The sequence below is a fragment of the Streptomyces sp. JN8 genome (assembly GCF_055808075.1).
The window spans coordinates 2,398,605-2,453,790 of record NZ_CM147852.1 but is presented as its reverse complement, the minus strand read 5'-3'; the positions used below and the strand labels follow the sequence as shown (position 1 = coordinate 2,453,790).

Sequence of the window (55,186 nt, the reverse complement as noted above, 5' to 3'; positions counted from 1 at the left end):
CGGCCCGCTCGCCACCCTCCGCTTCTGGGTGATGGCGCTCGCCGTCGTGCTGACGGTCGTCACCGGTCTGGATTACGTCCGCCAGGCCGTCCTGCTGCGCCGCCAGGGCCTCGCCGCCGAGCGGGCCGCCGCGGTGTCGGAGGCGGCGACGCGATGACCGAGGCCGCCCGGGTGCTGGCGCTGCTCGCGGAGCGTGGTCACACGCTGGCCGCCGCGGAGTCGCTCACGGGCGGACTGGTGGCCGCGGAGCTCACCGGAGTCCCCGGGGCCTCGGTGTCCTTCCGGGGGTCGGTCACGGCCTACGCCACGGCCCTCAAGCAGGAGCTGCTCGGCGTCGACGCGGGCCTGCTCGCCGAGTGCGGAGCGGTGGATCCCGAGGTCGCGCTGCAGATGGCGGCGGGTGTACGGGACCGGCTGGGCGCCGACTGGGGGATCTCCACGACCGGGGTCGCGGGGCCCGATCCGCAGGACGGGCAGCCGGTCGGAACCGTCTACGTCGCGGTGGCGGGACCCGCCGCGACGGGCGCCCGGGCCGGGAAAGTGGTCTCGTTGAGGTTGAACGGGGACCGCGCGGAAATCCGTAGAGAGAGCGTACGGAGCGTGCTGGAACTGCTCCAGGAGGAACTCTCGGGAAATGCGCGGGCACAGGATACGGAACAGAACGGGGGGAATTGATGTTTGCAGCCCTGAGTGAACACGACATCGCTCCCCGCACGGCCGCAGCGCGAGGCGGTACGGTGGGGCGTGAAGGATGCGGCTACGCGGTCCGAGGAGGGAGCCACCGATGATTCTGCTCCGTCGCCTGTTGGGTGACGTGCTGCGTCGGCAGCGCCAGCGCCAAGGCCGTACTCTGCGCGAAGTCTCCTCGTCCGCCCGAGTCTCGCTCGGCTATCTCTCCGAGGTGGAGCGGGGGCAGAAGGAGGCTTCCTCCGAACTGCTCTCCGCGATCTGCGACGCGCTGGACGTACGGATGTCCGAGCTCATGCGTGAAGTGAGCGACGAGCTGTCACTGGCCGAACTGGCCGAGTCGGCAGCGGCGAGCGAGCCGGTGCCGACGCCGGTGCGCCCGATGCTCAATTCGGTGTCGGTGACGTCGGTGGGCCGCGTGCCCACCGAGCGGGTGACCATCAAGGCGCCCGCGGAAGCGGTCGACGTGGTCGCCGCCTAGTCGTCGCCGTTCGAAGCGATACGGGTTCAGCCCCGGTCGGCACCCCTGGGTGCCGGCCGGGGCTTTCCGCTGGGGGGCCGCGTCACTTGTCTGAGATGCCGGGTTCCGGTGCCTCGTGCATGGTGGGGGGAACGCACGACTGGGCCGTGTGCGCCGGGTCTGCCTCCGGTGCGCCCTCCCGCAGGGTGATCCTGCCGGTCTAGCGTCGACGGCAGGAGGCGGCCATGGTACGGCGACGGATGCCGCCGGCCACGCTCGCGCTGGTCGCGATCGGGCTGGTGGCCGGAGGGCTCTGGTGGTGGGCGGTGCTGCGCCTGCTCCTGATGCCGGCGGAGGCCGGCACGGTCGAGGGGGCGGTGGCCGCCGGCGGCTGGGGGCTGAGCCTGCTGCCGGTGCACGTGGCCGCCTCGTCGGGACGGCCGGGAGTCCTGGCCCGGCGGATCACCAGGGCATCGCGACGCCGCCGTTGGGGCGCAGGATCTGGCCTGTCGTGAAGGCCGAGGCGTCGGAGGCGAGGTGGAGGACCGCGTGCGCGACGTCCCGGGCCTCCCCGACCCGGCCCAGCGGTGAGTGGCGGATCATCGCGGCCTCCGCCTGCTCCTGCGCGGTCGGCTCGTGCCGGTCGGTCATGGGGGTGCGGATCCAGCCCGGGGCGACCGCGTTGACCCGGATGCCGTGCCGGCCCGCCTCCGTCGCCAGGGTCTTCGTCAGCTGGACGACGGCCGCCTTGGTGACGCTGTAGCAGAGCAGGCCCGGGCTCGCGGTGTCCATCGCGCCCGAGGCCATCGTGACGATCGAGCCCGGGACGCCGGCCGCGATCATCGAGCCGGCCGCCTCCTGGCAGGCGTAGAGCACGCCCTTGAAGTTGACCGCGAGGATCCGGTCGAGGTCCTCCTCGCGCGTCTCCAGGACCGAGCTCGTGTGCATGATCCCCGCCACGGCGGCCATGACGTGCAGGGGGCCCGCCGCGCGGACGGCGGCCGCGAGCGCGGTCCGGTCGGTGACGTCCAGGGCGTGCGCGTGGGCGGTGCCGCCCTCGCGGGAGACCAGGGAGACGGTCTCCCGGAGGCCGGGCTCGTCGCGGTCCGCGCAGTGCACGGTGGCGCCCGCCTGGGCCAGGAGGACGGCGGTGGCGCGGCCGATGCCGCTCGCGGCGCCGGTGACGAAGGCGGTGCGGCCGGTGAGGTCGTAGGCGGGGAGGCGGGGTGGGAGCGCTCCGGGACTCGCGTCGGTCGCCTTGGTGGCGTCGGTCGTCACGGTGGCGTCGGTCGCGTCGGCCGCACGGGTTGCGGTGTCGGTGGCGGCGCCGGTCGCCTCGGTGGCGTCGTCGGTGGGGTCGGTCGGTCCGGTGGCGTCGTCGGTGGGGTCGGTCGGTCCGGTGGCGTCGCCGGTGGGGTCGGTCGGTCCCGTTTCCCCGGGTGCGTGCGGCGTGTGCGGGGTGTGCGCCGTGTCCGTCATGGTCGGACCGTACGACCGTATCTGACGGGGCGTCAATTATCGGGGGCGGTCTCGTTCGACGGGCCCCGCTGGCAGCCGGGGCACCAGTACGTGACCCGGTCGCCGAGTTCCGCCTTGCGGATCGGGCCCCCGCAGCGGAGGCAGGGGTGTCCGGCGCGGCCGTAGACGTGCAGGCGGGTCCCCGGGCGGCGCGTGGTGGTGGTGCGGCGGTCGGGGTGGTCCTTGTTCGCCTCCAGGAGGCGGTGGGCCGTCGCCACCAGCCGGGCCGGGAGGTCGGCCGCGAGGTCGCCGACGGGCAGCCAGGGGGTCACGCCGGCCAGGAAGGCCAGCTCCGACTTGTACACGTTGCCGATCCCCGCCAGGTTCCGCTGGTCCAGCAGGGCCTCGCCGAGCGTGCGTGCGGGGTCCGCCGTCAGCCGGCGGGTCGCCTCCGCGGCGGCAGGGGCGCCCCAGTCGGGTCCGAGCAGGTCCGGCCCCAGATGGCCCACCACGTCCGGCTCGTCCGCGGTGCGGATCAGCTCCAGGACCGGCAGGCGGTAGCCGTACGCGGTCTGCTCGGTGTTCCCGAGGATCGCGCGGATCTGGTGCTCCGGGCCGCCGCGCGGGCGCTCCCCGGTGGCGTACACGCGCCAGGCGCCGTCCATCCGGAGATGGGAGTGGAGGGTGAGGCCGCCCTCGATGCGGGTGAGCAGGTGCTTGCCCCGGGAGGTGACGTCGAGGAGCGTGCGGTCGGTCAGGTCGGCGGTGGCGAAGCGGGGGACCCGGAGGTCCGCGCGCGTCAGTCGGCGGCCGGCCAGCGCGGTGTGGAGGCGGCGGGCGGCCTGCCAGATGGTGTCTCCTTCGGGCACGGTTCCATGATGCCGGGTGATCGGCGTCCCGTACGGGCGCGGCGTCCTCCACCGGCCCGTCTCCCGCTCCGCGTCCCCCGACGCGTCCCGTGTCCTCCGTCCTCCGGGCGGTGCCGGTCAGGCGCGGAGGCGGAGGCCTCTCGGGGTGGCGACGAAGCCCGCCGTCTCCAGCGGGCCGGCCAGGGGCGACGTGAGGGACGTCGCGCCGTTGACGCGCTCCACCGTGACGGTGCCCAGGGTGCCCGACCTCGCGGACGCCGCCAGGGCCTCCGCCGCGGCCCTGAGCGCCGGATCGTCCGGCTCCGTCCGCCAGGACAGGAGGGTCTTGCCGCCCCGCTCCATGTAGAGCGCGAGCTCGCCGTCGACCAGGACCACCAGGGCGCCCGCCTTGCGCCCCGGCTTGTGGCCCGCGCCCGTCGGGGGCTCGGGCCAGGACAGGGCCGCCCCGTAGGCGTTCGCCGGATCCGCAGCCGCGAGGACCAGCGCACGGGGACCCGCCGCGGCCTCCGCGCCGCGGTCCCGGGCCGTCGCGGCGGCCCGGAGCCGGTCCACCGCCCCGTCCATCGCGAACTGGGCCGCTCCGAGGCCCTCGACCACATAGCCGCGCCGGGCCTGCCCGCTGTCCTCGAAGGCCGCCAGGATCCGGTACGTGGCGGAGAAGCCGCCCTCCACCCCCTCGGCCGCCACCGCGCCCCGGGTGACCACACCGTGCCGGTCGAGGAGCGTACGGGCGAGGGCGTGCGCCCGGTGGGTCGGCTCCGGCTCCGGTGGGGGCAGCAGGGACCAGCGGCCGGAGACCGTGGGCGGGCCGGTGCGGGAGGTGGGACGGGCGGACGCGGAGAGCGTGCCGAACCGGCCGCGCGGGACCGTGCGGCGCGCACGGTGGGCGGTGGAGCCGGCCGTGCGGCCCGAGCCGAGGAGCGAGCGCAGCGGGGCCAGGGTGTCGTTGGTCAGCCGGCCCGACCAGGCCAGGTCCCACAGGGCGTCCACCAGCTGCGGATCGGTGGCGTCCGGGTGGGTGGTGGCCCGGATCTGGTCGGCGATCTGCCGGAAGAACAGGCCGTACCCGCCGGAGAGGGTGGTGAGCACCGACTCGTGCAGGGCGGACAGCTCCAGCGGGTGCGGCTGCGGGAGGAGCAGCGGCGCCGCGTCCGCCAGGTAGAGCGAGACCCAGCCGTCCTTGCCGGGCAGCGCCCCGGCCCCCGCCCAGAGCACCTCGCCGGTGGTCGTCAGCTCGTCGAGGAGCCCGGGGGAGTAGTCGCGGACCCGGGACGGCAGGATCAGCTTCTCCAGCGCCGACGCGGGCACCGGCGCCCCCTGGAGCTGCTCGATCGCCCGGGCGAGGCCGTCGATGCCGCGCAGGCTGCTGCTCCCCAGGTGCTGCCACTGCGGCAGGAAGGTGGCGAGCGCCGCGGGCGGCACCGGCTCCAGCTCGTGGCGGAGCGCCGCGAGGGAACGGCGGCGCAGCCGGCGCAGGACGGTGGCGTCGCACCACTCCTGGCCGATGCCGGAGGGGTGGAACTCGCCCTGGACGACGCGGCCGCCGGCGGCGAGCCGCTGGAGGGCGCCGTCGGTGACGGCCGCTCCCAGGCCGAAGCGCGCGGCGGCCTGGGAGGAGGTGAACGGGCCGTGCGTCCGCGCGTAACGGGCGAGGAGGTCGCCCAGCGGGTCCTTCACCGGCTCGGTGAAGGCCTCCGGAACGCCGACGGGCAGGGCGGTGCCGAGGGCGTCGCGGAGCCTGCCCGCGTCCTCGACGGCCGCCCAGTGCTCCCGGCCCCCGATCCGGACCCGGATCGCCCGGCGGGCCGTCTCGAGCCCGGGCGCCCAGTCCGGCTCGGCCCCGCGCCCGGCCAGCTCGTCGTCGGTCAGCGGACCCAGCACCCGCAGCAGGTCCGCGACCCCCTCGGCGTCCTTGACGCGGCGGTCGTCCGTCAGCCACTGGAGCTCCTGCTCCAGCTCCGTCAGGACGTCGGCGTCCAGGAGCTCGCGCAGCTCCGCCTGGCCGAGCAGCTCGGCGAGCAGCCGGGAGTCCAGGGAGAGCGCGGCCGCCCGCCGCTCGGCGAGCGGCGAGTCGCCCTCGTACAGGAACTGCGCCACGTAACCGAAGAGGAGCGAGCGGGCGAACGGGGACGGCTCCGCTGTCGTGACCTCGACCAGGCGGACCCGGCGGGCCTCGATGTCGCCCATCAGCTCCGTCAGACCGGGCAGGTCGAAGACGTCCTGGAGGCATTCGCGGACGGCCTCCAGGACGATCGGGAAGGAGCCGAACTCGCTGGCCACCTGGAGGAGCTGGGCGGCGCGCTGCCGCTGCTGCCAGAGCGGGGTGCGCTTGCCGGGGTTGCGCTTGGGCAGCAGCAGGGCGCGCGCGGCGCACTCGCGGAAGCGGGACGCGAACAGCGCCGAGCCGCCCACCTGGTCGGTGACGATCTGGCCGATCTCGCCCTTGTCGAAGAGGGCGTCGGCCGCGCCGACCGGTGCCTTGTCGGCGTCGAAGGTCGTGTCCAGGTGCCGTCCGGGGTCGACCGGCTCGTGGTCGAGGAGGTCCAGGCCCATGTCCAGGCCCATCAGGTCCGCGTCCGGCAGGCGCAGCACGATGCCGTCGTCCGCGTGCATCACCTGCGCGTCCATGCCGTACCGCTCGGCGAGCCGGGCGCCGAGCGCCAGCGCCCACGGGGCGTGCACCTGCGCGCCGAACGGCGAGTGGATGACCACCCGCCAGTCCCCGAGCTCGTCCCGGAAGCGCTCGACCAGGATCGTCCGGTCGTCGGGCACGTGGCCGCAGGCCTCGCGCTGCTCCTTGAGGTACGCCATGACGTTCTCCGCGGCCCAGGCGTCCAGGCCGGCGGTGAGCAGCCGCAGCCGTGCGTCCTCGTCCGTGAGCGCGCCGACCTCGCGGAGGAAGGCGCCGAGCGCGCGGCCGAGTTCGAGCGGGCGGCCCAGCTGGTCGCCCTTCCAGAACGGCAGCCTGCCGGGCACGCCGGGCGCCGGGGTGACGAGCACCCGGTCCCGGGTGATGTCCTGGATCCGCCAGGAGGTGGTGCCGAGGGTGAACACGTCGCCGACCCGGGACTCGTACACCATCTCCTCGTCGAGCTCCCCGACCCTGCCCCCGCCCTTCTTGGGGTCCGAGCCGACGAGGAACACCCCGAAGAGGCCCCGGTCGGGGATCGTGCCGCCGGAGGTGACGGCGAGCCGCTGCGCTCCCGGCCGGCCCGTGACCGTGCCCGCGACCCGGTCCCAGACCACGCGCGGGCGCAGCTCGGCGAAGGCGTCCGACGGGTAGCGGCCGGCGAGCATGTCGAGCACGCCGGTGAACGCCGACTCGGGCAGTGAGGAGAACGGCGCCGCCCGGCGCACCAGGGCGAGCAGGTCGTCCACCTGCCAGGTGTCGAGCGCCACGATGGCCACGAGCTGCTGGGCGAGGACGTCCAGCGGGTTGGCGGGGATCCGCATCGACTCGATCGCGCCCGTGCGCATCCGCTCGGTCACCACCGCGGCCTGCACCAGGTCGCCGCGGTACTTGGGGAAGACCACGCCCGTCGACACCGCGCCGACCTGGTGGCCGGCGCGGCCCACGCGCTGGAGCCCGGAGGCCACCGACGGCGGCGACTCGACCTGCACCACCAGGTCGACCGCGCCCATGTCGATGCCCAGCTCCAGGCTGGACGTGGCCACGACGGCGGGCAGCCGGCCCGCCTTCAGGTCCTCCTCCACCTGGGCCCGCTGCTCCTTCGACACCGAGCCGTGGTGGGCCCGGGCGAGCAGCGCTGGGGCGCCGCCGGCCGCCCCGGACTGGGCCATGACCTGGGCCGGGGGCGCTCCTTCGGGGAGGGGCTCGCCGGTCTCCCGCTCGTACGCGATCTCGTTGAGCCGGTTGCACAGGCGCTCCGCGAGGCGGCGGGAGTTGGCGAAGACGATCGTGGACCGGTGGGACTGGACCAGGTCGGCGATCCGCTCCTCGACCTGCGGCCAGATCGACGGCTTGTCGCCGCCGTCCTTGCCCTCGGACGCGGGTGAGCCCCCCAGCTCGCCCATGTCCTCGACGGGGACGACGACGGACAGGTCGAACTCCTTGCCCGAGGGAGGCTGCACGATCTCCACGGCGCGGCCCGGCGACAGGTAGCGCGCCACCTCGTCCACCGGGCGGACCGTGGCCGACAGGCCGATCCTGCGCGCGGGGCGGGGGAGCAGCTCGTCGAGGCGCTCCAGGGAGAGCGCGAGGTGCGCGCCCCGCTTGGTGCCCGCGACCGCGTGGACCTCGTCGAGGATGACCGTCTCCACGCCCGCGAGAGCGTCCCGGGTGGCGGAGGTCAGCATCAGGAACAGCGACTCGGGCGTGGTGATCAGGATGTCCGGCGGGCGGGTCGCGAGGGCGCGGCGCTCGGCCGGCGGGGTGTCGCCGGAGCGGATCCCGACCTTGATGTCCGGCTCGGGCTGCCCGAGCCGGACCGACTCCTGCCGGATCCCGGTCAGCGGTGAGCGCAGGTTCCGCTCGACGTCCACGGCCAGGGCCTTGAGCGGCGACACGTACAGCACGCGGCAGCGCTTCTTCGGCTCGGCCGGCGGCGGAGCGGAGGCGAGCCGGTCCAGGGAGGCGAGGAACGCGGCCAGGGTCTTGCCCGAGCCCGTCGGAGCGACCACGAGCACGTCGGAGCCCGCCCCGATGGCCGTCCAGGCGCCCTCCTGCGCCGCCGTGGGCGCCGTGAAGGCCCCGGTGAACCAGCCGCGGGTCGCGGGGGAGAACGAGTCGAGCGCGGACCTCACCATGCCCCCCATCGTGCACCCCGGCACTGACAACCGCCCGGACCTGGGGACATCCGGGCCGGTCTCCCCGGTCCGGCACGGCGACGGTCCCGGTCCCGGCGCAGAATGGAGGCATGGCGAGCGGGGAGCGGGCACGGTACTGGCAGTACTCCGAGCTGCCCGGGGTCGACCTGCTGCACGCCCACTACATCCGGAAGGCCTTCGCCCGGCACACCCACGAGACCTTCGTCTTCGCCGCGATCACCGAGGGTGTCGAGGCCTTCCACTACCGCGACGACCTCGTCCACGCGGGTCCCGGGCAGATCGCCCTGGTGAACCCCGACACCCCGCACACCGGGCACGCGGGCGTGCCCGAGGGCTGGACCTACCGGACGATCTACCCGGACGCCGGGATCGTGCGGTCGATCGCCGCCGACACCCTGGCCCTGCGCGGCTCGGTCGGTTTCTCCACGCCCGTCGTGGACGACCCGGAGGCGGCCCGGCTCGTCGTCGGCGTCCACCGGGCCGCCGAGGAGGGCAACGCGCTCGCGGCCGACAGCCTGCTCCGGCTGGTCACCGCCCGGATGCTGCGCAGCCACGGCGGGATCGTCAGCCCGCTCCCGCCGCGTTCGGCGGGGGCCCGGAACGCGGCACGCGCGCGTGCCGTCCTGGAGGACCGCATGACCGCGCCGCCCACCCTGGAGCGGCTCGCCACGGACCTCGACACCAGCCCCTTCGCCCTCCTGCGCGCCTTCCGGGACGCGTACGGCATGCCCCCGCACACCTGGCTGACCGACGCGCGCGTGCGCCGGGCCCGGCAGCTGCTCGACACGGGGATCCCGCCGGCGGAGGCGGCCGCGGCCGTCGGCTTCACCGACCAGTCGCACCTCAACCGGCACTTCACCCGCAGCGTCGGCGTCCCGCCGGGCGCCTACCAGCGCGCAAGAACGTACAAGACCGGGCCGCGGCGACTCCCGTAGCGTCCCCGACGTGGCAGAACAGACAGCACCTCCCGTCATACGCGACGGCGCACCGGCCAAACCCGACGCCGCGGTCGTCCGCGACGCCCTCGGGGTCGGCGTCGCCGTCGGCCTCTCCGGCTTCGCCTTCGGCGTGACCTCCGCGGGCTCCGGACTCAGCGTCCTGCAGACCTGCGTCCTCAGCCTGCTCGTCTTCACCGGCGCCTCGCAGTTCGCCCTGGTCGGAGCGCTGACCGCGGGCGGCAACCCCTTCACGGCCGCCGCCGGGGCCTTCTTCCTCGGCACCCGGAACGCCTTCTACGGGCTGCGGCTCTCCCAGCTCCTCGCCGTACCGAAGGCCGTGAGGCCGTTCGCCGCGCACTGGGTGATCGACGAGACCACCGCCGTCTCCCTCGCCCAGCCGACCCGCCGGGCCGCCCGCATCGGCTTCACCGTCACCGGGCTCACGCTGTACGTCCTGTGGAACGCCACCACCCTGCTCGGGGCGCTCGGCGCCGAGGCGATCGGCGACACCGCGGCCTGGGGGCTCGACGCGGCGGGACCCGCGGTCTTCCTCGCCCTGCTCGCCCCCATGCTGAAGTCCGCGACCGAGCGGGCCACCGCCGCGATCGCCGTCCTGCTCGGCCTCGGGCTGCTGCCCGTGCTCCCGGCCGGCGTCCCGGTCCTCGCGGCCGCCCTCGCCGCGCCGCTGGTGCTCTGGTTCCAGGGCCGCCGGACGGCCCCCGCCGGACGAGAGAAGGACTCCCGATGAACGTGTGGATCGCGATCGCCCTGACCGCCGCCGGATGCTACCTGGTGAAGCTGGTCGGCCTGCTCGTGCCCGCCGGCGCGCTGGAGCGGCCCCTGGTCCAGCGGCTCGCCGCCCTGCTCCCGGTCGCCCTGCTCGCCGCGCTCACCGCGCAGCAGACCTTCGGCTCGGGCGGTGCCGTCGTCCTGGACGCCCGCGCGGCGGGGCTCGCCGCGGCGGCCGTCGCCCTCGTCCTGCGGGCGCCGTTCCTGGTCGTCGTGGGCGCGGCCGTCGCCGTCACCGCGGGGGTGCGGGCGCTCGGCTGGTGACCCGCGGGCCCGGCCCTCGCGGTCAGTCGATCGGCCGGCCGTGCGCGCGGAGCGTGCGGAGTGCCTCGACGGTGACCATGGGGCGGCACTCCAGGGCCGTGCCGGGGGCCCAGGTGCGCCAGCGGATCGGCCAGCCGCCGTCGTCCTGCTGGTCCGCCGCGAGCCGGTCGAGCGAGCGGGTCATCTCCTCCTCGGTGAACCAGCGGGTCGCCAGCGAGTCCGGCACGCGCGCGTAGTCGTGCGGGAAGTGCAGCTCGCCCGGCGCGTAGCCGTCCGCCACCGGGTACTCCTCCTCCCGGTCCGGGTCCAGGACGGCGAGCCGCTGGTCCCGGACCATCCGGCCGAGCCGGTCGGCGGCGGCCTCCGCACGCGCGCGGTCCGGGGCCCCGTCCAGGAATGCGACGGCCGCCTGCACCTCGTACGGGTGGGACTTCTCCAGCGACTCCACCGCCGACCAGCAGAACTCGGTCGCGCGGAACAGCCACGCGTGCCACACCTGGTTGCGGTGCAGCACCCCGACCACCGGGCCGGTCGCGAGCAGGGCGCTCGGCGGGGAGTCGACGACCGGGACGAACGGCGCGGACGGGTAGGGGCGCTGCGACGGGTGGACGGCCGGGAGGGCGCCCTCGTGGGTCGACACGTCCGTGAGGTAGCGGCAGATCCGCTCCACGCGCAGCCCGCCGCAGCGGCCGATGGAGTCCAGCACGCGCAGCGCGTGCGCGGTGTGCAGGGGCTGGCTGACCGGGCCGCGGAGATCGGGTTCGAGCGCGTGGCCGTAGCCGCCGTCCTCGTTGAGGTACGCGGAGAGGGCCGTCTCCACCTGATCCGCGCCACCGCGCAGGAAGTGGTAGGAGAACCGGCGCTGTTCCAGGACGCGGGCCGTCAGCCAGACGAAGTGCTCGGCACGGGCCAGGGGTGTCGCGGGCGGGGGCGAGAGTGGTTTTTCGGCCATGCTCCGACCGTAGGGCGGAAAGTCGCGGTGACAAGGGCTATGGAGCGGGCTGCACTCTTGGGAGCGTGATACTGGGGTCATGCGGTTGACGATTTTCTGGGAACGGATGGCGGAGCACTTCGGCGCGTCGTACGCCGAGTCCTTCGCGCGGGACCACGTGATGGCCGAACTGGGCGGCCGGACGGTGCACGAGGCGCTGGACTCCGGCTGGGAGACGAAGGACGTGTGGCGGGCCGTCTGCGCGGCCGTCGACATTCCCGCGGACAAGCGCTGACCGGTCGCCGGCAGTCCGGCTGACGGGAGCTGACCGGTCGCCGACCTTCCGGTGGACGAGCGCCGGCCGGTCGCCGATGCGGACCCGGGGGGTCCGGGGTGGAATGTCCGTGCCGTACGCGAGACTGACGGGGTGGCTCCTCCGACTGACGACACCGACGGCTCCGACGCCTCCGACCCGAACGCACCGCAGGACTCGACCCACGGGACCGGACCGGACGCGGCGGGCTCCGCGACCGGCCCGGGCGCCGCGACCGGACCGACGGGCTCGGCCGGGTCCGTCGCCCCGACCGGCTCCGCCGGGGCCGAGGGTTCCGCCGGTCCTGCGGGTCCCGCCGTGTCCACGGCGACGGCCGGCAGAGGCGACGGCGGCGCGGCGCCCGTGCCCGCCGCCCGGGCGGCCCGGATGCCGCGATGGCTGCCGCGCGCGCTCGTCCTGGCCCTCGCGCTCTACTCCGTCTTCCTCCTCGGCAGCTGGGCCTTCCACCAGCTCGTCGGCCTCCTCGTCAACATCCTGCTGGCCTTCTTCCTCGCCCTCGCCATCGAACCGGCGGTGGGGCGGATGGCGGCCCGCGGGATGCGCCGGGGACTCGCCACCTTCCTCGTCTTCTTCGCGGTCCTGATCTTCGGCGTCGGGTTCGTGGTCCTCCTGGGCTCGATGCTCGCCGGCCAGATCGTGGACATGGTCGAGAACTTCCCCGAGTACCTCGACTCGCTCATCAACTGGATCAACCAGAGCTTCCACACCGACCTGTCGCGGGTCGAGGTCCAGGACAGCGTGCTGAGCTCCGACTGGCTGCAGAAGTACGTCCAGAACAGCGCCTCCGGCGTCCTCGACGTCTCCGCCACCGTCCTCGGCGGCCTGTTCCGGCTCCTGACGATCTTCCTGTTCTCGTTCTACTTCGCGGCCGACGGACCCCGGCTGCGCCGCGCGCTCTGCTCGGTCCTGCCGCCCGCCCGGCAGACGGAGGTGCTGCGGGCCTGGGAGATCGCGGTCGACAAGACCGGCGGCTACCTCTACTCCCGCGGGCTCATGGCCCTGATCTCCGGCATCGCGCACTTCGTGCTCTTCGAGATCCTCGACGTGCCGTACGCGCCCGCGCTCGCGGTCTGGGTCGGTCTGGTCTCGCAGTTCATCCCGACCATCGGCACCTATCTGGCCGGCGCGCTGCCGATGCTGATCGCCTTCACCGTGAACCCCTGGTACGCGCTGTGGGTGCTCGGCTTCGTGGTCGTCTACCAGCAGTTCGAGAACTACATGCTCCAGCCGAAGCTCACGTCGAAGACGGTGGACATCCACCCGGCGGTGGCCTTCGGCTCGGTCATCGCGGGCACCGCGCTGCTCGGCGCCGTCGGCGCCCTCATCGCCATCCCGGCCGTCGCCACGCTCCAGGCCTTCCTCGGCGCCTACGTGAAGCGTTACGACGTGACGGACGATCCGCGCGTCCACGGCCACCGGCGGTACGGGGAGGCAGTGGTCGCGCGCCTGCAGAAGGCCCTGCACCACAAGAAGGAGACCGGGCAGGGTGAGCCGCCGGAGGACTCGGGGGGAACGTCGCCGGGATCGGACGGGCCGCCGTCGGGGTCGGACCGGCCGTAGCAGGGATCTGGCGGGAGGCCTCCCCTCAGAGGTACGACGGCCCGGTGACCCGGTGCCGGAAGGTGTGCCAGATCCACCCCTGGACGGCCACCAGCAGCGGCGTGACGACCAGCAGGGCGGGCACGAGGAGACCGAGCGTGCCGAGCGCCGCCGCCCGCCCGGCCAGCGGCAGCGCCGTGCCCGCCCAGAGCGGCAGCCCGCCCATCAGGACCGCGGTCAGGGCGAAGGACTGCCAGGGGCGCCCGGAGCGCCCGACGAGCCCGCGGGCGCGCTCGTACGGCAGTCCCGTGAGGCGCAGCGTCGCGAAACCGAGCCCGTGCGCCGCGAACACCGCGGCCACCGCGAGCGCGGTGAGGACGGCCGCGGCCCCGGTCGCCGGTGCGTACGGCCGCCCGGTGAGCAGGGCGGCGAGCAGCCAGCCCCAGGACAGCGCGACGCCCCAGCTCCCGCAGGCCACCGCGGCGTCACAGGCCGCGCGCCCACGGGGGCCGGGAACCCGGCCGCGGGACCACAGGCCCGCGTCCCGGAGGATCCAGCCGGTCAGCAGGCCCACGAGAACCGGGTACTGACCGCTGAGGAGCTCGCCTTCGAGGGCGGGGAAGCAGCCGACGAGGACACCGGCGGTGGCCACCAGCCAGACCTCGTTGCCCAGGAAGAACGGGGCGATCGAGGCCAGGACGAGCCGCCGCTCGCGGTCGTTGCGGCCGAGCCAGGGCATGAGCATCCCGGTGCCGAGGTCCGCCCCGGCGAGGACGGACCAGCCCGTCGCGAAGAAGGCGAGCAGGGCGATGGCCAGGGTCTCCACGGGGGCACCTCGGGCTTTCCTGGGCGGGCGGGGGATGAGGGGACGAAGGAGTGGGGGCGCACGGGCAGGCCGGGCGGATCGGCGGGCGTCCTGCCCGGCGGCTGCCCGCGGTGTCCGGGGGCAGCCCGGGTGTTGCCCGGGGCCAGCCGGGGCTCAGTAGTGGGGGGCCGGGAGGGCGTCGGCCGGGTCGGGTGCTCCGCCGCCGCCCTGCCCGCCTCCGCCGTGGGTGCCGCCGTCGCCCGGGGGCCCGTCCCCGCTGCCGCCGGTGGTCGGCCGCTCGTCGTGGCCGAGGCCGGCCTCGACCGGGCCCCGGCGGGCGTGCCGGGTGAGGAGCCAGGCGTTGAGGGCCGCCAGGAGGACGAAGACCGTCGTGAAGGCCACCAGCGAGAGCCGCATGGTGCCGGGCGACAGGTCGGAGACCGCGTCCTCCGTCCTGAGCAGGCCGTACACCACCCAGGGCTGCCGCCCGGACTCCCGGAAGACCCAGCCGCTGATCATCGCGATGTACGGCAGGGGGACGGCCGCCATCAGGAGGACATGCCACGGGCGGAACCGGAAGACGGCCTTCCTGAAGGCGGCCAGGACCACCCCGGCGAAGCACAGGTACATCATCAGCGCGAAGCAGATCAGCATCACCAGCGCCCCGCCCCGGGTCCAGGCCTCGGAGGGCACGTAGTCGCCGGGCCCGAAACGTTCCGTCAGTTCCGCCTGGACCCGCGCGACCTCCGCCGACTTCCCCCGGAACACGGCCGACTTCATCGGCTGGAAGGCGTCGAGGACGGCGAGCTGCACCCCGCCGAAGACGGCGGTCACCATCAGCGCGGGTGCCGACAGGAACACGCCGATCCGCAGGCTCCGGCCGAAGAACTCCCACTCCGGGCTGCGCCGGAACAGGTGGTAGGCGCTCACCCCCGCCATGAAGAACCCCGCCGTGAGCAGCGCGCCCGCCACGACGTGGCCGAAGGCCAGCAGCGCCGAGGGGTTGGTGAGGACCGCGACCGGGTCGTCGAGGACCAGTTCGCCGTGCTCGGAGCGGTGGCCGACGGGGTGGTTGAGGAAGCCGTTGGAGACCAGGATCCAGTACGCCGAGACGTAGGCGGTCAGGACGACGACCCAGATCGCGGCCAGGTGGGCCCAGCGGTTGAGCCGGTTCCAGCCGAAGATCCACAGGCCGAGGAAGGTCGACTCGACGAAGAACGCCACGATCGTCTCGACGGCGAGCGAGGCCCCGAGGATGTTCCCCGCCTCGTGGGTGAGCCCGCTCCACGCCATGCCGAACTGGAACTCCATCACCAGACCGGTGACGATGCCGACCGCGTAGTTGATCACGTACAGCGGGCCCCAGAACCGCACCATGCGCGCGTCCAGCGGCGTGCGGCTGAACGTGGCCCGTGTCTGGAGCACGGCGACCACGGTCGCGAGCCCCAGGGTGAGGGCGACGAACAGGAAGTGGCCGCCCGCGGTGAGGGCGAACTGCAACCGCGCGAGATCGAGTACGTCCTGGTTCACCCGATCAGCGTCGGCGTACGACCAGGGGCGCTGCGTCACCCCCGGGTGGACAGTGGCCGTACCCCTGAGGTTGTGCCCGGGCACGCGCGCGTACCCCGTGAGTTGCGCCGGGAGGCCCGCCGCGCCCCGGGCGTGCCCGCCGACCGGCTCCGGGTCAGGCCAGCCAGCCCGGCGTGATCATCCCCGACTCGTACGCCAGGATCACCAGCTGCGCCCGGTCCCGTACCGCCAGTTTCGTCATGATCCGGCTGACGTGGGTCTTGGCGGTCGCGGGGGACAGCACGAGCCGTCCGGCGATCTCGTCGTTGGAGAGCCCGGCGCCCACCAGGCCGAGGACCTCGCGCTCCCGTTCGGTGAGGGCGTTGAGCCGGGGGCTCGGATCGGGCTGCCGGTCGGCCCGGCCGGCGAACTCGGCGATCAGACGGCGGGTCACGGCCGGCGCGATCAGTGCGTCCCCGCGTGCCACCACCCTGACCGCGTGGAGCAGTTCCATCGGCTCGGTGTCCTTCACCAGGAACCCCGACGCGCCCGCGCGCAGCGCCCCGTACACGTGGTCGTCCGCGTCGAAGGTGGTCAGGATGACCACCCGCACCCCTTCGAGCCGCTCGTCTGCGGTGATGCGACGGGTGGCCTCCAGGCCGTCGAGGACCGGCATGCGGATGTCCATGAGGACCACGTCCGGCCGCAGTTCGCGGGCGAGCGCGATGGCCTGCTCGCCGTCGCCGGCCTCTCCGACGACCTCCAGGTCCTCCTCGTCGGACAGGATCGACCGGAAGCCGGCCCGGACCAGGGTCTGGTCGTCGGCGAGCACGACACGGATCATCGGGGGTCCCTCTCGGCCGCGTCGCTCGGGGACGCGGCGGGCTCGGCCGCGTCGCCTTCGGACGCGGTGGGGTCGGTGGTGCCGCGTTCGTGCACGGCGGGGTCGGTGGTGCCGTGCACGCGGACGGCGGCGGGAGCAGCGACCTCGCGCGCGCCGGGGGAGGGCGGTGCGGTCGCCGCGGGGCGGTCGGGGAACGGCAGCCGGGCGTCGACCAGGAAGCCGCCGTCCTCGCCGTTCCCGGCGGTCAGCTCTCCGCCCAGCGCGCGGGCCCGCTCGGCCATGCCCCGGACCCCGCTGCCGAGGGGCCGGTCCTCCGGTGCGCCCCCGCCGTCGTCCGCGATCCGCAGCCGCACCGCGCCCGCCTCCCAGTCGAGGATGATGCGGACGGTCCTCGCGCCCGCGTGGCGGGTGACGTTCGTCAGCGACTCCTGCACGATCCGGTACGCGGCCAGGTCGACGGGCGGCGGAAGGGACGCCGCGGTGCCCGTGGTCTCCGTACGGACGTCGAGACCGGCACTGCGCGCGCGTGCGGCGAGGTCGCCGAGGAGCGCGAGCCCCGAGGAGGACGGGGTGGTCGGCGTCGGTTCGCCGGCCCGGCGGAGCACCCCGAGCGTCGCCCGCAGCTCCCGCAGCGCGTCCTTGCTCGTGGACCTGACCGCCTGGAGGGCCTCGGTGGCGGTGGCGAGTCCGGCCTCCGGCGCGGGCCCCTTGCCGAGGCGGTGGAGCGCGGCGCCCGACTGGACGTTGATCAGCGAGATGCTGTGGCCGAGCACGTCGTGCACCTCCCGGGCGATCCGCAGCCGCTCCTCGGTGGCGCTCTGCCGGGCCCGCGCCTCCTGCTCCCGTTCGGCGGCCAGCGCCCGCTGCTCCACCTCGTGCAGATAGGCGGACCGGGTGCGCTGGGCCCGCCCCACCGCCACCAGGCTGATCAGCCAGCCGGCCAGCATGACCAGGGAGGTGTCGTCGATCTGCCGGTGCCCGGGCTGCTGCCGGATCTCGCCGAGACCGACCGCGAGGAGCGTCACGGCGGCCAGTGCGACGGCGGCGGCGAAGCGTCCCTCGGCGGCCGTCGTGTACAGGGCCAGCGCGAAGGCGATCATCAGCGGGCCGTCCTGCGCGGACAGCGGGTAGTAGACGACGCAGGCGAGCAGCGTGACCACGGAGACGGCGACGGGCTGCCGCCGCCGGACGTACAGGGCCCCGCAGCCGACCATGATCAGCGCCCAGCCGAGCGCCGTCCGGACGGGGGGCTCGCTCGCGGAGCGCGCGGAGACGAGCGTCCAGACGGCGACGACGAGCAGGACGGCACCCGCCACGGCCGCGTCGGTGGCCCGTGGCGCACAGCGCCCGCCGGCCGGGGAACGGTGGGGGAGGGGCATGCGTCGAAGGATAGGCGGGGGCGGTTCGCGGCGGCGGGCCGCGTCGGGTCGGGGGCGTCGGGGGGCTTCGATGATGTTCGGGTACGCGGACGAGTGGTGGGCGCTGCTGTTCGTGCCCGTGATCCTGTGGGTGCCGTTCGGGCCCTTCCTGATGGGCGCCGTGGGCGTGTGGTGCGCCCGGCGGCCCGGGCGGTGGCCGCGGCTCTGGTCCGTGCTGCTGCCCCTGGTGCCCGTGGCGGTCTCGGCGACCGCGGTCGTGCTGCCCGTGGACGGCTGGGACGACCCCCGCCACACGGAGGACGTGCTCGGGTACGTCCTCGTCTACGTCCTGGGCCTCACGGTGCTGCCCTGGGTGCTGGGGTACGCGATCACCCGGGTGGTACGAGCGGTCCGGGCGCGTCGGGAACGGGGGCGTACGGACTCCCAGGGGGGTGCCGTGCCGACCGGGCCGGGCCCCGCGGGGCCTGATCGGCGGGACCCTCCCTAGGCGGGCGGGTCCCCCGCGGGCGCGGTCGCGGCGGGGGCGGTTGCGGCGGGCGCGGGCGCGGGCGCGCCGCCCGGCCGCGCCGCCGCGACGCGCGGTGTCGCCTCCTCCTGCCGGGCCGCCTCGTCGGCGGTGGAGGCGGACGCGAAGGTGAACGCGCGCGGGGACGGGCCGTTCGTCCGCAGGTCCGCCAGTCGCTCCAGGGCCTCCTCGACGGTCGGGAGGTGCCCGGCGGGAACCCACCACAGCACCATGTGCGCCTCGACGTGCCGGGCGAACCACTCGCGCCGCCGCCGCATCGCCTCCAGGTGCCCGCTGCGGTAGGCGAAGTCCCACAGCGCCTCCCGGCTCTCCCAGACCGACAGGTTGACGATGACGTCCTCGCCCGCCGGACGCAGGTCGGTGGCGTCCGGCGCGCCCTCGCCGACCAGCCGCCACACGAAGCCGGGTGCGGCGTCGGCGGCCGCGTTGACCGGGTCGAGCAGCTCGACGAACGGTGCCACGCGCGGGTCGTCGAGGGGGTGGAGGAGCGTGGCGAGGTTCAGCTGGGCGAGATGGACGGCGGCGTGCGGGGGTGCGGTCATGGCCTCATCCCAGCACGGCGTCGTTTTCTATGTCAATGATAGTTGTCTTTAGAACTCTCGACCACCACGCAGCACTCGCCCGGCCGCGCGTCCATGCGGGCGCGTACGGCACCGTCGGCACCCAGCAGCCCTTCGAGCAGGGCGAGGTTCATGCCGCAGACGAGCGGCGGGAAGCGTTCGGCGACGGCGTGGAAGGGGCAGTTGCGCATCCGGACGACGCGCGCGGGCGCCGCCGCTCCCGGCGCCGGTCCGGCGGTCGCGTCGAGGGGGTCCGTACGCGGATCGCCGTCGGCGCCGGCGGTCTCCAGGTGAGGTTCGTAGCCGCGGGCCGCCAGCGTCCGCATGGCCTCGTCCAGGCTGCCGCAGGGCGCCGCCGAGCCGCGCAGCCCCTCCCCGCGTCGGCGGGCGGCCGCGCGGAGCCCGGCGTCGAGCCCGGCCTCTTCGGCGGCCTCGGCGAGCAGCTCGGCGGCGGTGCGGTAGTCGCGGGCCGGCAGGGAGACCGACCGCTCGGCCGGCGCCCGCGTGTACACCTTGGCGGGGCGCCCGGCCCCCGGCCCCGAGCGCCCCGTCAGACGGCGGCTGCCGCTCTCCAGGAGCCCGGCGCCGGTCAGCTTGTCCAGGTGGTGCGCCGCGAGCGTGCGCGCCACCCCGGTGGCCTCGGCGGCCTCGTTGCGCCCGACCTCGCGGCCCTGCGCGACCACGTACGCGTACAGGCGGCGCCGCACCGGGTCCTGGAGCATGGCGATCGCGTCGATGTCCTGCGTGTCCTCCATCGGTCCATTCTAGAAACGACGCAGGTGGGAGATAGAAGGCCTCCGCGGGCCCGGAGGCGCGCCCGCGGTCAGGGGCCGCGCCAGACGTTGGCGAAGGCGGTGTTCTCGATGGTCCGCCGCTGGCGCACGGCCTCCAGCTCCATCACGGCCTCGTTGACGACCGCGACCACAGTGGTCACCGCCTCGTCCGCGAACCCCGGCTCCTCGTCGGACCACTCGCCGCCGACGCCCACGGCGGAGGCGAGGGCGGCCAGTACGGGCTCGCCCTCCTCCCGGCGGGCGGCGGCCCGCCGGCTCGCCTCCGTGTCGGCCGGCTCCACGGTCTCCGGGCCGAAGGGCAGCAGGCCGCTGCGCCTGCGCGTGAGCGCGCCGGCCTTCTCCAGGGTGCTCCGGTACGTGGCCGAGAGGTCGCGGCCCCGGCGCCACAGCCAGTCCTCGACCGGCTCGTAGGGCTCCTGCCGGACGAGCTCCGCCTCGGCCGCGGCGAGGAGGCGGTCGTCCGGCGCCGACGGCGGGCCCGGCACGATCCGGTCCTCGTCGATGGCGGCCGCCCCCGAGCCGAGGAGATCGATCAGCTCGGCTCCCGCGAGCGCGAGCGACAGGTCCCCCTGGCCCACGGGACGCTCCGACCCCGGGTCCATGGCGATGATGAACAGGTCCTGCGCCGTGGTCATGAAGGCTCCCCTCGAAGGCGTCGGCATGGCGGGGCTCCCGGCCCGCCCGGCTGTCCCGGTCGGGACCGGTCGGGGGCGAGGAGGCCGCCACGATCAGTATCGCTCGCCGCCCGCGCGTCCGAAGCCCCGGCGGGGGGCGGGGAGTTCGGGGCGGCGTGGGGGGCGGGACCGTGCGGGGGCGGGGATGGTGCGGGGGTAGGGGTGATGCGGGGGCCGGGATGGTGTCGCGCGGCGAGCCGTGCCCGCCCGAGGGGCTCGTCGGCCCTACGGTCGATGGGGGGGCGGGGGTGAGCCTCGGTCCACGGGGGCGAGGGCCCCGGAGCCGGGCCGTCCGCACCCGCCGTCCGCACCCGCCGTCCGTGCCCGCCGTCCGGGGTGCCGGCCTGGCCCCGGCGGCGACGATCGGGGGGCGACGGCGGGGCCGAAGAGCCGGGGTCCGGCCCGGCGAGTGCGCTTGACACTGAAATCGAACATCCATTCTCATGGAAGCCCGGCCCTTGGAATCTCGGGCATTTCGCCGAGTTGTCCACAGGTCGGAGGGGACGTCGGGGCCCATTGTCAGTGGCAGGGGTTAGCGTCTTTCACATGAAGCGATCGACTCAAGCAAACCGGGTGGAACCCATGGCAGGAACCGACCGCGAGAAGGCGCTCGACGCCGCGCTCGCACAGATTGAACGCCAATTCGGCAAGGGCGCCGTGATGCGCATGGGCGACCGCACCCAGGAGCCGATCGAGGTGATCCCGACCGGATCGACCGCCCTCGACATCGCCCTCGGCGTCGGCGGCCTGCCGCGCGGCCGTGTCATCGAGGTCTACGGCCCGGAGTCCTCCGGCAAGACGACCCTGACCCTGCACGCGGTGGCCAACGCGCAGAAGGCCGGCGGCCAGGTCGCGTTCGTGGACGCCGAGCACGCCCTCGACCCCGAGTACGCCAGGAAGCTCGGCGTCGACATCGACAACCTGATCCTGTCCCAGCCGGACAACGGCGAGCAGGCCCTCGAGATCGTCGACATGCTGGTCCGCTCCGGCGCCCTCGACCTGATCGTCATCGACTCCGTCGCCGCGCTCGTCCCGCGCGCGGAGATCGAGGGCGAGATGGGCGACTCCCACGTCGGCCTCCAGGCCCGTCTGATGAGCCAGGCGCTCCGGAAGATCACCAGCGCGCTCAACCAGTCCAAGACCACCGCGATCTTCATCAACCAGCTCCGCGAGAAGATCGGCGTGATGTTCGGCTCGCCGGAGACCACGACCGGTGGCCGCGCCCTGAAGTTCTACGCCTCGGTGCGTCTCGACATCCGCCGGATCGAGACCCTCAAGGACGGCACCGACGCGGTCGGCAACCGCACCCGCGTCAAGGTCGTCAAGAACAAGGTCGCGCCGCCCTTCAAGCAGGCCGAGTTCGACATCCTCTACGGCCAGGGCATCAGCCGCGAGGGCGGCCTGATCGACATGGGCGTGGAGCACGGCTTCGTGCGCAAGGCCGGCGCCTGGTACACGTACGAGGGCGACCAGCTCGGCCAGGGCAAGGAGAACGCCCGCAACTTCCTCAAGGACAACCCCGACCTCGCCGACGAGATCGAGAAGAAGATCAAGGAGAAGCTCGGCGTGGGCGTCCGGCCCGAGGCCGCCGACGCGGCGAAGGACGCGGCCCCCGCCGCGGACGCCGCCGCCACGGACGAGGCCGCCAAGAGCGTCCCGGCACCCGCCACCAAGACCGCGAAGGCGACCAAGGCCACCGCGGTCAAGAGCTGACCCCGTGACCGGTCGCACCGAATGGCCGGGTGACAGCCCCGACTCGTCGAGGGCCGAGAAAGAGCTGTCACCCCAAGACCCGGCTGAGCGGGCGCGGGCGATCTGCCTGCGCCTGCTCACCGGGACCCCCCGCACGCGCAAGCAGCTCGCCGACGCCCTGCGCAAGCGGGAGATCCCCGACGAGGTGGCCGAAGAGGTCCTCTCCCGCTTCGAGGACGTCGGACTCATCGACGACGCCGCCTTCGCCGGGGCCTGGGTGGAGTCCCGCCACCACGGCCGGGGCCTCGCCCGGCGGGCACTCGCCCGCGAACTGCGGACCAAGGGCGTCGAGCCCACCCTGATCCAGGAGGCGGTGGAGCAGCTCGACTCCGACCAGGAGGAGGCCACCGCGCGGGAGCTCGTCGCCCGCAAGCTGCGCGCCACCCGCGGTCTCGACCGCGACCGGCGCCTGAGACGGCTCGCCGGGATGCTCGCCCGCAAGGGCTATCCCGAGGGCATGGCCCTCCGTGTCGTCCGCCAGGCGCTGGAGGCCGAGGGCGAGGACACGGACGGGCTCGACGAGTCCTTCTGATCCCCGGGGGAGATCAGAAGGACGCGTCGGGCGCCGGCCGGGGCTCAGCCGGCCGGCGCCGGGAGCAGGACCGGGAGGCCCGCCGCCTTCCAGGCCTGGAAACCGCCGACCAGGTCGGTCGCCCGGTGCAGTCCCAGGCGGCGCAGGGACTCGGCCGCCAGGGACGAGGCGTAGCCCTCGTTGCAGAGCACCACCACCAGCAGGTCGTGTCCGGTGGCCTCCGGCGCGCGATGGCTGCCCTGCGGGTCGAGCCGCCACTCCAGCTCGTTCCGCTCCACGACCAGCGCGCCCGGGATCAGACCGTCCCGCTCGCGCAGGGCCGCGTAGCGGGTGTCCACCAGCAGCGCCTCGCCCGTCTCGTAGGCCTCGTAGGCGGCCCGCGGTTCGATCCGGTCGAGACCCGACCTCACCCGCTCCAGGAGTGCGTCGATGCCGATGCGCTCGTCGCCGCCGTGGTCGCTCACTGCCAGTCCTCCGGACGCTCGACCTGCTCCAGGCGGAGCACCGCGCCCGCCCGGCTGAAGCGCCGGATCAGGGGCAGCGGGGGATAGTAGGCGTGCACCGACACCGCGTGGGTGTCGGGGGACTCGTTGAGCACCTCGTGCACATGGTGGCGGCCGAAGGCGCGGCCACCGCCCTCGCCCAGCCGGCGGGAGCGGTCGAGGCCGTCGGCCAGCTCCAGCGTCTTCCAGCCGCTCGCCGGCAGGCGGACCGCCAGCGCGTTCTCGGTCAGGGTGCCGCGCGCGGTGGCGAAGGCGCCCTGCGACTCGGCGTGGTCGTGCCAGCCGGTACCCGTTCCGGGCGGCCAGCCGATGAGCCAGGCCTCGCTGCCGCCGGGACCCTCCAGCCGCACCCACGTACGCCCCTCGGGATCGAGCGGCAGGGAGTCGACGAGGTCGCGGTCCGCCGCGGTGCGCCGGACGAAGTCGAGCAGTTCGGCCGCCGTCGGGGCGCCGGGAGCCGGCGCGGCGGAGTCGGTCGGGGAGCCGGCGGCAGGGGCGGCGGCGCTCAGGGGGTGTGCGGGGGCGGGTCGGGACACGGGTGACCGTCCTGGGTTCGCTGAGGGCGCGCGGCGGCACGGCACACGGGCGTACCTGGACGTACGGCGGTGGCGGCGGGGCGCGCGCGGGGAAGGGGCGAGATCAGCAGGACGGGCGACACACGCAGCCCGCGTAGCGGACGAGGTCCATATGGACCCTCCGCCACAGGCGCACATCGGTGTCGGTCACGTTCCGGAGTACACCATGTGCGCCTGCCGGAATCAATGGATGTCCGCTGAGCGGTCACTCCCCGTGGACGCCCCGGCGGCCCCCACCTTCGCCGCGGCCTTCGCTCCGGACCCCGTCCCGGCCCGGGCCGCCGCCTTCGTCCCGGTCCTCGACCCGGCGTCCGTCCCGCTCTCCCCGCCGTCCTCCGGCGCGGCCGGATCGTCGGTCGGGGAGCCGCCGCGGACCGCGTCCGCCGCCGCGTACAGCTCCGCGGGATGGACGCCGGCGAAGGCCGCGGCGAGGTGCCCGTCGGGCCGCACCAGCAGGACGGCGTGGGCGGGGGCGCCCGGGTAGGCCTCCGTGACCAGGACCTCCGCCTTCGCCGGCAGGTCCGACACCGCCTCTTCGAGCCGGGGCATGACCCCGGCCCCGCGCCAGTGCCGCCGGTCCCACACCCCGGTGCCGGGGGCGACCAGGAGGACCAGGAGACGGCCCTGACCGAGCCGGTCCCGGAGCCGTACGGTCGTGCCGTCCGGGGCGGTCACCCGGACGTCCTCGACCGGCGCCCCCTCCGGCGTGCCCACCGGGGTACGGCCCTCGGTGTACGGAGGCGCGAGAGGCGAGTGGGGGTACGCCGGGGGCGCGCCCAGCGGACCGCGCCCCACATGGCCGTCGGTGAGCAGCGCGTCGTGCCCGCGGGCCGCCCCGGGGAGGTACGTCCGCAGGCCGCCGCCGCCCCGCAGGACCGGCAGCGACTGGTCGGCGGCGCGCAGCCGGTGGGCGACGGCCGCCCGCCGCTCGCTCTGGTAGCTGTCGAGCAGCCGCTCGGAGGCGCCGTGGTGCCAGGTGTGGGCCAGCTTCCAGGCGAGGTTGTCGACGTCCCGCAGCCCCTCGTCGAGCCCCTGGGTGCCGACCGCGCCGAGCAGGTGCGCCGCGTCCCCGGCGAGCAGGACGCGGTCGACCCGCCAGCGGCGGGCGAGCCGGTGGTGGAGGGTGTGGACGCCGGTGTCGATGAGCTCGTACGGGGGTGTCACGCCGTCGCACCAGCCGGCCAGCGTCTCGCGGATCCGGGCGACGAGCGCGTCCGGGGTCACCAGGTCGCCCCGGGGCGGCAGCAGCCAGTCGATCCGCCACACCCCGTCGGGCAGCGGGCGGGCGGAGATCTCCTCGGGAGCGCCGCGCCACGGCGGCTGACGGTGCAGCAGGGCCTCGCCGGGCCAGGGGAGTTCGGTGCGGAGGGCGGCGACCGCGTGCCGCTCGACGGCCGTACGGCCCGGGAAGCGGATGCCGAGCAGCTTGCGCACGGTCGAGCGGGCGCCGTCGCAGCCCACGAGGTGGCTGCCGCGCCACCAGGTGCCCGCCGGGCCCCGGGTGTGGGCGACCACGCCGTCCCGGTCCTGCTCGATGGTGTCGAGCCGGGCCTCGGTGACGAGCCGGATCAGCTTCTGGTGTCCGATCGCGTCGCGCAGCCCGCGCGCCAGGGCGTGCTGGGGGATGTGCAGCGGCGCGGCGGGGGCGGACGGCGCGGCGGGGTCCTCGGACCACTCCTCCGTGCCGCCGAGTCCGTGGTCGAGGGTGAGCGCGCGGACCACCTGCCGGCGGCGCATGCCGCGCCAGCCGACCCAGCGGACCCCCTCGTCACGGAGGGTGGTGCAGCCGAGCCGCTCGACCATCGCGGCCGTGTCGGCGCGCAGCACGACGCTGCGGGCGGGGCGTGGTTCGTCCTTGCCCGAGCCCTCGTCGAGGACGATGCTGGGCACGCCCTGCGCGGCGAGCGCGAGGGAGAGCGCGAGGCCGACCGGCCCCGCGCCCACGATGATCACCGGGTCCACGGCGCGGCTCCTGAAGGCCGGACGGTCATGGGGGCAGCACATACGAGTGTGGCACGAGCCCGGTGCTTGATCACAGACCGTATGCAACCCACTGAGGGTGCTTGCGTCAAGCGACGGGGTGGGCGCGGTGCGGCTGACCTGAAGTCAGTGCCGCTCCGGCCCACCCCTGTTGCTCCGCGGACCCCCGAGGGGTCAGGCGCCGCTGATGGCGTCGCTCTTCACCTCGGCGGGTCCGCCCTGCGCGGGGATGGCCGGCCCGGCGGACTTCTTGCCCTGCCGCAGGCGCTTCTCCAGGCGTCCCGCGAGGGCGGTGATGATCGCGTTGATGGCGATGTAGATCAGCGCGATGACGGTGAAGGTGGCGATCGTGTTGGCGCCGTAGTTGGCGGTGATCTGCCGGTTCTGGCTGAGCAGCTCCGCGAAGCCGAGCAGCGCGCCGCCGAGCGCCGTGTCCTTGACGATCACGACGAGCTGGCTGACCAGGGCGGGGAGCATGACGGTGACGGCCTGCGGGAGCAGGACGTACATCATGGTCTGGCCCTTGCGCATGCCGAGTGCCTCGGCCGCGTCGCCCTGGCCGCGGGGCAGCGAGAGCACACCGGCGCGGACGATCTCGGCGATCACCGAGGCGTTGTAGAGCACGAGGCCGGTGACGACCGCGTACAGCGGGCGGAAGTCGGAGCTGATGGTCGTGAACTCCCGGTAGAGGGAGGCCGCGAACACCATCAGGATCAGCACCGGGATGGCGCGGAAGAACTCCACGACGGCACCGACGGGGACCCGCACCCAGCGGTGGTCGGAGAGTCGGCCGATGCCGAGGAGGGCCCCGAGCGGCAGCGCGATCAGGATCGCGAGGCCGGCCGCCTTGAGGGTCTCGGTCAGACCGGGCAGCAGATACGTCGTCCAGACCCGGGAGTCGGTGACGAACGGACTCCACTTGTCGGCGGCCAGCTGGTTCTTGTCGTTGAGGGCCACGAGGACCCACCAGGCCACCAGGACGAGGACCGCGAGGAACCCGATCGTAAAGAGCAGGTTGCGCCGCTTGGCCCGCGGCCCGGGGGTGTCGTACAGGACGGAACTCATCGCTTCACCGCCAGTCGCTTGGCCGCCCAGCCGAAGAACAGGCCGGCCGGAAGGGTGAGAACGATGAAGCCGAAGGCGAAGACGGCGAAGACGGCGAAGAGCGCGTCTGCCTCGTTCTCGATCATCTCCCGCATGAGGAGGGCCGCTTCCGCCGCGCCGATGGCCGCCGCCACGGTGGTGTTCTTCGTGAGGGCGATGAGGACGTTGGCGAGCGGGGTCACCGCCGCGCGGAACGCCTGGGGGAGGACCACCAGGGTCAGGACCTGGAAGAAGTTCATCCCCAGCGCACGGGCGGCCTCGGCCTGCCCGGCCGGCACGGTGTTGATGCCCGAGCGCAGCGCCTCGCAGACGAAGGTGCCGGTGTAGGCGACGAGTCCGAGGACCGCCAGCCGGAAGCCGATGTCCTCGGAGCGGTCCGCGCCGAGCGTGATGTTGAGCGTCTGGTCGAGGCCGAACGAGCAGGCCACGAGGACGACGGTCAGCGGGGTGTTCCGGACGAGGTTCACGTACGTGGTGCCGAAGCCCCGCATGAGGGGTACCGGGCTGACTCGCATGGTGGCGAGGGCGGTGCCCCAGATCAGGGAGCCGATCGCCGAGTAGAGGGCGAGCTTCGCCGTCACCCAGAAGGCGCCGAGCAGGTCGTACTGCCCGGAATCAAGAAAGTCGAACACGATGCCCCGCGCTCTCCCCTGGTGGTCGGTCGGTGTGGAGGCCGCTGCGTGGGCAGCGGCCGGTGCCGGGGTGACGGCCGCCGTCGAGCGGGGCGGCCGTCACGGACCGGGCAGGGTGGTTCAGCCGGTGATCTTCGGCGCGGGGTCGTTCTTGTAGCCCGAGGGGCCGAAGTTCTGCTTGACGAGCTTGTCCCAGGTGCCGTCGGAGACCATCTTCTCCAGGGCCTTGTTGATCTTGCCCTTGAGGTCGGAGTCGCCCTTCTTGAGGCCGATGCCGTAGTTCTCGTCGCTCAGGGAGAGGCCGGCGAGCTTGAACTTGCCCTGGTGCTCCTTCTGCGAGGCGTAGCCCGCGAGGATGGAGGCGTCCGTGGTCAGGGCGTCGACACGCTTGTTCTCCAGGCCGGTCAGGCACTCGGAGTAGCCGCCGAGCTGCTGGAGGTCGGCCTTGGGGGCGAGCTTCTCCTTGACGTTCTGCGCGGAGGTCGAGCCGGTGACCGAGCAGAGCCTCTTGGTGTTGAGATCCTCGGCCTTGGTGATCGAGGAGTCGTCGGCGCGCACCAGCAGGTCCTGGTGGGTCACGAAGTACGGACCGGCGAAGTCGACCTCCTTGAGGCGCTTCTCGTTGATCGAGTAGCTGGCGACGACGAACTTCACGTCACCGTTCTTGATCAGGTTCTCGCGCTCGGCGCTCGGCGCCTGCTTCCATTCGATCTTGTCCTCGGCGAAGCCCAGCTCCTTGGCGACGTACTTGGCGACGTCGACGTCGAAACCGGCGTACGTGCCGTCCGGGGTCTTCAGACCGAGGCCCGGCTGGTCGAACTTGATGCCGATAGTGATCTTGTCACCGTTGCTGCCCGAGTCCGATCCGGTGCCACAGGCGGTGGCGGTCAGCGCGAGGACGACGGCGGCCGCGGCGGCGGCAGGGGTGCGACGAAGCTTCATCGAGGAATGTCCCTTGGTCTAGAAGTGAGTTGGGAAGGATAGGCCCGAACTCGCTCAGTGGTGAAGGATCTTGGAGAGGAAGTCCTTCGCCCGGTCACTGCGCGGGTTGCTGAAGAACTCCTCGGGCGTCGCCTGCTCGACGATGCGGCCGTCCGCCATGAAGACGACCCGGTTGGCGGCGGAGCGCGCGAAGCCCATCTCGTGGGTCACGACGACCATCGTCATCCCGTCCCGGGCCAGTTGCTGCATGACCTCCAGGACCTCGTTGATCATCTCGGGGTCCAGCGCGGACGTCGGCTCGTCGAACAGCATGACCTTCGGGTCCATCGCGAGCGCGCGGGCGATCGCCACGCGCTGCTGCTGGCCGCCGGAGAGCTGCGCCGGGTACTTGTCCGCCTGGGTGCCGACGCCGACCCTGTCGAGCAGGGCGCGGGCCTTCTCCTCGGCGGCCTTCTTCTCCGTCTTCCGGACCTTGATCTGGCCCAGCATCACGTTCTCGAGCACCGTCTTGTGCGCGAAGAGGTTGAACGACTGGAAGACCATGCCGACGTCGGAACGCAGGCGCGCGAGCTCCTTGCCCTCCGCCGGCAGCGGCTTGCCGTCGATGGTGATGGTGCCGGAGTCGACGCTCTCCAGCCGGTTGATCGTGCGGCACAGCGTCGACTTGCCGGACCCGGAGGGTCCGATGACGACCACGACCTCGCCGCGGCTGATCGTCAGATCGATGTCCTGGAGGACATGCAGCGCGCCGAAGTGCTTGTTCACGCCGGACAGTACGACCAGGTCGTCCGCGGGGCGCGGGGTGTCCTCGGGCCCCCTGGGCACGGACTTGGACACTGACTCTCCGCTCATCGGGCTCTAGCTCCGTCCTCCTCGGTTGGGGAGGACACTAGAGACCCGATGTGATGACCGTCATCACATCTGAGCGGAAATTGAGGATAACGATCCGGCCGCAACCGGACACAGTGTGTGAACGGGACAGCCGGGGCCGTACCGGCTGCATAACGGAAACGCCGCCGTCACAGGGGGACACTTGACTGTGACACCGGACATCGGTGTTCATGCCTTGGTACCACCTGGTACACAGAGAGCCGCTATCAGGACCGCGACCGGCGCGGCCACGGAGATCCCCACGGAGGAGGCACGTATGCGACTGCTGCTCGTCGAGGACGACGACCACGTCGCCGCCGCCCTCTCCGCGATCCTCGCCAAGCACGGCTTCACGGTGACCCACGCCCGCAACGGCGAGGAGGCGCTCCAGGCCGTGCTCCCCACGGCCCAGGGCGAGCGCCCCACGTACGGCGTGATCCTGCTGGACCTCGGCCTGCCCGACCAGGACGGCTACCAGGTCTGCGGCCGCATCCGGAAGCTCACCGCCACTCCGGTGATCATGGTGACCGCGCGCGGCGACGTGCGCTCCCGGATCCACGGGCTGAACCTCGGCGCCGACGACTACGTCGTCAAGCCCTACGACCCCGGTGAGCTCCTCGCCCGCATCCACGCCGTCAGCCGGCGCAACGCCGGCGCGGAGGAGACGACGGGAGGCGGCGCACCCGCCGACGGGACCAGGCTGCGGCTCGGCTCCGTCACCATCGAGCTGCCCACCCGCCGCGTCAGCGTCGACGGCGAGAGCGTGCCCCTCACCCGCAAGGAGTTCGACCTGCTGGCCCTCCTCGCGCAGCGGCCCGGCGTCGTCTTCCGCCGCGAGCAGATCATCAGCGAGGTCTGGCGCACCAGTTGGGAGGGGACCGGCCGCACCCTGGAGGTGCACGTCGCCTCCCTGCGCTCCAAGCTCCGGATGCCCACCCTGATCGAGACCGTACGGGGCGTGGGCTACCGCCTGGTCGCCCCCGCCGCGTAACCGCCGGACGGCCCCTCCGTGCGCACCCGCCTCCTCCCGCTGCTCATCGTGCTGATGGCCGGCGTCCTGCTGGCCCTCGGCTTCCCGCTCGCCGCCAGCCTCGCCGCCTCCGAGCAGCAGCGGGTCGTCGTCGACCGCCTGGACGACGCCGCCCGGTTCGCCGCGCTCGCCCAGTTCGTCAGCGAGACCAGCCCCGGCACCGACGAGCGCCGCACCACGCTCGGCGGCGAACTCGCCAGCTACCACGACGTGTACGACATCCGGGCCGGGATCTTCTACCGCAACAACCGGTCCATGGCCGCCGCCCCCGAGGACTGGGTGGTCCCCTACGAAGGGGAGGGCCGCCGCGCCTTCAACGAGTCGCTGCTCGGCCGCCGCAGCCACGACCCGCCCCAGGTGTGGCCCTGGCAGGCCCACGCCCGGCTGATCATCGCCTCACCGGTCGTCCGCGACGGCGACGTCGTCGCGGTCGTCGTCACCGACTCGCCGACCGGCCAGCTCCGGCTCCGCATCCTGCGCGGCTGGCTGCTGATCTTCGCCGGCGAGTCCCTGGCCATGCTGGTCGCCGTCGGCGCCGCCTTCCGGCTCACCGGCTGGGTCCTGCGGCCCGTCCGCGTCCTCGACTCCGTCACCCACGACATCGCCACCGGCCGGATGAACTCCCGGGTCGCGGCGACCGGCGGCCCGCCCGAGCTCCGCCGCCTCGCGCTGTCCTTCAACGAGATGGCCGACAACGTCGAGGAGGCGCTCGAACAGCAGCGGGCGTTCGTCGCCGACGCCTCCCACCAGCTGCGCAACCCGCTCGCGGCACTCCTGCTGCGGATCGAACTGCTCGCCATGGAGCTCCCCGAGGGGAACGAGGAGATCGCCTCCGTACGGACCGAGGGCAAGCGCCTCTCGCAGGTCCTCGACGACCTCCTCGACCTCGCGCTCGCCGAGCACACGGCGGCCGAGCTGCAGCTCGTCGACGTCGGCGCGCTCGCCGCCGAGCGGGTCGCGTCCTGGCGGCCGGTCGCCGACGACAAGGGCGTCGCGCTCGTCGGCGCCTGCGGGCCGGTCACCGCCTGGGCGGACCCGGTGGCCCTCTCCAGCGCCCTGGACGCGGTGATCGACAACGCGGTGAAGTTCACCCCGGCCGGGCAGGAGGTCACCGTCACGGCGGAGCCGGTGCCCGGCGGGGACGAGGTCGCCGTCGTCGTGGCCGACCACGGCCCCGGCCTCACGGACGAGGAGCTGGACCGCGTCGGCGACCGCTTCTGGCGCGCGGGCCGCCACCAGAACGTCAAGGGCTCGGGCCTCGGCCTCTCGATCACCCGCGTCCTGCTCACGGCGGGCGGCGGCGGCATCGCCTTCGCCCCGAACGAGCCCCACGGGCTGCGCGTGACGGTGACCGTGCCGCGGAACCAGCCGGCGGCGAAGGGTGACCGCGAGGGTCAGGGCTTCACCGAGCGGTAGTAGCGGCGGGCGCCCTCGTGGAGGGTCAGCGGCTCGGTGTAGACGGCGGTCCGCAGGTCCACCAGCTGGGCCGGGTGCACCTGGCTGCCGATCCGGTCCCTGCTCCTGATCACCGTCCGGGTGAAGCCCTCCACCAGGTCCGCGTCGGCGTCCACCGTGGTGACCAGGAGGTTCGCCACCGCCAGGGTCTCGATCTCGTGGCCGTCCTGCGCCTTGGCGTACGAGTCGGCCGGGATCACCGCGGACCGGTAGTGGCGGGTCGACCCGCCCACGTCGTGGAGCCGGTCGACCAGCGCCCCGTCCAGGGGGAGCAGCCGGATCTCGTAGTTCTCGGCGAGGGTCTGCACGGCCTGGGTCGGCAGACCGCCCGACCAGAAGAAGGCGTCGAGCTCGCCCCGCTCCAGGAGCCCGGGCATCGTGTTGATGCCCAGGGAGTACGCCTCGACGTCCCGGTCGGGGGTCAGGCCGGCGGCGGCGAGCACCCGGTCGGCGATCAGCCGCACGCCGGAGCCGTCCTGGCCGACGCCCACCTTGAGGCCGCGCAGGTCCCGCACGGTCTGCAGGTCGGAGCCCTTCCGCACGACGAGCTGGACGTAGTCGTCGTAGAGGCGCGCGCAGCCGCGCAGCCGCTCGAAGCCGGGCCGGCGCTCCCGCTGGTACTGGGCGACGGCGTCGGCCGTCGCGATGGTGAAGTCGGCCTTGCCCGAGGCCACCCGGGACAGGTTCTGCTGGGAGCCCTCGCTGTCGGTGAGGGTTATCGAGACCTCGGGCATGTCCTGCGCCAGGGCCTGCTTGAGCAGCGCCCCGTACCGTTGGTACACGCCGGTGGGCACTCCCGTGCTGAAGGTGAGGGAGCCGCTCGGCACGGGCGAGCCGAAGGGGACCAGCCACCACACCAGCACTCCGCACACCGCGAGCAGCGCGACCGCGCCCGTGAGGACACGGCGGCGGGCGGCGCGGGTGAGGGAGGCGAACATGCTGGCGATCCTGCCAGGCGGTGGGCGTGTCTGGCCAGGATCGATTGCGTGAGGTCGGCCGGGGTGGGGCGGTGGGGCCGGGTGGGGCGGACGGGGTCGGGAGGGCCCGCGGGATCCGGGCCAGGTGTGGTGGGGACGGGCCTGCGTGCGGGGTGCGGCGGAGACGGGCCTCCTGGCCCGCTGCGGCGGGGCGGGCCTTGCGTGCCGGGTGCGGCGAGGGCAGGCCTCCGTGCCGGGTACGGCGTGTGGGGTCTCTGGCGCGGCGGGCGCTGCGGATGCGGATGGTGTCCGACGCGGGCCCGGTCGGGCCTGCGGCGTCCGTCGGTGTCGGGGGCTCCGTGAGGGATGCCACCCTGCCACCACATCCCCCCGACGGCCGGCCCCCGGGCCGGGCCCGGGACAGGCGGGCCGCGGAGGCCGGGCCCCGTCGCCGTGCGGCGGTCCGGCCGTGTCCGGGTGGTCCCCGGCGCCGTGCGGCGGTCCGGGTGGTCCGGGCGGTGTCCGGGTCCCCGGCGCCGTGCGGCGGTCCGGGTGGTCCGGGCCGTGTCCGGGTGGTCCCCGGCGCCGTGCGGCGGTCCGGCCGTGTCCGGGTGGTCCGGCGGTGTCCGGGCGGTCCCCGGCGCCGTCCCCCGTGCGCTCCGCCGAAGTGGTGAGCGGCCTCCGGGACGCGCGCCGCACCGTGTGTCCTGCCGGGGCGCCGACGCCCCGCGGGCTAGCGTCTGGATGCGCTCGGTGATCTTGAGGGCAGTCCCCGGCCCGCCCCTGGCGTCCCCCGCCGAGCCACGAACCCGCCCCTGGCGTCCCCCGCCGAGCCACCCCTGTCCCAGGGAGTTCCCATGACCGCACCGACGGTGCCGGCGCGCCGCCCACCGGCCGCCGACGCCCACTCCCCGCCCCCGCCCCGCCCACCGCGACGCGCGGCCCCTACGGTCCGGCCCGCCCGGGCCGGGGGACCGGCGGGCGGCGCACCGGACCGTGCCGGCGGGTGCCGCCCGCGTCTCACCCCGCCACGGCGGTGAGGCGGCGCAGCACCTCGGCCGGGCCCAGGGCCCGGGCCACGGCGAACAGGTCGGGACTGCGGGTGGCGCCGGTCAGCGCGACCCGCACCACGTTCGCGACCACCCGCGGCGGGCCCGCCCAGCGGCCGGGGTCCCGGCGCCAGGAGGCCGTGTCCGGGGCGTGCCCGTGCCGCTCCGCCAGCTCGCGGAGCGCGCCGTACCAGGCCTCCGCGGTCGCGGCGGCCCCCTCCCGTGCCGGCCCGGCGGCGAAGTCGGCGGCGATCCGGCGCACGAGCTCCGGGGCCAGGCCGCCGTAGCGGTCGTCGTCGGCGGCCGGGGGCGCACCGAAGAGCTCCGCGAAGAAGAAGCCGTAGCGGTCCCGGAAGCAGGACCAGCGGTCCAGGTCCTTGCGGGCGGGCGCCCCCTCGGGTCGGCCCGCCGCCAGGGCGGCCAGGGCCTGCCCCCGCTGCCCGGCCAGGACGGATCCGAGCTCCGGGTCGTACTCCTCCGCCCAGGCGAGCAGTTGTCCGTACAGCGCGTCGGGGCTCAGCGAGGCGATGAACTCCCGGCTCAGGGAGTGCAGTTTGGGGAGGTCCAGCAGCGGCCCGGAGGGGCGCATGCCGTCGAGCCGGACCGGGGCGGCGAGCGCCTCGGCCGTGGGCACGTCCATGAGCCGGATGTTGGCCAGCCCCCGCAGGTAGTGCTGGACGGCCGCCGGCGGATACCCGGCGGACAGGTAGTAGTCCACCGACGCCTCGGGGTCCTTGCGCTTGCTGAGCTTGCGCCGCGAGGGCCCCTCGGCCTTCATCAGCGGCGCCAGGTGCGCGTACGCGGGCTGATCGAAGCCCAGCGCCGCGTGGAGCTGGAGGTGCAACGGCGTCGAGGACAGCCACTCCTCGCCGCGCACCACCAGCGAGACCCGCATGAGGTGGTCGTCCACCACGTGGGCCAAGTGGTAGGTGGGCAACGGGAGTTCCTCCTGCGAGGACTTCAGCAGCACGATGTCGTTGCCGTTGTCCTGCATGGTGACCCCCGCGCGGATCCGGTCCGTGAACCGGACCCGACCGGGGAACTCGTACGGGCAGCGGAACCGCACGACGTACGGTTCGCCGGCCGACAGCCGCCGCGCCGCCTCCTCCGGGGGCAGCGTCCGGCACGGCGCCCACCGGCCGTAGTAGCCGATGGGGGAGCGGCCCGCGCGCTGCTCCTCCGCGCTGCGGGCCAGCCGGTCCTTGTCGCAGAAGCACGGGTACGCCCGGTCCCGCCGCAGCAGTTCGCGCACCTGGCTCAGGTAGACGTCCCGGCGTTCCGACTGGAGGTAGGGTCCCCACTCCCCGTCACCGGCGACCCCGCCCTCGTCGGGCGCGAGCCCGAAGGCCGCGAGCAGCCGGGAGAACTCCTCGGCGGCCCCCGCCACTTGGCGCGACCGGTCGGTGTCCTCGACGCGCAGGACGTGCACGCCGCCCGACTGGTGGGCCAGGGCGCGCGCGACGGCCGCCGTGTAGAGGCCGCCGATGTGCAGGTGCCCGGTGGGGCTCGGGGCGAAGCGCGTCACCTCGGCGCCCTCCGGCAGGGCGCGCGCCGGGAAGCGGCGCTCCCAGTCGGCCGGTTCCGGGAGATCGGGCGGGAACATCGCGTTGATGACGGACAGGTCGAGCACGGTGGACTCCCTCCGGGGGTTCCTCGATCGATCCACCGTAGGCCGGTGACCGGCCGATTCCAGGGGAGCGGGGGCGCGAGGCTGCGGAACCCCGAACCCACTTCGGTGCTGCGGGCCCCGCCCGGCGCGCACGGTCAGTAGCGTCCGGAGGGCCGCTCCGTACGACACGGGCGGACGTGGAACCGAAAGGGACGTGATGGGCGGTACGCGTGCGGTGGCCCTGCTGGCGCTGGGCTCCTTCGCCATGGGGACCGACGCCTACGCGATGGCGGGGCTGCTCCCGGACATAGGCGCCGACCTGGGGGTGTCCGTCTCCCTCGCCGGGCAGTCCGTCACCGCCTTCACCCTCTGCTACGCCCTCGCCGCACCGCTCTTCTCGGCGGTCCTCGCCCGCTGGGGCACCCGTACCGTCCTGGTGACCGCGCTGGTGGTCTTCGTCCTCGCCAACACCGGTACCGCGCTGACCGGTTCGTACGCCGGGCTGCTCGGCACCCGGGCCCTGGCCGGCGCCGCGGCGGGTCTGTTCACCCCGGCCGCGGCCACCGCGGCCGTCGCCCTCGTGCCGCCCGAGCGCCGCGGACGCGCCCTCGGCCTGGTCCTCGGCGGGATGAGCGCGGGTACGGTCCTCGGCGTGCCGCTCGGCCTGCTCGTGGCGGCCGACGCGGGCTGGCGCGCCGCCCTGTGGCTGATCACCGGCCTCGGAGCGGTCGCGCTCGCCGGGGTGGGCGCCGGGCTGCCGCCGGTCCGCGGAGCGGCGGCCCCCTCGCTGAGGTCCCGGTTCGCCGCCCTCGCCCGGCCCCGGGTCGCCGTGGTCGTCGCCGTCACCTTCACCCAGACCGTCGCCAGCCTCGGCCTCTACACCTATCTGGAACCGGTCCTGCACCGGGTCGCCGACGTCGACAACGCCGTGCCGTACCTCTGGGTCTGGGGCATCGGCGGGGTCTGCGGCAGCCTCCTCGCCGGCACCCTCGTCGACCGGACCGGGCGGCCCGCCCTGCTGGCCGTCGCCCTGCTCGGCACCCTCGCCGCCGCCCTGACCCTGCTCCCGTGGTCCGGGGCCGTCCCCGGCCTCGTCCTGCTCCCCCTGCTCGTGTGGGGGGCGGTCGGCTGGGCCTTCGTCGTCCCCCAGCAGCACCGGCTGCTCGCGGGCGAAGCGGGCGAAGGGCAGGCCGGTGCCGCCGCCGTCGGCCTCAACAGCTCCGCCACCTACCTCGGCGGCGCCGTCGGCTCCGCCCTCGGCGGCCTCGCCCTCGCCCACGGGCTCGACGCCCGCTGGCTCCCGCTCCCCGCCGCCGGGGTCGCGCTCGCGGGAGTCCTCTTCCACCTCATCGCGGTCCGCGTGCCGGCCGGACCCGCCGGAGCCCCCGGCGCCGGGGCCGACGGCCGGGACGCCGGGACGGCCCCGCGCGACGCCGGGGCCGACGGGCGCGGCACCGCGACCGACCACCGTGACAGCAACGGGACCGGAGCCGCGGGTGGTGCGACCGCGACCGAGGCCCTGGAAAGGAACACGCCATGAAGTTCGGCGTCAATCTGCCCAACTACGGCCCCGAGGCCACCCCCGACGCCCTCGCCGACTGGGCGCTGCGGGTCGAGTCGATGGGCTACCACTACGCGATGCTCTCCGACCACGTCGCGCTCACCCCCGACGTGCAGCACCTCTTCCCCGCCCCGTTCTACGACCCCTTCGCGACCCTCGCGTGGCTCGCCGGCGTCACCCGGACCGTCGGGCTCGGGACCACGGTGGCGATCCTCCCGTACCGGCATCCCGTGCACACGGCCCGCGTCGCCGCCAACATCGACCGGTTCAGCAACGGCCGGCTCGTCTTCGGCGCCGCCGCCGGCTGGGCCGCCCGGGAGTTCGCCGTCCTCGACGTCCCGTACCGCAAGCGGGGGGCGATCAGCGACGAGTACCTCGCCGCCATCAAGGCCTGCTGGGCCTCCGAGGTGGCCTCGTTCGACGGCGCCCACGTCTCCTTCCGCGAGGTGCACACCGGTCCGCTGCCCGTGCAGCGGCCCGGTCCGCCGGTCTGGGTCGGCGGCCACAGCTACGGCGCGCTCCGCCGGGCCGTCCGGCTCGGCGACGCCTGGCACCCCACCTCCGTCTCCGGCGACTGGCTCCTGGGCGTCGGCCTGCCGGCGCTCCGCCAGGTCGCCGAGGAGCACGAGCGGCCCGTCCCCGACCTCTGCCCCCGGATCAAACTCCGCGTCACCCCGCGGCCGCTGGGCCCCGGCCGCCTGCTCGGCGAGGGCACGGCGGCGCAGATCGCCGACGATCTCGGACTCCTCCAGGACCTCGGCGCCCGCGCGGTCGTCCTCGACCCCACCTACCCGGGCGACCGGCGCGAGGCGGGCCGCACCGCCCGGGACCTCGACGTCCTGGAGGCACTGGTCAAGGAGGTCATCGACGTGGACGCCGGCTGCGTACGATGACCGAACGGCGGCAGCGGGAGGGGGCGCGCGACATGACCGATCCGGACCTGCGGAAGCTGCGGGTGCTGAGGGAACTCAGCGAGCGCGGCACCGTCAGCGCGGCCGCCCAGGCCCTGCACCTCACCCCCCAGGCCGTCTCGCAGCAGATCAGCGCGCTGGGACGCGAGCTGGGGGTCCAGCTCACCGAGCCGTCCGGGCGACGGCTGCGGCTCACCGGGGCCGCGCGGATCGTCCTCCGGCACGCCGACGCCGTCTTCCGGCAGGTCGAGCAGATGCGCGCGGAGCTCGCCGCCCACCAGAGCGGCGAGCGGGGCGAGGTGGGCGTCGCCGGCTTCTCCACCACCCTGTCGGCGCTCATCCTGCCCGCGGTGGCCCGGCTGCGGGAGACCCGGCCGCTGCTGCGGACCTCGCTGGCCGAGGTCGACCCGCCGGAGAGCTTCTCGCTGCTCCAGCGGGGGGAGACGGACGTCGTCATCTCCGCGGACACCACGCGGCCCTCGCCGCTCCCGGTGCCGGGGACCGCGGGGAGCGGGTACGGACACCCCGACGGGCCCGACGGCGGACCGGCCGACGGCGGACGGGACGGCGGCGCGCGCGACGGCGGCTCGGACGGGCGCTTCCACCGGGTCGTCCTCTGCGACGACCCCTTCGACATCGCCCTCCCGGCCGGTCACCGGCTCCTCGACAGCGAACGGCTGCTCCTCGCGGACCTGGCCGACGAGACCTGGATCTTCGCCACCACCGGCCTCTGCCACGACATCGGGGTCGCCGCGTGTACGGCGGCCGGGTTCACCCCGCAGGCCTCCCACGCCATCGGCGACTGGGACGCCACGCTCGCGGCGGTGCGGCTCGGCCTCGGGGTCGCGCTGGTGCCCCGCCTCGCCAAGCCGGTCCAGCGGCCCGAGGTGACGATCCGCCCGTTCACCGAGCGGGCGCCCTCGCGGACGGTCTTCGCCGCCGTACGGGAGGGGAGCCAGACCTCCCCGGAGATCGCCGCGGTCCTCGACGCGCTGCGGACGGCCGCAAGGGCGGCCGTCGCCGGCTGAGCGCACACCGCGAGCGGCACCTGACGTACCCGCTCCGACCTGCGGGAACGCGATTCGCCACGGCTCGTGGACGGTACCGTCCACGAGCCGTTGCTGGACCCGCCCGACCGCCGGTGCGAGGCTCGATCCCGTACCGCGGAGCGCTCCGCGCGTCCTCCCCACCCTTCCTTTCCAACTCCTTGCCGAGCCCTGTCTGCCTTCGGAGAGCGGGAACACCCATGTCCAAAGCCACCTACACACGGCTGGCCGCACTGAGCCTCATCTGGGGCTCCGTCTTCCTCTGGATCAAGATCGCCGGATACGGCTTCTCGCCCGTCCAGATGGTGCTGATCCGGCTCGCCCTCGGAGCCGTCGTGATCCTCGCCATCGGCTACGCCCGGGGCCTCCGGCTCCCCAGGGAAGCCGCCACGTGGGGTCATCTGACCGTCGCCGCGCTCCTCGGCAACGCCATCCCGTGGACCCTCTACGCCGAGGGGGAGATCGAGGGGTCGAGCAGCGTCGCCGCGGTCGTCAACGGCAGCGCGCCGATCTGGACCCTGGCCGCCGCGCTCCTGCTCGGCCAGGAGAAGCGGGTCTCCGGTTTCAAGGCCGGCGGCGTGCTCCTCGGCCTCGGGGGCACCGCGCTCATCGCCTCCCCATGGAACTCCTCGTCCGCCGGCACCGGTTGGAGCATCCTCTGCTTCGTCCTCGGCTCCATCAGCTTCGGAGCCAGCTTCGCGTACATGGGCAAGTACCTGGTGGGCAGGGGCATTCCGCCGCTGATGCTCGCGGGCGGCCAGCTCGGCGCCGCCACGATCCTGCTGCTGATCGCCTTCCCCTTCCTGGGACTCCAGGCCGTCACCTGGCGCACCGACTCGGTGATCTCCGTCCTCGTCCTCGGCGTGGTCTGCACCGGCTTCGCCGCCCTGCTCAACTTCGAGCTGATCATCAAGGACGGTCCCACCGTGGCCTCCACGGTCACCTATCTGATGACCGCCGTCGCCGTCGTCCTGGGCGCCCTCGTCCTCGACGAGCCCCTCGGCTGGACCGTCTGGGTCGGGGCCGTCGCGGTCCTCGCGGCCACCGGGCTGCTCCGCCGCAAGCCGCGGCCGGCGCCCGAACCGGCTACCGAGGCCGCCCCCGTACCGGCCCCCGCCGCGGCGGATTAGCCGCCCGATTCCCTCCGGAAATGCCTGGCCGCCGCCCGCAACATTGTGTTCATTCATGGGGCGGGTGAGGGGTGGTAGCGTCACGAGTGGAAACACCCGGCCTTTTATGGGGGAGTCGTACGTGGCTTTTGTGGTCGAACTCGTTTTCCGTGGTGATGAGACGGACCGGCTGAGTTTCGGAGAGGCTCACCGGACCTATTGGAAAAGGATGGCCGCCCGCGGCATCCTGCTCGGCGGCGGCCCCTGGCGGGACGGTACCGGGGAACTCCTGGTCTGCGAGGCCAGGGACCGGGGAACCCTCTTACGGGTCCTGTACGCCGATCCCTACGCCCAGGCTCAGGTCGTCGGAGAGTTACGGGTCCGCGAATGGAACGCGGTCATGGGGCACGTGGTGCTCGCCGGTCTCGAACGGTCCACCGGGGGCGCCGGGACCCATGAGCGAATACGCGGGGGCGTCGCGACGCCCGCCCCGCCGGCCGCCCGCGTGGTGGCCGCCGTACGCGAGGATGCCGCCGTCCGTGAGGAACTGACCGCCCACGAGCGGCGCATCGCCACGATGATGCTCGACGGCCTGACCAACAAGCAGATCGCCGAGTCGTTCACGGTGTCGACCCGGGCCGTGGAGCTCCACATCACCCGGATCTACCGCAAGCTCGACATCCGCCGGCGCGCCCAGCTCGCCGCCGCGATCGACCGTTTCGAGGCCGCGCTGGCCTGCTGACCGCCGCGCCGCCGTGCACCGCCGGCCCCGTCCCGGGGCCCGGTCCCCGCCCGGGACCCGCTTCTTCCCGATCCCGCACCCATCCACCTGGGGGAGTTCGCCATGCCGCTCGTCGAGATCACCGTTCCCGTGGGCACCCTGTCCGAGGCCGCCGCGGAGGTCCTGCAGCAGCAGGTCGCCGACTCCGTGCTGACCGCCATGGAGCTGCCCCGCACCGACTTCTTCGCCGCGGCCACCTGGGTGTACGTCCGGGAGGCGGCCAAGGGGTTCGCCGCCACGGGCGCCGGCACCGCACCGGGGGTCCTCGTCGTGGTCACGCCCCTGGAGGGCTTCCTCACCCCCGAGCGCAACGAGGCCCTCTCGGCAGAGGTCACCCGGCACGTCCAGGAGGCGACCGGGCCCGACACCGTCGTCTGGCTCGTCGTGAACGAGATCCCGGAGGGGAACTGGGCCGTGAACGGCGGACTGACCCGGCGGGCGAAGATCGACGAATTCGTCGCCGAGGCAGCCCGGGCGAACTGAATTCCGCTTCCGCATTCCGGACGCCGGACCATTCCGGACGCCGGACCATTCCAGGCTCCGAAGCATTCCAGGCTCCGAAGCATTTCTGGGCACCCTGGTATTCCGACTGCCGCGGCGCCGCACCGTATTCACGGTGCGGCGCCGCGGCTTTTCGCGTCGCGGCACTCCGGACCCGGGCGACGAATCCGGCCACGGGTGCGGAATCCCGTATCGATGTGCGATGCGCCCCGCTCGTACGGTGATGTCAATGGCACCGACGGATGGGAGTGACTCGTTCATGGCTCTGCATTCGGCGCCGCGACTCGGTGTGGTGGTTCCTTCGGGAAACGCCGCGGCCGAACCCGAGATCGGCGGCCTCGTCAGCCCCGCGTTCAACGTCCACACGGCACGCTTCCCGGTCCTTCCCGGAAAGGACCTCCGCGGCCGGCTCGACACGTACAACGACGTACTCCCCGACGTCCTGGGGAGTTTCGGCGGACTGCGCCTCGACGCGGCCGTCGTCTCCTGCACCGGATCGCACTACCTCCTGACCCCCGAGGGCGACCGGGCCCTCTGCGCCGAGCTCTCCGAGCAGGTGGGAGCGCCCGTCCGGTCGGCGGCGCTCGCCATCCTCGACACGGCGCGGGCCGTCGGCGCCGAGCGGCTCGTCCTCGTCTCGCCGTACGAGCCCTGGCTCACCGAACTCTCCCAGGCGTACTGGGAGTCGGCCGGTCTCACGGTCGACCGGGTGGTCAAGATCCGGGCCGGCGACCGCTTCTCCCCGTACGACGTGACCACCGAGGAGCTGGTCGCCCAGGTCCGGGCGGCCGAACTCCCGGAGGACGCAGCGCTGCTGTTCACCGGCACCGGCATGTTCACCTTCGACGCGCTCGCCGCACTCGGCCGGGACAGCGGGCGCACCCTCCTCACCTCCAACCTGGCGAGCGCCTGGTGGGCCCGGGACGCGCTCGGCCTGCCCGCCGGCGGCCCGGACGCCCACCCGCTGCTGCGGCGGCTCGCCGAGCGGACCGGAACGGGTCCGGCCGCCCCGGGCGCGGGGCGCGGCGCCGTGGCCGGTGCCGCCGCCGTGGCCGTGCCGTGAGCGGCGCCCGCCCCTCCCCGGCCCCCGTCGCGGTCGTCGGTGCCGGGCCCGTGGGCCTCACCGCCGCCCTCGTCCTCGCCCGGACCGGCGTCCGCGTCACGCTCCTGGAGTCCCGGACGTCGCTGGCCACCGAGTCCCGCGCGTCCACCTTCCACCCCTCCACCCTCGACCTCCTCGACGAGCTCGGCGTCGCCGCCGCGCTGCGCCGCCAGGGCCGTACCGTCGACCGGGTCCAATGGCGCGACCTGGACGGCCACGTCCACGCCGAACTGGACTACGCGGTGCTCGCCGGACACACCGGCCACCCGTACCGGCTCCACGTCGAACAGGCCCGGCTCACCCCGCTGCTGCTCGCCGAACTGGCGGCCACCGGACTCGCCGAGGTGCGGTTCGGCACCACCGTCACCGGGGCCGAGACCGTCGACGGCGCCGACGAGGTGCGGGTGCGCGCCGAGGACACGACGGGGCGGGTCACCGTCACCCGCCACTCCTACGTCCTGGCGGCCGACGGCAGCCGCAGCCGGCTGCGCGAGCTCGCCGGGCTGCCCGGCACCGCCCGGGAGTACCCCGACTACGCGCTCCGCGTCGTCACCGGGACACCGCTCGACGAGCTGGTCCCCGGGCTCGCCCCGCTGAGCTACGTCCGCGACGGCCGGGCCTCGTTCAGCGCCCTGGGGATGCCCGACCACTGGCGGCTGATCTTCCGGATCCCGCGCGGGACCGACCGGGAGGCCGTGCTCGCACCGGAGGCCGTCCGGGACCGGGTCGAGCAGGCCCTGCCCGGCGCCGCCGGGAGGTCCGTACGGATCGCCGAGGCGCACACCTACCGGCTCGCCCGCTTCCTGCTGCCCCGCTACCGGGCCGGCCGGGTGCTGTTCGCCGGGGACGCCGCCCATCTGACGTCGACCGCCGGCGGTCTCAACATGAACTGCGGCATCCACGACGCCGTGGAGACGGCCCGCGCCCTCGCCGCCGTCCTGCGGGGCGACGCCCCGGGCGCGGCGGCTCTCGACGCGGCCCTCGAACACCGCCGTTCGGTCGTCGAGACCGCGGTCCTGCCCCGCAGCGAGGCCCGTACCGCGGGACTGGACAGCCCGGCCGAACTCCCCGCCCGCCTCGCCGCGATGAGGCGCACCGCGGCCGATCCCCGGTCGGCCGTCGACTACCTGCTCAAGGCCTCACTTCTCGATGTCGCACCACGACCACTGAAAGGTGACGCACATGCGGATCTGGTTTCACAAGCACACCGTTGAGGGACGCCTGCCGCTGCTCGACCAGTGGTACCGCGAGCACCTCGACGCGATCGCCGCACCCGGCACCGTCGTCGACATCAAGACCCTGCCGGCCGACACCTACCCCGACGCCACGCCCTTCGGCCTCGTCGGCCACCACTCCGCCCAGGTCCTCTTCAGCCGCCACTTCTCCGAGTCCGCGCTGGTCGCGGAGCGGGAGGGCTACGACGCCTGGGTGATCGCCGCCGGCCAGGACCCCGGCCTGCGCGACGCCCGCCACCTCGCCTCCATCCCCACCCTCGGCTACGGCGAGACGGCCTTCTTCCTCTCGGCGCTCACCGGCCAGCGCTTCGGCGTCCTCGGCTTCATGCCGCCCCTGGAGGAGCCCATCAGGGCCAACATCCGGCAGTACCGCCTGGAGTCCTCGCTCAGCTCCTACGAGGTCGTCCCCGGCGGCTGGGACTCCGTCCACCGCTCCCTCGAAGGGGACTTCGACCAGTTCGTCGAGGTGTACTCGGCGGCCGCCGAACGCGCCGCACGGGCCGGGGCCGAGGTCATCATCCCCGCCGAGGGCATCCCCAACGAGATCCTCTGGCACCTCGGCATCCACGAACTCCACGGCCTGCCCGTCGTCGACCCCGCCGGACTCGCGGTCAAGCTCGCCGAGACCCTCGTCCAGCTCGGAGAGCTCAAGCTCTTCCAGCGCAGCGGTCACGGCTACTGGTTCAGCCGCCCGGACGAGCCCGTCGCCAAGCACCTGGAGCAGGTGTTCCTCGGCGAGGCGCTCTAGGAGATGCCGTGTCCCCCGCGGCCGTGTCCGGCGCCGCCCTGTCCGCCGCCCCCGCGCCCCCGCACACCCGCCGCGCGCCGTCCGCGCCCCGCACCCCGTCTCGGCACCCCGCTCCGCCTCCGCACGCCGCCACGCCCTCGAAGGAGTCCCGCTCATGACGTACGACGCCTACGGCCGCAACACCGCGGTCACCGACCCCGCCGCCCCTTATTACCGCCCCCGCCGGCTGCGCCGCACGCCCGCGCTGCGCCGGTTCGCCGCCGAGACGCGGGTCGGCCCCGCCAACCTCGTCCAGCCCCTCTTCCTCCGCGAGGGCCTCACCGAGGCCCGCGAGATCCCCTCCATGCCCGGCGTCCTCCAGCACACCCGTGACACGCTCCGCAAGGCCGCCGCCGAAGCGGTCGCCAACGGGGTCGGCGGACTCATCCTCTTCGGCATCCCCGAACACAAGGACCCCACCGGCACCGGCGCGGTCGACCCGGACGGCATCCTCCAGGTCGCCCTCCGCGACGTCGTCGCCGAGGTCGGGGACTCCTCCGTGATCATCGGCGACATCAACCTCGACGAGTACACCGACCACGGCCACACCGGGGTCCTGGACGCCAACGGCGACGTCGACAACGACGCCAGCATCGAGCTCTACGCGCAGGCCGCCGTCGTCCAGGCCGACGCGGGCGCCCAGATCGTCGCCCCCAGCGGCATGATGGACGGCCAGGTCCGCCGCATCCGCGAGGCGCTCGACCGGGCCGGCCACCAGTCCGTGGCCATCCTCGGCTACTCCGCCAAGTACGCCTCGCACTTCTACGGCCCCTTCCGGGACGCCGTCGAGTCCACCCTGCGCGGTGACCGCAAGGGCTACCAGCAGTTCCCCGGCAACATCCGCGAGTCCCTCCTGGAGGTCTCGCTCGACGTGGCCGAGGGCGCCGACCTCGTGATGGTGAAGCCCGCCCTCGCCTACCTCGACATCGTCCGGCTCATCGCCGACCACGTCCAGGTGCCCGTCGCCGCCTACCAGGTCTCCGGCGAGTACTCCATGGTCGAGGCGGCCGCCGCCAAGGGCTGGATCGACCGCGACCAGGTCGTCCGCGAGAGCCTGGCCTCCATCCACCGCGCGGGCGCCACGCAGATCATCACCTACTGGGCCTCCGAGTTCGCCCAGACGCTGGACCGGTGACCCGGTGAGCCCGTCCTCCACCATGCTGGTCCTCGGCATCAGCCATGCCAGCGCCCCGCTCGACCTCCTGGAGAGACTCGCCGGCACCGACCGGCCCGCCGAGGACCTCGTCTCCGACGCCACCTCGGTCGACGGCATCGACGCCGCCGTCGTCGTCTCCACCTGCAACCGCCTGGAGATCTACGCCGAGACCCGCGACGACACCACCGCCGCCGGGGGCGAGGGCCTCCCCGGCGGCCCCGGCGAACTGACCGGCCTCGGCCGGCTGTTCGCCGAGCACACCGGGGTCGACCACGCCGAGATCGCCCCGCACCTCTACAGTCACCGCGCCGACGGAGCCGTACGCCACCTGTTCGCCGTGGCCTCCGGACTCGAATCCGTCGTGGTCGGCGAGGACCAGATCCTCGGCCAGGTGAAACTGGGCCTCGAACGGTCCCAGCGGCTCGACCGCACCGGCCGGGTCCTCGCCAAGGCCGTCCAGACCGCCCTGCGGGTCGGCAAGCGCGCCCGCAACGAGACCGGACTCAACGAGGCGGGCCGCTCGCTCGCCACCGCCGGACTCGGCTTCTTCGAGCGCAGGGTCGGCTCCCTGCACGGCAAGACGGCCCTGGTCATCGGCGCCGGCGCGTTCGCCGGCGTCGTCGTCGCCGCCCTGCGCCGCTCCGGCCTCGACCGCGTCCACGTCGCCAACCGCACCCCGGAGAAGGCGCAGCGGCTCGCCGAGACCACCGGGGGGACCGGCTACGACCTCACGGACCTGCCCCGGCTGCTCACCGAGGTGGACGTGGTCGTCGGCGCCACCGCCGCGACCGGCCACCTGGTCACCGCAGAGGACGTCGAGGACGCGCTCGCCGCCCGCGACGGCCGCGAACTGTTCCTGCTCGACCTGTCCCTCCCGCACAACATCGCCCCCGGCGCGGCCGAGCTGCCGGGCGTCACCTTCGTCGACCTCCGCCGGATCGCGGAGGAGGGCCAGGAGGACGAGATCTCGGCGGCCAGCGTCCAGGCCGCCCACCAGCTGATCGACGCCGAGGTCGAGCAGTTCCGCACCGGTCTGCGGCTCGCGGGCGCCAAACCGGTCCTCACCGCGCTGCGGACCGCCGCCACCGAGGCCGCCGAGGCCGAACTCGACCGGCTGGCCCGCCGGCTGGACGGGTTCGACGGCATCGACGGCACGGTACGGCGGGAGATCGACCGCAGCGTACGGCGCATCGTCGACAAGGCCCTGCACCAGCCCACCGTCCTGGTGCGGGAGTTGGCGGCCGACCCGGACGGGGCCCGGCACATCGCCGCCTTCACCCGCCTCTTCGCGGCGGCGGAGGCCGAGGACGGCGCCCCACAGCAGGCACGGCACGCGCAGAGCGGCCCGAACGCCCCCGCGCAGAACGACCCGAACGCACCGAACGAGACGAAGATCGAGGCCATCGCATGAGTGACATCTCGGCTCTCTGGGAAGCCGAATCCATCGCCGTCATCGGGGCCAGCGAGCGCCCCGGCGCCCTGGGCCGCAAGCCGCTCGACTACCTCCTCCGGTACGGCTACAAGGGCCGCATCCTGCCGGTCAACCCGCGCTCCCCGGAGATCCTCGGCGTCCCCGCGTACCCCAGCGTGAAGGACGCCCCCGGACCCGTCGACCTGGCCCTGATCATGGTCTCCGCCGAGCGGGTGGCCGGCGCCGTCGACGACTGCGTCGCGGCCGGCGTGAAGCTCGCCGTCATCGCCTCGTCCGGCTTCGCCGAGACCGGCGAGGAGGGCGCCCGGCTCCAGGACGAGATCGTCGCCAAGGCCCGCGCCGGGGGCCTGCGGATCATCGGCCCGAACTGCATCGGCGCCGTCGGGTACGAGAACCGCGTCCTCGCCACCTTCAGCCCCCTCTTCGGCGCCGAGTCCGTGCCCTTCGAGCCCGGCACCCTCGCCTTCGTCAGCCAGAGCGGAGCCCTCGGCTTCGGGGCCGCGAGCCTCGCCCTGGAGCGGGGCCTGCGCCCCGGCTGGGTCGTCAGCACCGGCAACGACGCCGACGTCACCGCCCTGGAGGTCCTCCGCGAACTCGCCGCGGTACCCGAGGTCACCGGTCTCCTGGGCTACCTGGAGGACACCCCGGACATCGGGACCCTGCGCGAACTGGCAGGCTCAGGCAAGCCCGTCGCCCTGCTCAAGTCGGGCCGTACCGAGGCCGGCGGGCGGGCCGCCGCCTCGCACACCGGCGCCCTCGCGACCGACGACCGCGTCCTGGACGCGGCCCTGCGCGGACTCGGCATCGTCCGCGTCGACGACATCGACGAACTCCTCGACGTGGCACGGGTCTTCGAGTCCGACCGGCGCCCCACCGGCAACCGTGTCGCCGTCGTCACCACCTCCGGCGGCTCCGGCATCCTCGCCGCCGACGCCGTCGAGGCCCACGGCCTGGAGCTCAGCGCCCTGGAACCGCGCAGCAAGGAGGCGCTCGCCGAGATCGTCCCCGCCTTCGGCGCCATCGACAACCCCGTCGACATCACGGCCACCGTCCTCAGCGACCCCTCGCTCTTCGACCGCTCCCTCGACGTGCTGATCGCCGACGACACCGTCGACATCATCGTCGCCGCCTTCTGCGTGATGGCCGGACCCGACGTGGAGAAGGCCGTCAACGCCCTCTCGCGGGCCGCCGAGAAGGGCGGCAAGCCCATCCTCGTCGCCCGCACCGGCGCCGACTTCCTCGCCCCCGACGCCCCGCGCGACCTGCGCGAGGCCGGGCTCCCCGAGTACCCGACGCCGGCCCGCGCCCTGCGCGCCGCCGCCGCCCTCTGGGAGGTCAGCCGCCCCCGTACGCTGCCGGACGCCCCGCGCCCGGGGACCGTGCCAGGCCCCGGGGCCGGGGCCACCGAACCCGAGCTGAAGCGGCTCCTCGCCGAAGCCGGGATCACCGTGCCGAAGGGCCGGATCGCCGAGGACGCCGAGGACGCGGTACGGGCCGTCGCCGAGGTCGGCGGTACGGCGGTGCTCAAGGCCGTCGTCCCCGGCCTGCTCCACAAGACGGAGGCCGGGGGAGTGGAGATCGGCGTCACCGCCGCCACCGCACCCGAGGTCCACGCCCGCCTCGCCGCACTCGGCGGTGAGGTCCTCGTCGAGGAACTGGTCGACCCGGCGGGGGAGGGCGTCGAGCTGATCGTCGGCGTCCACACCACCGACCTGGGACCGGTCCTCACCGCGGGACTCGGCGGCATCTTCACCGAGGTCCTGGACGACGTCGGCCACCGGCTCCTGCCCCTCGCCCCCGGCGAGGGGGCCGCCCTCCTCTCCGGACTGCGCGGAGCGCGCATACTCGGCGGGGCGCGGGGGCGGGCCGCGGTGGACGTCGAGGCCGCCGCCGACCTGCTCCACAAGGTCGGCGAGCTCGTCCAGGACTGGCCCGCCGGCTTCGCCCTGGACCTCAACCCGGTCCGGGTCCTCCCGCGGGGCGCCGTCGTCCTCGACGCCGCCCTCGGCCACACCGTCTCCGAGGAGGCCGGGCGATGAGCGGCGCCGGTAACGCGAGCAGAGCACTCTTCGAGCGGGCCCGCCGGGTCACCCCCGGCGGCGTCAACTCCCCGGTCCGGGCCTTCGGGGCCGTCGGCGGCACCCCGCCCTTCATGGCCTCGGCCCAGGGCCCGTACCTCACCGACGCCGACGGCAACGAGTACGTCGACCTCATCTGCTCCTGGGGCCCGATGATCCTCGGCCACCGGCACCCGGCCGTCGTCGAGGCGGTCACCGGTGCCCTGGCGCGCGGCACCTCCTTCGGCGCGCCCTCCACCGGGGAGGTCGAGCTCGTCGAGGAGATCGTCGAGCGGGTCGCCCCCGTCGAGCAGGTCCGCCTGGTCAGCTCGGGCACCGAGGCGACGATGTCGGCGATCCGGCTCGCCCGCGGCTTCACCGGGCGCGGGAAGATCGTGAAGTTCGCCGGCTGCTACCACGGCCACGTGGACGCGCTGCTCGCCTCGGCCGGCTCCGGCCTCGCCACCTTCGCCCTCCCCGACACACCGGGCGTCACCGGCGCCCAGGCGAGCGACACGATCGTCCTGCCGTACAACGACCTGGCCGCCGTCGAGAAGGTCTTCGCGGAGATCGGCGACGAGATCGCCGCCGTCATCACCGAGGCCGCGCCCGGGAACATGGGCGCCGTGCCGCCGCTGCCCGGCTTCAACGCGGGCCTGAAGGAGATCACCGCACGCCACGGGGCGCTGCTCGTCTCCGACGAGGTGATGACCGGCTTCCGAGCCAGCCGCTCCGGCTGGTACGGCCGCGACGGGGTCGCCCCCGACCTGCTGACCTTCGGCAAGGTCATGGGCGGCGGGTTCCCGGCGGCGGCCTTCGGCGGCCGCGCCGACGTGATGGCGCACCTGGCCCCGGCCGGACCCGTCTACCAGGCGGGCACCCTCTCGGGGAACCCGGTCGCCACCGCCGCCGGCCTCGCCACCCTCCGGCACAGCACCGCCGAGGTGTACGAGCGGCTCGACGAGGTCTCGTCGACACTCGGCCGGGAGGTCTCCGCGGCCCTCACGAAGGAGGGCGTGGCCCACCGGGTCCAGTACTCCGGCACGATGTTCTCGGTGTTCTTCACCGAGGACGAGGTCGTCGAATTCGACGGGGTCCGCGCCACCGAGTCGTACCGGTACACGCCGTTCTTCCACGAACTGCTGCGCCGGGGCGTCTATCTGCCGCCCTCGCCGTTCGAGGCCTGGTTCGTCTCGGCCTCGCACGACGACCGGGCGGTGGGCCGGGTGGTCGAGGCGCTGCCCGCGGCGGCCGCGGCGGCCGCCGCGGCGACCCCCTGATCCCAGGACGGGGCCGCCGCCGACCCGCGAAGGACGAGGAAATCCCCCGTGGCACGACCACGGGGGATTTCCCTGCGTTTCCGGGCGGATCACACGGCGGCGATATCCACCCGCACCTCGACATTGCCCCGGACGGCCTTCGAGTAGGGGCAGCGCGCGTGCGCCGCGTCCGCCAGCCGGCGGGCCTCGGCGGCGTCGATTCCGGGGAGTTCGACGGTGAGGACCACCGACAGGTGGAATCCGCTCTCCTCCTTGTGGAGCCCCACCGCGGCGACGACCGTGTCCTCGGTCAGCGCGACCTTGGACTCGCGCGCGGAGACCCGCAGCGCGCTGTGGAAGCAGGCGGCGTAGCCCGCGGCGAAGAGCTGCTCGGGATTGCTGGCGGTGCCGGACCCTCCCACGGCCTTCGGGCTGGTGAGGGGAAGGTCGAGCAGCCCGTCGGAGGAGCGCACGGCGCCGTTGCGCCCGTCTCCGGTGGAGGTGACCTCTGCGGTGTAGACGACGGCCATTCTTCATGCCTTTCGACATCAGGGATTCCGATATTCGGGGAATCCTGGAATCCGGGAATCGGTAAGGGGGCGGGGCATCGGGGAACGGAGAAATTCACTCCAGTCTCCGGGGCGGCGGAATGCCGGGCGCTACGGATCTCCGCAGTCCCTCGCGACCCCCCTCGCCCTAGCGTGGAACGCGTCACCGACGCAGCGAAACAGAGGAGTTGGCCATGGCCGGACCGCTGACCGGAGTACGCGTACTGGAGTTCGCGGGCTCGGCACCCACCGCGTTCGTCGGCACCGTCCTGTCCGGCCTCGGCGCCGACGTCGTCCGCGTCGACCGGGCGCCCGCCCGGACCGCCGGCCCCGACGAGCCGCGCCCGGCGGAGAACCCGCTCTCCCGCGGCCGCCGTTCGGTCGCCCTCGACCTCAAGAGCCCCGAGGGCGTCGAGCAGGCCCTGTCGCTCGCCGAGCACGCGGACATCCTGGTCGAGGGGTTCCGCCCCGGTGTCGCGGACCGGCTCGGCATCGGACCGGAGGCGGCCCTCGCCCGCAACCCGCGCCTGGTGTACGGACGGGTCAGCGGCTGGGGCCAGCAGGGCGAATGGGCCGGCCGGGCCGCCCACGACCTGGCCGTCCTCGCCCTGACGGGGGCCCTGGACACCGATCCGGCCACCGGCGACCCGCTGCCGCCGCCGACCGCGTACCTCTCCAGCTTCGCCGGCGGCGCCAACGCCCATGTGCAGGCGCTGCTCGCCGCGCTCCACGAGCGGGAGCGCTCCGGCCGCGGGCAGGTCGTCGACACCGCGCTCGCGGACGGCGCCGCCCTGATCTCCACGCTGATCCACCAGTGGCGCCAGGTCCCCGGCAACCACACGGTCACCGACGCCCCGCACTACTCGCTCTACCGGGCCGCCGACGGCCGCCACCTCGCGGTCGCCGCCATCGAGCCCCGGCTCTACCAGAACCTCCTGGAGCAGCTGGGCCTCGACGGGGCCGACGGCCTCCCGGACCGCGCGGACCCCGAGGCCTGGCCCGCGCTGCGCGCGCTGATCGCGGCCCGATTCGCGAGCCGCGACCGCGAGCACTGGGTGAAGCTCTTCGACGCCGTGGACGCCGGAGTGGCCCCGGTCCTCACGGCCGAGGAGGCCGCGGCCCACCACCAACTCGCCGTCCGCCGGGCCTTCGTGGCCGTCGGCGACGCCGCCGACCTCCAGCCCGCCCCGCCGTCCCGCTTCGACCGCACCCCCACCGGGACCCCGGACCGCGCGCCCCTCCCCGGCGAGCACACCGAGGAGGTCCTCGCCGAATGGCGGGCCTGAGCGCCGCCCCGCGGTCCCGCCGCCGCCCCGCCCGCCCGGCCGTCACCCGCCGGGCGCGCAGTGGGCCGCGTGGGCCGCGTGGGCCGTGGGACCGCCCCGCTACGACCGGAGATACCGCAGGACCGCGAGGATCCGGCGGCTGTAGCCGGTCGTGCGGGGCAGCTCCAGCTTGTCGAAGACGGCGTTGAGGTTCTTCTCCACCGCGCTCAGCGAGAGGTGCAGCTTCTGCGCGATGGCCGCGTTGGTGTGCCCCTCCGCGAGGGCCTCCAGCACCGTCCGCTCCCGGGGCGTCAGCCGCGCGATCGGATCCCCGTGGGTGGTCCGGACGACCAGCCGCCGTACGACCTCCGGGTCGATCGCGGCGCCGCCCGCGTGGATCCGCTCCAAGGCGTCGAGGAACTCCTCGACCTGCGCCACCCGGTCCTTGAGGAGGTAGCCGACCCGTTCGGCGCCGGCCGCCAGGAGCTCGGCCGCGTAGTGCCGCTCGACGTACTGGGAGAGCACGAGCACGGCCACCTCCGGCAGGCGCTCGCGGATCTCGACGGCCGCCCGCAGCCCCTCGTCCGTATGGGTCGGGGGCATCCGGATGTCGACGACGACGGCGTCCGGCCGCCGCTCCTCGACCTCCTTGAGGAGCGTCGTCGCGTCGCCCAGGGCCGCCAGCACCTCGTGGCCCTCCTCGGTGAGCAGCCTGACCAGGCCCTCCCGCAGCAGGGTCGAGTCCTCGGCGAGGATCAGGCGCACGGCAGCTCCGCGGTGATGGTGGTCGGTCCCCCGAGGGGGCTGTGGATGTGCAGCACGCCGTCGAGCGCGGCCACCCGGCTGCGCAGTCCCGTCAGCCCGCCGCCGTTCGCGTCGGCGCCGCCCGTCCCGTCGTCCTCGACGCGGACGGTGAGCCCCGCCCGGTCCCGCACCACCGCCACCTGGACCACCGTGGCCGAGGAGTGCTTCACCGCGTTCGTCACGGACTCCGACACCACGAAGTAGGCGGCTGTCTCCACCGGCCGCGGCAGCGGCGCGGACACGTCGAAACGGATCCGCAGCGGGATGCCGCTGCGCTCGGCGACCCCGCCGAGCGCCTCTTCGAGCCCGAGGCCGTCCAGCGCCGACGGGTACACCCGCCAGGCCACCTCGCGCAGTTCGGTCAGCAGGCTCCGGGACTCCTCGTGCGCCTGGAGCAGCAGCGCGTCGGCCGGCTCCGGGTGGCGGCCCCGGCGCGCCCGCCCGATGAGCATGCCGAGCGCCACCAGACGCTGCTGCACCCCGTCGTGGAGATCGCGCTCGATGCGCCGCCGCTCGGCGTCCACGGCCTCGACGACGGCGGCCCGGCTGGCGGCGAGTTCGTCGATGCGGCGCCGCAGCAGCTCCCGCTCGGAGGGGCCGAGGCACGCCCGCGCGGAGCGCGCGTCCAGCGCGGCCAGCGAGAACAGCCCCTGGACGTCGAGGAAGAGGAGCACACCGCCGAGCAGGAGCTGGGTGAGCAGATCGGCCCAGCCGAGCGAGCCCCGGACGAAGCCGTACGCCAGGACCCCGGCCAGGACGACGCCGAGGACGAGCAGGGCGAGCACCACCGCGCAGAGCAGCCCCGCACTGCTGCGGACGGCCAGGTAGCGCAGGATCCTCCGGTCCGGGACCCGGTGGTGCTCGGGGAAGAGGTCGCCGAAGAAGACCGTGCGGCGGAGCCGTTCCACGGTGACCAGCCGCCGGGCGCCGGCCGTGAGGAGCCCGAGGGCGCCGGTGCGGGTGCGCGGCCACAGCAGGAAGGGGCCGAGGACCGCACCCGCGAGGAGCAGGTGGAGGGCGCCGAACAGCGCGGTGACGCAGCCGAGGAGGGTCCCGAGCGCGCGGCGCGGCCAGGACGGCACGGCCGTGCGGGCGGCGTCCCCGCCGCTCCCCCCGACCGCCGTCGTCCCCGGATCCCCGTCCCCGCGCACGGGGCCCGACCCTAAGGCGCCCGTGCCGCCCGGACAAGATCGCCGGGACGGCACCGCACCGGCGGGGCCGGCCCCCGGTGTCACCGGGAGCGCCGGTGACCGGCGGTCCTGCCGCGTCCGCGGAGCCGCACGACCGCGTAGACGGCGACGGCGACGACGACCAGGACGAGCACCGCCTTCGACAGGAAGCCCACGTACACCTCCACGAGGTCCCAGCGGTCGCCCAGCCAGTAGCCGGCCAGGACGAGCACGCTGTTCCACACGAGGCTGCCCGCGGTGGTGAGCAGGACGAAGAGCGGCAGCGGCATGCGTTCGACACCGGCGGGCACCGAGATCAGACTCCGGAAGATCGGCACCATCCTGCCGAGGAGCACGGCCTTGGTGCCGTGCCGGGCGAACCACTCCTCCGTGCGGACCAGGTCCGAGGCCTTCACCAGGGGCAGCTTCCCCCAGAGCGCGTGCATCCGCTCCCGGCCGAAGAGCACCCCGAGTCCGTAGAGCGCCACCGCGCCGACGACCGAGCCGAGCGTGGTCCAGAACAGCGCCGAGGCCAGGCTGAGCACCCCCTGGCCGGCCGCGAAGCCGGTCAGCGGGAGGATCACCTCGCTGGGCAGCGGCGGGAAGAGGTTCTCCAGGGCGATGGCGAGACCGGCTCCCGGCCCGCCCAGGGTGTCGACGAGGTCGATGGCCCAGCCCGCGACGCCGTCGACGGGCTGCCGGGCGTTCGCCAGGGGTATCGGGTCGAGGTGCACGAGAGAGGTCTCCTAGGGGCGGGGAGGGGGCGGGGCCGGCGGGCCCGCGCTCGTCCCTCCGAACCTAGGATCCATGTGCCCGGCCCCGGTACGGGGATTCCCGCCCGCCCGGGTGAGGTTTCCCGCACCACCCGTCCCGCGGGAACCCGCGGGACCCGGGGGGCGCGGAACCGAGGCCCCGCCCCGGGCCCCCGCCCCACCGGCCCGGCCGGAGGCCCTCCGGGAACCGCCTACCCTTGGACGCATGACGAGCAGCAGCGACCGGAGCACCGCAGTGAGCGTTGACGGCACGAAGACCTATGAGATCCGCACCTACGGGTGCCAGATGAACGTCCACGACTCCGAGCGGCTCTCCGGTCTGCTGGAGGAGGCGGGCTACGTCCAGGCCCCCAAGGGCTCCGACGGGGACGCCGACGTCGTCGTCTTCAACACCTGCGCCGTCCGCGAGAACGCCGACAACAAGCTGTACGGCAACCTCGGCCGCCTCGCCCCGCGGAAGACCACGCGCCCCGGCATGCAGATCGCCGTCGGCGGCTGCCTCGCCCAGAAGGACCGCGACACCATCGTCGAGAAGGCCCCCTGGGTCGACGTGGTCTTCGGCACGCACAACATCGGCAAGCTGCCCGTCCTC

The 55,186-nt window shown here is 74.2% G+C and carries 54 protein-coding genes (2 of these 54 only partly in view); 29 read left to right on the top strand and 25 right to left on the bottom strand.

The features are described from left to right. The 4 genes from pgsA to ACY0MR_RS10445 form a co-directional block, all read left to right on the top strand. Positions 1-157 carry the end of a CDP-diacylglycerol--glycerol-3-phosphate 3-phosphatidyltransferase gene (gene pgsA / locus ACY0MR_RS10460; RefSeq protein ID WP_388806950.1) on the top strand. The gene continues 518 nt to the left of window position 1, outside the view, so only the last 157 of its 675 coding nucleotides appear in the window; its start codon lies off the left edge, out of view; its stop codon occupies positions 155-157. Next, a complete protein-coding gene (locus tag ACY0MR_RS10455) occupies positions 154-675 on the top strand; it encodes a CinA family protein (protein WP_388806948.1) in 522 nt (173 codons plus the stop codon). Before pgsA ends, ACY0MR_RS10455 begins: the two co-directional genes overlap by 4 nt. Before the next feature lie 109 nt (positions 676-784). Beyond that, positions 785-1,168, top strand: coding sequence for a helix-turn-helix domain-containing protein (locus tag ACY0MR_RS10450; protein ID WP_030326330.1), 384 nt, complete (start codon positions 785-787; stop codon positions 1,166-1,168). Positions 1,169-1,392: 224 nt separating this feature from the next. Beyond that, positions 1,393-1,662 carry a hypothetical protein gene (locus ACY0MR_RS10445; RefSeq protein ID WP_187284124.1) on the top strand — a complete coding sequence of 90 codons (270 nt, stop codon included), beginning with the start codon at positions 1,393-1,395 and terminating at the stop codon, positions 1,660-1,662. Here ACY0MR_RS10445 and ACY0MR_RS10440 read toward each other — a convergent pair. The 3 genes from ACY0MR_RS10440 to ACY0MR_RS10430 all read right to left on the bottom strand — a co-directional run bounded on the left by ACY0MR_RS10440 (position 1,610) and on the right by ACY0MR_RS10430 (position 8,241). Then, on the bottom strand, positions 1,610-2,425 hold the full coding sequence (locus tag ACY0MR_RS10440; RefSeq protein WP_473561761.1) for an SDR family NAD(P)-dependent oxidoreductase: 816 nt from the start codon (positions 2,423-2,425) through the stop codon (positions 1,610-1,612). The two genes, ACY0MR_RS10445 and ACY0MR_RS10440, sit on opposite strands and share 53 nt — an antisense overlap. Positions 2,426-2,658: 233 nt before the next feature. Beyond that, positions 2,659-3,474, bottom strand: coding sequence for a DNA-formamidopyrimidine glycosylase family protein (locus tag ACY0MR_RS10435; protein WP_473560453.1), 816 nt, complete (start codon positions 3,472-3,474; stop codon positions 2,659-2,661). 117 nt (positions 3,475-3,591) lie between these two features. Further along, the gene (locus tag ACY0MR_RS10430; RefSeq protein ID WP_473560451.1) at positions 3,592-8,241 is read right to left on the bottom strand and encodes an Lhr family ATP-dependent helicase; all 4,650 of its coding nucleotides are present in this window, start codon (positions 8,239-8,241) and stop codon (positions 3,592-3,594) included. A gap of 110 nt (positions 8,242-8,351) precedes the next feature. On the opposite strand from ACY0MR_RS10430, the gene ACY0MR_RS10425 reads away from it, so the two are divergent. The 3 genes from ACY0MR_RS10425 to ACY0MR_RS10415 are packed head-to-tail and all read left to right on the top strand — an operon-like array spanning position 8,352 to position 10,253. Then, the gene (locus ACY0MR_RS10425) at positions 8,352-9,197 is read left to right on the top strand and encodes an AraC family transcriptional regulator (protein ID WP_473560450.1); all 846 of its coding nucleotides are present in this window, start codon (positions 8,352-8,354) and stop codon (positions 9,195-9,197) included. 10 nt (positions 9,198-9,207) lie between these two features. Then, entirely contained in the window at positions 9,208-9,948 is a 741-nt protein-coding gene (locus ACY0MR_RS10420; RefSeq protein WP_392865165.1) for an AzlC family ABC transporter permease, read from the top strand. After that, entirely contained in the window at positions 9,945-10,253 is a 309-nt protein-coding gene (locus ACY0MR_RS10415) for an AzlD domain-containing protein (RefSeq protein WP_388806938.1), read from the top strand. The genes ACY0MR_RS10420 and ACY0MR_RS10415 overlap by 4 nt, the downstream gene beginning before the upstream one ends. A gap of 22 nt (positions 10,254-10,275) precedes the next feature. Here the strand turns inward: ACY0MR_RS10415 and ACY0MR_RS10410 are convergent, their stop codons facing one another. Further along, positions 10,276-11,205, bottom strand: a complete 930-nt coding sequence (locus ACY0MR_RS10410; RefSeq protein ID WP_388806936.1) for a hypothetical protein — start codon at positions 11,203-11,205, stop codon at positions 10,276-10,278. 79 nt (positions 11,206-11,284) lie between these two features. On the opposite strand from ACY0MR_RS10410, the gene ACY0MR_RS10405 reads away from it, so the two are divergent. Further along, the gene (locus tag ACY0MR_RS10405) at positions 11,285-11,479 is read left to right on the top strand and encodes a DUF3046 domain-containing protein (RefSeq protein ID WP_361859889.1); all 195 of its coding nucleotides are present in this window, start codon (positions 11,285-11,287) and stop codon (positions 11,477-11,479) included. 405 nt (positions 11,480-11,884) lie between these two features. Continuing rightward, a complete protein-coding gene (locus ACY0MR_RS10400) occupies positions 11,885-13,078 on the top strand; it encodes an AI-2E family transporter (protein WP_404082249.1) in 1,194 nt (397 codons plus the stop codon). 25 nt (positions 13,079-13,103) lie between these two features. Here ACY0MR_RS10400 and ACY0MR_RS10395 read toward each other — a convergent pair whose 3' ends face one another. From ACY0MR_RS10395 to ACY0MR_RS10380, 4 genes are all read right to left on the bottom strand, one after another. Further along, on the bottom strand, positions 13,104-13,883 hold the full coding sequence (locus ACY0MR_RS10395; protein ID WP_473560446.1) for a cytochrome d ubiquinol oxidase subunit II: 780 nt from the start codon (positions 13,881-13,883) through the stop codon (positions 13,104-13,106). Between the two features lie 153 nt (positions 13,884-14,036). After that, positions 14,037-15,392, bottom strand: coding sequence for a cytochrome ubiquinol oxidase subunit I (locus ACY0MR_RS10390; protein WP_473560444.1), 1,356 nt, complete (start codon positions 15,390-15,392; stop codon positions 14,037-14,039). A 154-nt stretch (positions 15,393-15,546) separates the two neighbouring features. Beyond that, entirely contained in the window at positions 15,547-16,215 is a 669-nt protein-coding gene (locus tag ACY0MR_RS10385) for a response regulator transcription factor (RefSeq protein ID WP_361859880.1), read from the bottom strand. Beyond that, positions 16,212-17,594 (bottom strand): sensor histidine kinase, encoded by a 1,383-nt coding sequence (locus ACY0MR_RS10380; protein ID WP_473560441.1) that lies wholly within the window; start codon positions 17,592-17,594, stop codon positions 16,212-16,214. The genes ACY0MR_RS10385 and ACY0MR_RS10380 overlap by 4 nt, the downstream gene beginning before the upstream one ends. Positions 17,595-17,664: 70 nt before the next feature. On the opposite strand from ACY0MR_RS10380, the gene ACY0MR_RS10375 reads away from it, so the two are divergent. Then, on the top strand, positions 17,665-18,081 hold the full coding sequence (locus ACY0MR_RS10375) for a hypothetical protein (protein WP_388806928.1): 417 nt from the start codon (positions 17,665-17,667) through the stop codon (positions 18,079-18,081). On the opposite strand, the gene ACY0MR_RS10370 is transcribed toward ACY0MR_RS10375, so the two are convergent. The 3 genes from ACY0MR_RS10370 to ACY0MR_RS10360 form a co-directional block, all read right to left on the bottom strand. After that, complete coding sequence (locus ACY0MR_RS10370) at positions 18,078-18,662, bottom strand: DUF3291 domain-containing protein (RefSeq protein WP_473560439.1); 585 nt, start codon at positions 18,660-18,662, stop codon at positions 18,078-18,080. The genes ACY0MR_RS10375 and ACY0MR_RS10370 overlap by 4 nt on opposite strands. A gap of 32 nt (positions 18,663-18,694) precedes the next feature. Continuing rightward, positions 18,695-19,435, bottom strand: coding sequence for a helix-turn-helix transcriptional regulator (locus tag ACY0MR_RS10365; protein ID WP_473560437.1), 741 nt, complete (start codon positions 19,433-19,435; stop codon positions 18,695-18,697). Positions 19,436-19,503: 68 nt separating this feature from the next. Then, a complete protein-coding gene (locus ACY0MR_RS10360) occupies positions 19,504-20,109 on the bottom strand; it encodes a GOLPH3/VPS74 family protein (RefSeq protein WP_388806922.1) in 606 nt (201 codons plus the stop codon). A gap of 621 nt (positions 20,110-20,730) precedes the next feature. Here ACY0MR_RS10360 and recA point away from each other — a divergent pair. Both recA and recX read left to right on the top strand, forming a co-directional pair. Then, the gene (gene recA, locus ACY0MR_RS10355; protein ID WP_361853621.1) at positions 20,731-21,861 is read left to right on the top strand and encodes a recombinase RecA; all 1,131 of its coding nucleotides are present in this window, start codon (positions 20,731-20,733) and stop codon (positions 21,859-21,861) included. Positions 21,862-21,865: 4 nt separating this feature from the next. After that, positions 21,866-22,432 (top strand): recombination regulator RecX, encoded by a 567-nt coding sequence (gene recX / locus ACY0MR_RS10350; protein WP_328942221.1) that lies wholly within the window; start codon positions 21,866-21,868, stop codon positions 22,430-22,432. 44 nt (positions 22,433-22,476) lie between these two features. On the opposite strand, the gene ACY0MR_RS10345 is transcribed toward recX, so the two are convergent. The 8 genes from ACY0MR_RS10345 to ACY0MR_RS10310 form a co-directional block, all read right to left on the bottom strand. After that, a complete protein-coding gene (locus ACY0MR_RS10345; RefSeq protein WP_473560434.1) occupies positions 22,477-22,896 on the bottom strand; it encodes a rhodanese-like domain-containing protein in 420 nt (139 codons plus the stop codon). After that, positions 22,893-23,471, bottom strand: a complete 579-nt coding sequence (locus ACY0MR_RS10340; RefSeq protein ID WP_388806918.1) for a cupin domain-containing protein — start codon at positions 23,469-23,471, stop codon at positions 22,893-22,895. The genes ACY0MR_RS10345 and ACY0MR_RS10340 overlap by 4 nt, the downstream gene beginning before the upstream one ends. 103 nt (positions 23,472-23,574) lie before the next feature. Continuing rightward, positions 23,575-23,646, bottom strand: a complete 72-nt coding sequence (locus ACY0MR_RS10335; RefSeq protein ID WP_309544753.1) for a putative leader peptide — start codon at positions 23,644-23,646, stop codon at positions 23,575-23,577. Positions 23,647-23,693: 47 nt separating this feature from the next. Beyond that, the gene (locus ACY0MR_RS10330) at positions 23,694-25,472 is read right to left on the bottom strand and encodes an FAD-dependent monooxygenase (protein ID WP_473560431.1); all 1,779 of its coding nucleotides are present in this window, start codon (positions 25,470-25,472) and stop codon (positions 23,694-23,696) included. A gap of 192 nt (positions 25,473-25,664) precedes the next feature. Next, positions 25,665-26,555 (bottom strand): amino acid ABC transporter permease, encoded by an 891-nt coding sequence (locus ACY0MR_RS10325; RefSeq protein WP_473560430.1) that lies wholly within the window; start codon positions 26,553-26,555, stop codon positions 25,665-25,667. After that, positions 26,552-27,226 carry an amino acid ABC transporter permease gene (locus ACY0MR_RS10320; RefSeq protein ID WP_473560428.1) on the bottom strand — a complete coding sequence of 225 codons (675 nt, stop codon included), beginning with the start codon at positions 27,224-27,226 and terminating at the stop codon, positions 26,552-26,554. The genes ACY0MR_RS10325 and ACY0MR_RS10320 overlap by 4 nt, the downstream gene beginning before the upstream one ends. A gap of 120 nt (positions 27,227-27,346) precedes the next feature. After that, entirely contained in the window at positions 27,347-28,168 is an 822-nt protein-coding gene (locus tag ACY0MR_RS10315; RefSeq protein WP_148006457.1) for a glutamate ABC transporter substrate-binding protein, read from the bottom strand. A 54-nt stretch (positions 28,169-28,222) separates the two neighbouring features. Further along, positions 28,223-29,020: an amino acid ABC transporter ATP-binding protein gene (locus tag ACY0MR_RS10310; protein WP_388806912.1), complete on the bottom strand. Its 798-nt coding sequence runs from the start codon at positions 29,018-29,020 to the stop codon at positions 28,223-28,225. A 295-nt stretch (positions 29,021-29,315) separates the two neighbouring features. Here ACY0MR_RS10310 and ACY0MR_RS10305 point away from each other — a divergent pair, with 295 nt between their 5' ends. Together ACY0MR_RS10305 and ACY0MR_RS10300 are read left to right on the top strand one after the other, a co-directional pair. Beyond that, the gene (locus ACY0MR_RS10305; RefSeq protein ID WP_388806910.1) at positions 29,316-30,029 is read left to right on the top strand and encodes a response regulator transcription factor; all 714 of its coding nucleotides are present in this window, start codon (positions 29,316-29,318) and stop codon (positions 30,027-30,029) included. 18 nt (positions 30,030-30,047) lie between these two features. Next, positions 30,048-31,484 carry a sensor histidine kinase gene (locus ACY0MR_RS10300; protein WP_451060197.1) on the top strand — a complete coding sequence of 479 codons (1,437 nt, stop codon included), beginning with the start codon at positions 30,048-30,050 and terminating at the stop codon, positions 31,482-31,484. On the opposite strand, the gene ACY0MR_RS10295 is transcribed toward ACY0MR_RS10300, so the two are convergent. Next, positions 31,463-32,461 carry a TAXI family TRAP transporter solute-binding subunit gene (locus ACY0MR_RS10295; RefSeq protein ID WP_361853594.1) on the bottom strand — a complete coding sequence of 333 codons (999 nt, stop codon included), beginning with the start codon at positions 32,459-32,461 and terminating at the stop codon, positions 31,463-31,465. The two genes, ACY0MR_RS10300 and ACY0MR_RS10295, sit on opposite strands and share 22 nt — an antisense overlap. 999 nt (positions 32,462-33,460) lie before the next feature. After that, positions 33,461-35,119: a glutamate--tRNA ligase gene (locus tag ACY0MR_RS10290; RefSeq protein ID WP_473560425.1), complete on the bottom strand. Its 1,659-nt coding sequence runs from the start codon at positions 35,117-35,119 to the stop codon at positions 33,461-33,463. A 196-nt stretch (positions 35,120-35,315) separates the two neighbouring features. On the opposite strand from ACY0MR_RS10290, the gene ACY0MR_RS10285 reads away from it, so the two are divergent. From ACY0MR_RS10285 to hemL, 13 genes are all read left to right on the top strand, one after another. Then, complete coding sequence (locus ACY0MR_RS10285; RefSeq protein WP_473560423.1) at positions 35,316-36,638, top strand: MFS transporter; 1,323 nt, start codon at positions 35,316-35,318, stop codon at positions 36,636-36,638. Next, the gene (locus ACY0MR_RS10280) at positions 36,635-37,552 is read left to right on the top strand and encodes a TIGR03619 family F420-dependent LLM class oxidoreductase (protein WP_361853586.1); all 918 of its coding nucleotides are present in this window, start codon (positions 36,635-36,637) and stop codon (positions 37,550-37,552) included. The genes ACY0MR_RS10285 and ACY0MR_RS10280 overlap by 4 nt, the downstream gene beginning before the upstream one ends. A 32-nt stretch (positions 37,553-37,584) precedes the next feature. Continuing rightward, positions 37,585-38,598, top strand: a complete 1,014-nt coding sequence (locus ACY0MR_RS10275) for a LysR family transcriptional regulator (RefSeq protein ID WP_404081642.1) — start codon at positions 37,585-37,587, stop codon at positions 38,596-38,598. A gap of 218 nt (positions 38,599-38,816) precedes the next feature. Beyond that, positions 38,817-39,746 (top strand): DMT family transporter, encoded by a 930-nt coding sequence (locus ACY0MR_RS10270; RefSeq protein ID WP_404081645.1) that lies wholly within the window; start codon positions 38,817-38,819, stop codon positions 39,744-39,746. Positions 39,747-39,852: 106 nt separating this feature from the next. Then, positions 39,853-40,467: a LuxR C-terminal-related transcriptional regulator gene (locus tag ACY0MR_RS10265; protein WP_388806897.1), complete on the top strand. Its 615-nt coding sequence runs from the start codon at positions 39,853-39,855 to the stop codon at positions 40,465-40,467. A gap of 102 nt (positions 40,468-40,569) precedes the next feature. Beyond that, the gene (locus tag ACY0MR_RS10260; protein WP_388806895.1) at positions 40,570-40,989 is read left to right on the top strand and encodes a tautomerase family protein; all 420 of its coding nucleotides are present in this window, start codon (positions 40,570-40,572) and stop codon (positions 40,987-40,989) included. A gap of 277 nt (positions 40,990-41,266) precedes the next feature. Further along, positions 41,267-42,070, top strand: coding sequence for a maleate cis-trans isomerase family protein (locus ACY0MR_RS10255; protein ID WP_473560418.1), 804 nt, complete (start codon positions 41,267-41,269; stop codon positions 42,068-42,070). Further along, on the top strand, positions 42,067-43,323 hold the full coding sequence (locus ACY0MR_RS10250; protein WP_473560416.1) for an FAD-dependent oxidoreductase: 1,257 nt from the start codon (positions 42,067-42,069) through the stop codon (positions 43,321-43,323). The genes ACY0MR_RS10255 and ACY0MR_RS10250 overlap by 4 nt, the downstream gene beginning before the upstream one ends. Continuing rightward, positions 43,292-44,092 carry an aspartate/glutamate racemase family protein gene (locus tag ACY0MR_RS10245; RefSeq protein WP_361860440.1) on the top strand — a complete coding sequence of 267 codons (801 nt, stop codon included), beginning with the start codon at positions 43,292-43,294 and terminating at the stop codon, positions 44,090-44,092. Before ACY0MR_RS10250 ends, ACY0MR_RS10245 begins: the two co-directional genes overlap by 32 nt. Before the next feature lie 154 nt (positions 44,093-44,246). Next, on the top strand, positions 44,247-45,266 hold the full coding sequence (gene hemB / locus ACY0MR_RS10240) for a porphobilinogen synthase (protein ID WP_473560414.1): 1,020 nt from the start codon (positions 44,247-44,249) through the stop codon (positions 45,264-45,266). Positions 45,267-45,270: 4 nt separating this feature from the next. Further along, positions 45,271-46,698: a glutamyl-tRNA reductase gene (gene hemA / locus ACY0MR_RS10235; protein WP_451060675.1), complete on the top strand. Its 1,428-nt coding sequence runs from the start codon at positions 45,271-45,273 to the stop codon at positions 46,696-46,698. Continuing rightward, entirely contained in the window at positions 46,695-48,758 is a 2,064-nt protein-coding gene (locus tag ACY0MR_RS10230) for an acetate--CoA ligase family protein (protein WP_473560412.1), read from the top strand. The genes hemA and ACY0MR_RS10230 overlap by 4 nt, the downstream gene beginning before the upstream one ends. After that, a complete protein-coding gene (gene hemL, locus ACY0MR_RS10225) occupies positions 48,755-50,056 on the top strand; it encodes a glutamate-1-semialdehyde 2,1-aminomutase (RefSeq protein WP_473560410.1) in 1,302 nt (433 codons plus the stop codon). Before ACY0MR_RS10230 ends, hemL begins: the two co-directional genes overlap by 4 nt. 89 nt (positions 50,057-50,145) lie before the next feature. Here the strand turns inward: hemL and ACY0MR_RS10220 are convergent, their stop codons facing one another. After that, positions 50,146-50,565: an organic hydroperoxide resistance protein gene (locus ACY0MR_RS10220; RefSeq protein ID WP_361861371.1), complete on the bottom strand. Its 420-nt coding sequence runs from the start codon at positions 50,563-50,565 to the stop codon at positions 50,146-50,148. Positions 50,566-50,777: 212 nt separating this feature from the next. Here ACY0MR_RS10220 and ACY0MR_RS10215 point away from each other — a divergent pair, with 212 nt between their 5' ends. Further along, positions 50,778-51,869 (top strand): CaiB/BaiF CoA transferase family protein, encoded by a 1,092-nt coding sequence (locus tag ACY0MR_RS10215; protein ID WP_473560408.1) that lies wholly within the window; start codon positions 50,778-50,780, stop codon positions 51,867-51,869. 99 nt (positions 51,870-51,968) lie between these two features. On the opposite strand, the gene ACY0MR_RS10210 is transcribed toward ACY0MR_RS10215, so the two are convergent. The 3 genes from ACY0MR_RS10210 to ACY0MR_RS10200 all read right to left on the bottom strand — a co-directional run bounded on the left by ACY0MR_RS10210 (position 51,969) and on the right by ACY0MR_RS10200 (position 54,555). Continuing rightward, the gene (locus tag ACY0MR_RS10210; protein ID WP_388806881.1) at positions 51,969-52,613 is read right to left on the bottom strand and encodes a response regulator transcription factor; all 645 of its coding nucleotides are present in this window, start codon (positions 52,611-52,613) and stop codon (positions 51,969-51,971) included. Beyond that, positions 52,604-53,803 (bottom strand): sensor histidine kinase, encoded by a 1,200-nt coding sequence (locus ACY0MR_RS10205; RefSeq protein ID WP_473560405.1) that lies wholly within the window; start codon positions 53,801-53,803, stop codon positions 52,604-52,606. The genes ACY0MR_RS10210 and ACY0MR_RS10205 overlap by 10 nt, the downstream gene beginning before the upstream one ends. Before the next feature lie 80 nt (positions 53,804-53,883). Continuing rightward, positions 53,884-54,555, bottom strand: a complete 672-nt coding sequence (locus tag ACY0MR_RS10200; protein ID WP_404081668.1) for a DedA family protein — start codon at positions 54,553-54,555, stop codon at positions 53,884-53,886. A 244-nt stretch (positions 54,556-54,799) separates the two neighbouring features. On the opposite strand from ACY0MR_RS10200, the gene miaB reads away from it, so the two are divergent. After that, a protein-coding gene (miaB, locus tag ACY0MR_RS10195) for a tRNA (N6-isopentenyl adenosine(37)-C2)-methylthiotransferase MiaB (protein ID WP_361861386.1) crosses the window boundary here: on the top strand, positions 54,800-55,186 show its beginning. It continues 1,143 nt past the right edge of the window; the window shows 387 of its 1,530 coding nt (coding positions 1-387); the start codon lies at positions 54,800-54,802; its stop codon lies beyond the right edge, outside the window.

Excerpts from the sequence above, each read along its gene's own strand:
- ACY0MR_RS10455 (WP_388806948.1), top strand. The coding sequence starts at position 154 with ATGACCGAGGCCGCCCGGGTGCTGGCGCTGCTCGCGGAGCGTGGTCAC.
- ACY0MR_RS10450 (WP_030326330.1), top strand. The coding sequence starts at position 785 with ATGATTCTGCTCCGTCGCCTGTTGGGTGACGTGCTGCGTCGGCAGCGC.
- ACY0MR_RS10445 (WP_187284124.1), top strand. The coding sequence starts at position 1,393 with ATGGTACGGCGACGGATGCCGCCGGCCACGCTCGCGCTGGTCGCGATC.
- ACY0MR_RS10430 (WP_473560451.1), bottom strand. The coding sequence starts at position 8,241 with ATGGTGAGGTCCGCGCTCGACTCGTTCTCCCCCGCGACCCGCGGCTGG.
- ACY0MR_RS10425 (WP_473560450.1), top strand. The coding sequence starts at position 8,352 with ATGGCGAGCGGGGAGCGGGCACGGTACTGGCAGTACTCCGAGCTGCCC.
- ACY0MR_RS10415 (WP_388806938.1), top strand. The coding sequence starts at position 9,945 with ATGAACGTGTGGATCGCGATCGCCCTGACCGCCGCCGGATGCTACCTG.
- ACY0MR_RS10410 (WP_388806936.1), bottom strand. The coding sequence starts at position 11,205 with ATGGCCGAAAAACCACTCTCGCCCCCGCCCGCGACACCCCTGGCCCGT.
- ACY0MR_RS10405 (WP_361859889.1), top strand. The coding sequence starts at position 11,285 with ATGCGGTTGACGATTTTCTGGGAACGGATGGCGGAGCACTTCGGCGCG.
- ACY0MR_RS10400 (WP_404082249.1), top strand. The coding sequence starts at position 11,885 with ATGCCGCGATGGCTGCCGCGCGCGCTCGTCCTGGCCCTCGCGCTCTAC.
- ACY0MR_RS10385 (WP_361859880.1), bottom strand. The coding sequence starts at position 16,215 with ATGATCCGTGTCGTGCTCGCCGACGACCAGACCCTGGTCCGGGCCGGC.
- ACY0MR_RS10380 (WP_473560441.1), bottom strand. The coding sequence starts at position 17,594 with ATGCCCCTCCCCCACCGTTCCCCGGCCGGCGGGCGCTGTGCGCCACGG.
- ACY0MR_RS10375 (WP_388806928.1), top strand. The coding sequence starts at position 17,665 with ATGATGTTCGGGTACGCGGACGAGTGGTGGGCGCTGCTGTTCGTGCCC.
- ACY0MR_RS10370 (WP_473560439.1), bottom strand. The coding sequence starts at position 18,662 with ATGACCGCACCCCCGCACGCCGCCGTCCATCTCGCCCAGCTGAACCTC.
- ACY0MR_RS10365 (WP_473560437.1), bottom strand. The coding sequence starts at position 19,435 with ATGGAGGACACGCAGGACATCGACGCGATCGCCATGCTCCAGGACCCG.
- ACY0MR_RS10360 (WP_388806922.1), bottom strand. The coding sequence starts at position 20,109 with ATGACCACGGCGCAGGACCTGTTCATCATCGCCATGGACCCGGGGTCG.
- recA (WP_361853621.1), top strand. The coding sequence starts at position 20,731 with ATGGCAGGAACCGACCGCGAGAAGGCGCTCGACGCCGCGCTCGCACAG.
- ACY0MR_RS10325 (WP_473560430.1), bottom strand. The coding sequence starts at position 26,555 with ATGAGTTCCGTCCTGTACGACACCCCCGGGCCGCGGGCCAAGCGGCGC.
- ACY0MR_RS10315 (WP_148006457.1), bottom strand. The coding sequence starts at position 28,168 with ATGAAGCTTCGTCGCACCCCTGCCGCCGCCGCGGCCGCCGTCGTCCTC.
- ACY0MR_RS10310 (WP_388806912.1), bottom strand. The coding sequence starts at position 29,020 with ATGAGCGGAGAGTCAGTGTCCAAGTCCGTGCCCAGGGGGCCCGAGGAC.
- ACY0MR_RS10305 (WP_388806910.1), top strand. The coding sequence starts at position 29,316 with ATGCGACTGCTGCTCGTCGAGGACGACGACCACGTCGCCGCCGCCCTC.
- ACY0MR_RS10295 (WP_361853594.1), bottom strand. The coding sequence starts at position 32,461 with ATGTTCGCCTCCCTCACCCGCGCCGCCCGCCGCCGTGTCCTCACGGGC.
- ACY0MR_RS10285 (WP_473560423.1), top strand. The coding sequence starts at position 35,316 with ATGGGCGGTACGCGTGCGGTGGCCCTGCTGGCGCTGGGCTCCTTCGCC.
- ACY0MR_RS10280 (WP_361853586.1), top strand. The coding sequence starts at position 36,635 with ATGAAGTTCGGCGTCAATCTGCCCAACTACGGCCCCGAGGCCACCCCC.
- ACY0MR_RS10275 (WP_404081642.1), top strand. The coding sequence starts at position 37,585 with ATGACCGATCCGGACCTGCGGAAGCTGCGGGTGCTGAGGGAACTCAGC.
- ACY0MR_RS10270 (WP_404081645.1), top strand. The coding sequence starts at position 38,817 with ATGTCCAAAGCCACCTACACACGGCTGGCCGCACTGAGCCTCATCTGG.
- ACY0MR_RS10265 (WP_388806897.1), top strand. The coding sequence starts at position 39,853 with ATGGGGGAGTCGTACGTGGCTTTTGTGGTCGAACTCGTTTTCCGTGGT.
- ACY0MR_RS10260 (WP_388806895.1), top strand. The coding sequence starts at position 40,570 with ATGCCGCTCGTCGAGATCACCGTTCCCGTGGGCACCCTGTCCGAGGCC.
- ACY0MR_RS10255 (WP_473560418.1), top strand. The coding sequence starts at position 41,267 with ATGGCTCTGCATTCGGCGCCGCGACTCGGTGTGGTGGTTCCTTCGGGA.
- ACY0MR_RS10245 (WP_361860440.1), top strand. The coding sequence starts at position 43,292 with ATGCGGATCTGGTTTCACAAGCACACCGTTGAGGGACGCCTGCCGCTG.
- hemB (WP_473560414.1), top strand. The coding sequence starts at position 44,247 with ATGACGTACGACGCCTACGGCCGCAACACCGCGGTCACCGACCCCGCC.
- ACY0MR_RS10230 (WP_473560412.1), top strand. The coding sequence starts at position 46,695 with ATGAGTGACATCTCGGCTCTCTGGGAAGCCGAATCCATCGCCGTCATC.
- hemL (WP_473560410.1), top strand. The coding sequence starts at position 48,755 with ATGAGCGGCGCCGGTAACGCGAGCAGAGCACTCTTCGAGCGGGCCCGC.
- ACY0MR_RS10220 (WP_361861371.1), bottom strand. The coding sequence starts at position 50,565 with ATGGCCGTCGTCTACACCGCAGAGGTCACCTCCACCGGAGACGGGCGC.
- ACY0MR_RS10215 (WP_473560408.1), top strand. The coding sequence starts at position 50,778 with ATGGCCGGACCGCTGACCGGAGTACGCGTACTGGAGTTCGCGGGCTCG.